Annotated in this window: 50 protein-coding genes and 2 tRNA genes (2 of these 52 cut by a window edge); 17 read left to right on the forward strand and 35 right to left on the reverse strand. The window is 62.1% G+C overall.

The annotated features are described in order from the left end of the window. From K4A76_RS19895 to mrcB, 10 genes are all read right to left on the reverse strand, one after another. A protein-coding gene (locus K4A76_RS19895) for an IS110 family transposase (protein ID WP_029887815.1) crosses the window boundary here: on the reverse strand, nucleotides 1–989 show its 5' portion. The gene continues 7 nt to the left of window position 1, outside the view; 989 of the gene's 996 nt are visible here — the first part of the coding sequence; the start codon lies at nucleotides 987–989; the stop codon falls past the left edge of the window. 393 nt (nucleotides 990–1,382) lie between these two features. After that, a complete protein-coding gene (gene msrQ / locus K4A76_RS19900; protein WP_274410988.1) occupies nucleotides 1,383–1,979 on the reverse strand; it encodes a protein-methionine-sulfoxide reductase heme-binding subunit MsrQ in 597 nt (198 codons plus the stop codon). Continuing rightward, nucleotides 1,979–2,992, reverse strand: a complete 1,014-nt coding sequence (gene msrP, locus K4A76_RS19905; protein ID WP_274410989.1) for a protein-methionine-sulfoxide reductase catalytic subunit MsrP — start codon at nucleotides 2,990–2,992, stop codon at nucleotides 1,979–1,981. Before msrP ends, msrQ begins: the two co-directional genes overlap by 1 nt. A gap of 79 nt (nucleotides 2,993–3,071) precedes the next feature. Beyond that, entirely contained in the window at nucleotides 3,072–3,923 is an 852-nt protein-coding gene (gene pssA / locus K4A76_RS19910; protein WP_009685387.1) for a CDP-diacylglycerol--serine O-phosphatidyltransferase, read from the reverse strand. 150 nt (nucleotides 3,924–4,073) lie between these two features. Next, the gene (gene ilvC, locus K4A76_RS19915) at nucleotides 4,074–5,090 is read right to left on the reverse strand and encodes a ketol-acid reductoisomerase (protein WP_274410990.1); all 1,017 of its coding nucleotides are present in this window, start codon (nucleotides 5,088–5,090) and stop codon (nucleotides 4,074–4,076) included. Between the two features lie 56 nt (nucleotides 5,091–5,146). Further along, nucleotides 5,147–5,638 (reverse strand): acetolactate synthase small subunit, encoded by a 492-nt coding sequence (ilvN, locus tag K4A76_RS19920; protein ID WP_003250040.1) that lies wholly within the window; start codon nucleotides 5,636–5,638, stop codon nucleotides 5,147–5,149. 1 nt (nucleotide 5,639) lies between these two features. After that, nucleotides 5,640–7,364 carry an acetolactate synthase 3 large subunit gene (locus tag K4A76_RS19925; RefSeq protein ID WP_274410991.1) on the reverse strand — a complete coding sequence of 575 codons (1,725 nt, stop codon included), beginning with the start codon at nucleotides 7,362–7,364 and terminating at the stop codon, nucleotides 5,640–5,642. Nucleotides 7,365–7,772: 408 nt separating this feature from the next. Then, nucleotides 7,773–8,105, reverse strand: a complete 333-nt coding sequence (locus K4A76_RS19930; RefSeq protein WP_009685384.1) for a YqcC family protein — start codon at nucleotides 8,103–8,105, stop codon at nucleotides 7,773–7,775. Beyond that, a complete protein-coding gene (locus tag K4A76_RS19935) occupies nucleotides 8,105–8,908 on the reverse strand; it encodes a tetratricopeptide repeat protein (RefSeq protein ID WP_110679077.1) in 804 nt (267 codons plus the stop codon). The genes K4A76_RS19930 and K4A76_RS19935 overlap by 1 nt, the downstream gene beginning before the upstream one ends. Nucleotides 8,909–8,923: 15 nt before the next feature. Continuing rightward, nucleotides 8,924–11,245, reverse strand: coding sequence for a penicillin-binding protein 1B (mrcB, locus tag K4A76_RS19940; protein WP_274410992.1), 2,322 nt, complete (start codon nucleotides 11,243–11,245; stop codon nucleotides 8,924–8,926). Between the two features lie 115 nt (nucleotides 11,246–11,360). Here mrcB and K4A76_RS19945 point away from each other — a divergent pair, with 115 nt between their 5' ends. Both K4A76_RS19945 and K4A76_RS19950 read left to right on the forward strand, forming a co-directional pair. Further along, entirely contained in the window at nucleotides 11,361–12,923 is a 1,563-nt protein-coding gene (locus K4A76_RS19945) for a bifunctional aminoglycoside phosphotransferase/ATP-binding protein (RefSeq protein ID WP_274410993.1), read from the forward strand. Nucleotides 12,924–13,161: 238 nt separating this feature from the next. Next, nucleotides 13,162–13,440, forward strand: a complete 279-nt coding sequence (locus K4A76_RS19950) for a TfoX/Sxy family protein (RefSeq protein ID WP_029886419.1) — start codon at nucleotides 13,162–13,164, stop codon at nucleotides 13,438–13,440. Nucleotides 13,441–13,620: 180 nt separating this feature from the next. Here K4A76_RS19950 and K4A76_RS19955 read toward each other — a convergent pair whose 3' ends face one another. From K4A76_RS19955 to K4A76_RS19970, 4 genes are read right to left on the reverse strand one after another with little or no spacing between them, the layout of a single operon-like run. Continuing rightward, complete coding sequence (locus K4A76_RS19955) at nucleotides 13,621–14,505, reverse strand: ChaN family lipoprotein (protein WP_274410994.1); 885 nt, start codon at nucleotides 14,503–14,505, stop codon at nucleotides 13,621–13,623. 51 nt (nucleotides 14,506–14,556) lie between these two features. Next, nucleotides 14,557–15,324 carry a heme ABC transporter ATP-binding protein gene (locus tag K4A76_RS19960; protein WP_009685378.1) on the reverse strand — a complete coding sequence of 256 codons (768 nt, stop codon included), beginning with the start codon at nucleotides 15,322–15,324 and terminating at the stop codon, nucleotides 14,557–14,559. Then, nucleotides 15,324–16,307, reverse strand: a complete 984-nt coding sequence (locus tag K4A76_RS19965; protein ID WP_197879318.1) for a FecCD family ABC transporter permease — start codon at nucleotides 16,305–16,307, stop codon at nucleotides 15,324–15,326. Before K4A76_RS19965 ends, K4A76_RS19960 begins: the two co-directional genes overlap by 1 nt. Before the next feature lie 50 nt (nucleotides 16,308–16,357). Next, a complete protein-coding gene (locus tag K4A76_RS19970) occupies nucleotides 16,358–17,242 on the reverse strand; it encodes a heme/hemin ABC transporter substrate-binding protein (protein WP_110679072.1) in 885 nt (294 codons plus the stop codon). Nucleotides 17,243–17,389: 147 nt separating this feature from the next. Here K4A76_RS19970 and K4A76_RS19975 point away from each other — a divergent pair, with 147 nt between their 5' ends. Then, a complete protein-coding gene (locus K4A76_RS19975) occupies nucleotides 17,390–17,707 on the forward strand; it encodes a Rieske (2Fe-2S) protein (protein WP_029886414.1) in 318 nt (105 codons plus the stop codon). Here K4A76_RS19975 and sfsA read toward each other — a convergent pair. Both sfsA and K4A76_RS19985 read right to left on the reverse strand, forming a co-directional pair. Further along, nucleotides 17,697–18,410, reverse strand: a complete 714-nt coding sequence (gene sfsA, locus K4A76_RS19980; RefSeq protein ID WP_274410995.1) for a DNA/RNA nuclease SfsA — start codon at nucleotides 18,408–18,410, stop codon at nucleotides 17,697–17,699. The two genes, K4A76_RS19975 and sfsA, sit on opposite strands and share 11 nt — an antisense overlap. Then, nucleotides 18,410–19,582 (reverse strand): pyridoxal phosphate-dependent aminotransferase, encoded by a 1,173-nt coding sequence (locus K4A76_RS19985; RefSeq protein ID WP_110679069.1) that lies wholly within the window; start codon nucleotides 19,580–19,582, stop codon nucleotides 18,410–18,412. Before K4A76_RS19985 ends, sfsA begins: the two co-directional genes overlap by 1 nt. A gap of 210 nt (nucleotides 19,583–19,792) precedes the next feature. On the opposite strand from K4A76_RS19985, the gene dksA reads away from it, so the two are divergent. The 13 genes from dksA (at nucleotide 19,793) to K4A76_RS20050 (ending at nucleotide 38,834) form a co-directional block, all read left to right on the forward strand. Then, nucleotides 19,793–20,239 (forward strand): RNA polymerase-binding protein DksA, encoded by a 447-nt coding sequence (gene dksA, locus K4A76_RS19990; protein WP_009685370.1) that lies wholly within the window; start codon nucleotides 19,793–19,795, stop codon nucleotides 20,237–20,239. A 63-nt stretch (nucleotides 20,240–20,302) separates the two neighbouring features. Continuing rightward, entirely contained in the window at nucleotides 20,303–21,190 is an 888-nt protein-coding gene (gene gluQRS / locus K4A76_RS19995) for a tRNA glutamyl-Q(34) synthetase GluQRS (protein ID WP_110679068.1), read from the forward strand. 568 nt (nucleotides 21,191–21,758) lie between these two features. Next, the gene (locus tag K4A76_RS20000) at nucleotides 21,759–21,935 is read left to right on the forward strand and encodes a hypothetical protein (protein ID WP_003250005.1); all 177 of its coding nucleotides are present in this window, start codon (nucleotides 21,759–21,761) and stop codon (nucleotides 21,933–21,935) included. After that, nucleotides 21,919–24,894 (forward strand): sensor histidine kinase, encoded by a 2,976-nt coding sequence (locus K4A76_RS20005; RefSeq protein ID WP_029886588.1) that lies wholly within the window; start codon nucleotides 21,919–21,921, stop codon nucleotides 24,892–24,894. Before K4A76_RS20000 ends, K4A76_RS20005 begins: the two co-directional genes overlap by 17 nt. A 4-nt stretch (nucleotides 24,895–24,898) precedes the next feature. Beyond that, the gene (locus tag K4A76_RS20010; RefSeq protein WP_054913922.1) at nucleotides 24,899–26,344 is read left to right on the forward strand and encodes a sigma-54-dependent transcriptional regulator; all 1,446 of its coding nucleotides are present in this window, start codon (nucleotides 24,899–24,901) and stop codon (nucleotides 26,342–26,344) included. Nucleotides 26,345–27,174: 830 nt separating this feature from the next. Then, nucleotides 27,175–28,563, forward strand: a complete 1,389-nt coding sequence (locus tag K4A76_RS20015) for a polynucleotide adenylyltransferase PcnB (RefSeq protein WP_009685365.1) — start codon at nucleotides 27,175–27,177, stop codon at nucleotides 28,561–28,563. Then, a complete protein-coding gene (gene folK / locus K4A76_RS20020) occupies nucleotides 28,560–29,039 on the forward strand; it encodes a 2-amino-4-hydroxy-6-hydroxymethyldihydropteridine diphosphokinase (RefSeq protein ID WP_054913923.1) in 480 nt (159 codons plus the stop codon). The genes K4A76_RS20015 and folK overlap by 4 nt, the downstream gene beginning before the upstream one ends. Nucleotides 29,040–29,301: 262 nt before the next feature. Then, nucleotides 29,302–30,102: a 3-methyl-2-oxobutanoate hydroxymethyltransferase gene (gene panB / locus K4A76_RS20025; RefSeq protein WP_274410996.1), complete on the forward strand. Its 801-nt coding sequence runs from the start codon at nucleotides 29,302–29,304 to the stop codon at nucleotides 30,100–30,102. Next, entirely contained in the window at nucleotides 30,099–30,962 is an 864-nt protein-coding gene (panC, locus tag K4A76_RS20030) for a pantoate--beta-alanine ligase (RefSeq protein WP_274410997.1), read from the forward strand. Before panB ends, panC begins: the two co-directional genes overlap by 4 nt. A 148-nt stretch (nucleotides 30,963–31,110) precedes the next feature. After that, nucleotides 31,111–32,775, forward strand: coding sequence for a glucose-6-phosphate isomerase (gene pgi / locus K4A76_RS20035; protein WP_161891945.1), 1,665 nt, complete (start codon nucleotides 31,111–31,113; stop codon nucleotides 32,773–32,775). Between the two features lie 197 nt (nucleotides 32,776–32,972). Next, on the forward strand, nucleotides 32,973–34,907 hold the full coding sequence (acs, locus tag K4A76_RS20040; protein WP_274410998.1) for an acetate--CoA ligase: 1,935 nt from the start codon (nucleotides 32,973–32,975) through the stop codon (nucleotides 34,905–34,907). 42 nt (nucleotides 34,908–34,949) lie between these two features. Next, nucleotides 34,950–35,819 carry an oxygenase MpaB family protein gene (locus K4A76_RS20045; RefSeq protein ID WP_274410999.1) on the forward strand — a complete coding sequence of 290 codons (870 nt, stop codon included), beginning with the start codon at nucleotides 34,950–34,952 and terminating at the stop codon, nucleotides 35,817–35,819. 78 nt (nucleotides 35,820–35,897) lie between these two features. Next, entirely contained in the window at nucleotides 35,898–38,834 is a 2,937-nt protein-coding gene (locus K4A76_RS20050; protein WP_274411000.1) for a DUF748 domain-containing protein, read from the forward strand. An 89-nt stretch (nucleotides 38,835–38,923) separates the two neighbouring features. Here K4A76_RS20050 and K4A76_RS20055 read toward each other — a convergent pair whose 3' ends face one another. The 16 genes from K4A76_RS20055 to rlmE all read right to left on the reverse strand — a co-directional run bounded on the left by K4A76_RS20055 (nucleotide 38,924) and on the right by rlmE (nucleotide 54,895). Continuing rightward, nucleotides 38,924–39,274 (reverse strand): BON domain-containing protein, encoded by a 351-nt coding sequence (locus K4A76_RS20055; protein ID WP_274411001.1) that lies wholly within the window; start codon nucleotides 39,272–39,274, stop codon nucleotides 38,924–38,926. Between the two features lie 264 nt (nucleotides 39,275–39,538). After that, nucleotides 39,539–41,644: a polyribonucleotide nucleotidyltransferase gene (gene pnp / locus K4A76_RS20060; RefSeq protein WP_009685354.1), complete on the reverse strand. Its 2,106-nt coding sequence runs from the start codon at nucleotides 41,642–41,644 to the stop codon at nucleotides 39,539–39,541. Nucleotides 41,645–41,894: 250 nt separating this feature from the next. After that, on the reverse strand, nucleotides 41,895–42,164 hold the full coding sequence (rpsO, locus tag K4A76_RS20065) for a 30S ribosomal protein S15 (protein WP_009685353.1): 270 nt from the start codon (nucleotides 42,162–42,164) through the stop codon (nucleotides 41,895–41,897). A 147-nt stretch (nucleotides 42,165–42,311) separates the two neighbouring features. Beyond that, a complete protein-coding gene (gene truB, locus K4A76_RS20070; RefSeq protein ID WP_009685352.1) occupies nucleotides 42,312–43,229 on the reverse strand; it encodes a tRNA pseudouridine(55) synthase TruB in 918 nt (305 codons plus the stop codon). A 3-nt stretch (nucleotides 43,230–43,232) separates the two neighbouring features. Next, on the reverse strand, nucleotides 43,233–43,631 hold the full coding sequence (gene rbfA, locus K4A76_RS20075; protein ID WP_009685351.1) for a 30S ribosome-binding factor RbfA: 399 nt from the start codon (nucleotides 43,629–43,631) through the stop codon (nucleotides 43,233–43,235). Nucleotides 43,632–43,747: 116 nt separating this feature from the next. Then, nucleotides 43,748–46,276 carry a translation initiation factor IF-2 gene (gene infB / locus K4A76_RS20080; protein ID WP_009685350.1) on the reverse strand — a complete coding sequence of 843 codons (2,529 nt, stop codon included), beginning with the start codon at nucleotides 46,274–46,276 and terminating at the stop codon, nucleotides 43,748–43,750. A gap of 27 nt (nucleotides 46,277–46,303) precedes the next feature. Next, nucleotides 46,304–47,785: a transcription termination factor NusA gene (nusA, locus tag K4A76_RS20085; protein ID WP_009685349.1), complete on the reverse strand. Its 1,482-nt coding sequence runs from the start codon at nucleotides 47,783–47,785 to the stop codon at nucleotides 46,304–46,306. A 59-nt stretch (nucleotides 47,786–47,844) separates the two neighbouring features. Further along, on the reverse strand, nucleotides 47,845–48,303 hold the full coding sequence (gene rimP, locus K4A76_RS20090) for a ribosome maturation factor RimP (protein ID WP_009685348.1): 459 nt from the start codon (nucleotides 48,301–48,303) through the stop codon (nucleotides 47,845–47,847). 129 nt (nucleotides 48,304–48,432) lie between these two features. Then, nucleotides 48,433–48,509, reverse strand: a tRNA-Met gene (locus K4A76_RS20095). A 100-nt stretch (nucleotides 48,510–48,609) separates the two neighbouring features. Beyond that, a tRNA-Leu gene (locus K4A76_RS20100) sits at nucleotides 48,610–48,695 on the reverse strand. A gap of 21 nt (nucleotides 48,696–48,716) precedes the next feature. Next, a complete protein-coding gene (secG, locus tag K4A76_RS20105; protein WP_009685347.1) occupies nucleotides 48,717–49,118 on the reverse strand; it encodes a preprotein translocase subunit SecG in 402 nt (133 codons plus the stop codon). Between the two features lie 4 nt (nucleotides 49,119–49,122). Beyond that, on the reverse strand, nucleotides 49,123–49,878 hold the full coding sequence (gene tpiA / locus K4A76_RS20110) for a triose-phosphate isomerase (protein ID WP_274411002.1): 756 nt from the start codon (nucleotides 49,876–49,878) through the stop codon (nucleotides 49,123–49,125). A 65-nt stretch (nucleotides 49,879–49,943) separates the two neighbouring features. Then, on the reverse strand, nucleotides 49,944–51,284 hold the full coding sequence (gene glmM, locus K4A76_RS20115; protein WP_009685345.1) for a phosphoglucosamine mutase: 1,341 nt from the start codon (nucleotides 51,282–51,284) through the stop codon (nucleotides 49,944–49,946). Nucleotides 51,285–51,300: 16 nt separating this feature from the next. After that, nucleotides 51,301–52,152: a dihydropteroate synthase gene (folP, locus tag K4A76_RS20120; RefSeq protein ID WP_029885742.1), complete on the reverse strand. Its 852-nt coding sequence runs from the start codon at nucleotides 52,150–52,152 to the stop codon at nucleotides 51,301–51,303. Between the two features lie 8 nt (nucleotides 52,153–52,160). After that, complete coding sequence (ftsH, locus tag K4A76_RS20125; protein WP_009685343.1) at nucleotides 52,161–54,065, reverse strand: ATP-dependent zinc metalloprotease FtsH; 1,905 nt, start codon at nucleotides 54,063–54,065, stop codon at nucleotides 52,161–52,163. 203 nt (nucleotides 54,066–54,268) lie between these two features. Beyond that, nucleotides 54,269–54,895 carry a 23S rRNA (uridine(2552)-2'-O)-methyltransferase RlmE gene (gene rlmE / locus K4A76_RS20130; RefSeq protein ID WP_009685342.1) on the reverse strand — a complete coding sequence of 209 codons (627 nt, stop codon included), beginning with the start codon at nucleotides 54,893–54,895 and terminating at the stop codon, nucleotides 54,269–54,271. 102 nt (nucleotides 54,896–54,997) lie between these two features. Here rlmE and yhbY point away from each other — a divergent pair, with 102 nt between their 5' ends. Beyond that, nucleotides 54,998–55,306 carry a ribosome assembly RNA-binding protein YhbY gene (gene yhbY, locus K4A76_RS20135; RefSeq protein ID WP_009685341.1) on the forward strand — a complete coding sequence of 103 codons (309 nt, stop codon included), beginning with the start codon at nucleotides 54,998–55,000 and terminating at the stop codon, nucleotides 55,304–55,306. Nucleotides 55,307–55,465: 159 nt separating this feature from the next. Here the strand turns inward: yhbY and K4A76_RS20140 are convergent, their stop codons facing one another. The 3 genes in view from K4A76_RS20140 to carB are tightly spaced (each overlapping or abutting the next) and all read right to left on the reverse strand, a layout consistent with a single transcriptional unit that may run on beyond the window. Continuing rightward, nucleotides 55,466–55,906: an MFS transporter gene (locus tag K4A76_RS20140; protein ID WP_080709202.1), complete on the reverse strand. Its 441-nt coding sequence runs from the start codon at nucleotides 55,904–55,906 to the stop codon at nucleotides 55,466–55,468. Further along, entirely contained in the window at nucleotides 55,884–56,366 is a 483-nt protein-coding gene (gene greA, locus K4A76_RS20145) for a transcription elongation factor GreA (RefSeq protein ID WP_261744742.1), read from the reverse strand. Before greA ends, K4A76_RS20140 begins: the two co-directional genes overlap by 23 nt. Beyond that, nucleotides 56,363–57,671 carry the 3' end of a carbamoyl-phosphate synthase large subunit gene (gene carB / locus K4A76_RS20150; RefSeq protein ID WP_029885745.1) on the reverse strand. The gene runs 1,913 nt beyond the window's last position, so only the last 1,309 of its 3,222 coding nucleotides appear in the window; its start codon lies beyond the right edge, outside the window; it ends in the stop codon at nucleotides 56,363–56,365. Before carB ends, greA begins: the two co-directional genes overlap by 4 nt.

The following is a 57,671-nucleotide window of genomic DNA, read 5'->3' on the forward strand; positions in this document are numbered from 1 at the left end:
TTTCTGAGGTGTTCAGAGCTGAAAAGCTTGGCCGTATCAAATGGCTCATCTCCGCTCATGCACGCCCAGATGCCTGTCAGGTACTTGCGCATGACAGCGGCGATCGCTTGCATTTTTTTCTTGCCCCTGCTGATCAGCGACTCATAAAAAGCCTTCGCATAAGGATCGCAGCGCACCGCCGTCAGCGCAGGCATGTACATGGCTGCCCGTAAATAGGCATTCCCGCTTTTGCCGAGCCGACCAGGTTTATCAATGCTTGTTCCAGACTGTGTCTGTCGAACATCAAGGCCAGCATGACGAGCGACCTGAGAGGACTTGAGCGTTTCGGGCAGCGTGGTCAGCTCAGCCAGGGCGGCCAGCGCCGAGACCTCTCCAATCCCAGGGCCTGCGAGGAGTTGCTCGTACTGTCGAGTTAGCCTTGGACACTGGGCGATTAACTCGCGCCCTGCCTTACGAAAGCGCTCGATTCGATTACTTAGTGAAGCAATCTCTTCTTCTTGATCCTCGATCAACATCGAGGCAGTCGTGGCGGTCGCCTGCAATGCATGCAGCTCGTTCTTCGCCCTGATACGGTGTCCCACCAAACGATTGATGTGCCGGCCAAGGCCTCTGAGTTCAAGCTGTACAGTGCTTGGAGGTGTCCACAAACGCGGGGTCATACGCTCCCCGTACTCGGACAGCAGCTGAGCATCTATTGCGTCAGTCTTGCTGTTCACCAGCATCAGTTTGGCGAAGTTGTGGAAGCTCTTGGGGTTGATCACGGAAACAGGTAGGTCAGCAGCGTGCAGCTCAATGGCCAAGTCCAGGTAATAGATCCCGGTCGCCTCCATCACGATCGACGTAGGCTTGAGCGCCTGCAGCTTTTTCACCGCAGCCTTGCGACCGGCAGGGGTTTGAGCGATATCCCACTGACCGGCAGTGCGCCCATCTTTACGCACCCCAACGACCGAAGTCCGTGAGCCGATATCGAGGCCAACCCAGACACTCATTCTTCCCTCTCCCAAGCGAATTAGGTAACAATGGCCTCCGGTTCCCCGACCTCGAACTTCATGCCGCTGCAACCTTGTAATGCGAAGTCCGACTTGTCGGCTTCTCGATACTCTTCGTGGTGGGCAATGAGGCGGGGGGCCTCTCTACGTACAAGGTCAGGGGCAAACCCTGCCTTCAGGAGCGATCGGCCTCCCCGGAAGTGCTTCTTCAGCCTGACGAGAATAACTTCTCCCGCCAGGCCAGTCACAACATACAAGGAGCGGCTTTAGCCGCGAAGCGCCGCGCGGGCGGCGCTCGATCTCACAGGCACTGAATGTATTGTGGCGGACACCTCCCAACCCCACCAGTATCTATAAACAGGCCCATTGCCCAACCTGAACCCAACTACCCCCCTACCGCCTGACCAACCCAGCCAACCTCCGCGAAACCGCCGGAATCCTCAACCCCATCAACACAACCCCAACAAACGCATAAACCGCCCACTCCCGCAGATCCGAACGCACGATCCACAAGAAATGCAGCAACCCCAACCCCAACACCGCATACACCAACCTGTGCAGCTTCTTCCACCGCGCCCCAAGCCGCCGCTGGCTATACCGGTTCGAGGTAACCGCCAACGCCAACAACCCAAGAAACCCCAGCGCCCCGACAATAATGTAAGGCCGCTTGCGCAGCTCCACCGCCAACTGCCCCCAATCCAGCCCGAGAATAAAGAACAGGTAACAGAGAATGTGCAGCACGATATACGCAAACACCCATAACCCCAGCTGCCGCCGCACCACGATCCAACCCGACCACCCCGTCAGCTTCTGCAGCGGCGTCATGCTCAAGGTCACCAGCAGGAAGATCAGCGCGCCAAGCCCCAACCGGTCCATCATGATCTTGCCCGGGTCAGGCCCCAGCAACCCCGTTGCCGCTTCGTACAACCACCAGGCAGGAAACAGGCAGCCCACAATAAAGATCGCCAGACGAAACCAGGGATAGCGCATCAGTAGTTCTTCCGCAGGTCGAGCCCGGCATAGAGCGAGGCCACTTCGTCGGCATAGCCATTGAACATTTGCGTCTCCCGCACATTGGGACTGAAAAGCCCGCTAGGCAGCCGCCGCTCCCGCGCCTGGCTCCAGCGCGGGTGATCGACAGTGGGGTTCACATTGGCGTAGAACCCATATTCATCGGGTGCCAGGCCCTGCCAGGTAGTTCCGGGCTGCTCGGCCACCAGGCTGATGCGCACGATCGACTTGATGCTCTTGAAACCATACTTCCACGGCACCACCAGCCGCAGCGGTGCACCATTCTGGTTGGACAACTCGCGGCCATACATGCCTACCGCAAGAACCGCCAAGGGGTGCATCGCTTCGTCCAGCCGCAGCCCTTCTCTATAAGGCCAGTCGATCAGCGCAAAACCCGAGCGTTGGCCAGGCATATGCTCCGGGTCTTTCAGCGTTTCAAAACGCACGTAACGGGCCTTCGACGTCGGCTCGACCTGCTTCAGCACCTGAGCCAATGGGAACCCCAGCCACGGGATGACCATCGACCAGGCCTCTACACAACGCAGCCGGTAGATGCGCTCCTCAAGCTGGTAGGGTTTGACGAAGTCTTCCAGGGCATAGCGCCCAGGCTTGCCGACTTCACCATCCACCACAACCGACCAAGGCTCGGTTTTCAGGCTGTCGCCATTGGCCGCCGGGTCGCCCTTGTCGGGGCCGAACTCATAGAAGTTGTTGTAGTGGGTAGCGTCCTTGAACGGCGTGATCGCCTCCCCTTTGGCCGTGACTGCCTGCCACTGCGTGGCGCCGAGCTTTTCAGTGAACCAGCCAGGCGCCCTACCCGGCTCGACATCGGCATAACGGCTGGCCTCGGCCGCACGACCAACACTGGGCAATGCGCCCAGGGCCAGGCCGGCCAACGAGCCACCCAACAAGGTACGACGGGACAGGTAAATGCCTTCGGGGGTGATCTCCGATGCCTTGCACTCGGACGACCTGGGAAGCTTGATGAGCATGAGCGGCTCCATAGCACTGGGTAACGGACGTACCAGTAAGACTATGGAGCCGGCGGGTTATTCCAGCGTTAAGCGTTTTTTACGCTTTACGGCGGCGCGACTTGAGCAGGAACTGGATAGGCCCCGAAGCCGCGTAGGCGAGGAAGATCAGCAGCAGGATACGCGGCGGGTCGCTGAACACCACGGCAAACACCAGCACCACGGCAAGAATGGCCACAAATGGCACACGGCCCTTGAGGTCCAGCTCCTTGAAGCTGTTGTACTTGATGTTACTGACCATCAGCATGCCTGCAGCCGCCACCAACAGCGCCACCAGGAACGACAGCTTGGAGCCCTGAATACCGTAGTCGCTGAACGCCCACACGGTGCCGGCCACAACACCCGCGGCAGCCGGGCTGGCCAGGCCGATGAAGTAGCGCTTGTCGGCGGTGCCGACCTGGGTGTTGAAGCGTGCCAGGCGCAGCGCAGCGCCGGCAACATAGATGAAGGCGACCATCCAGCCAACCTTGCCCATGTCACCCAACGCCCAGCCGAAGGCCAGCAACGCCGGGGCCACACCGAAGGCGACCATGTCCGACAGCGAGTCGTACTCGGCGCCGAACGCGCTCTGGGTGTTGGTCATGCGCGCGACACGGCCGTCGAGGCCGTCAAGCACCATGGCCACGAAGATGGCAATGGCGGCAAACGCGAAATACTTGCTCGCTTCACGCGGGTCACCAGCGCTCAGGGCGCTCTGTGCGCTCATCGAGCTGATAATGGAATAAAAGCCGGCAAACAGGTTGGCGGTAGTAAACAGGTTGGGCAGCAGGTAGATGCCGCGGTGGCGCACTTTGCGACCTTCGGCGTCATGGCCTTCTTCAACGTGCTCATCGACCGGTAGCAGGCTTTCGGCGTCGGAGGGCTTGTTCGGCTCTTCGGGACGTTCGCTCATGGAGGGTACCTTGCAACAGGGTGGAAAATGTTCGACACGGGCCCGCGAAACAGGTTCTGACGGCAGGCCACTGGTCTGCTTTATACCAGATGCTGACTGCCAGAACGAAAAAACGCGGCCGAAGCCGCGTTTTTCATGTTGCGATGCTACTTAGTTCTTGGCTTTGTCGACGATCTTGTTCGCCGAAATCCAAGGCATCATCGAGCGCAGTTGCTCACCGATGATCTCGATGCCGTGCGAAGCGTTGTTACGACGCTTGGCGGTCATCGATGGGTAGTTGGTGGCGCCTTCGGAGATGAACATCTTCGCGTACTCGCCGTCCTGGATGCGCTTCAGTGCGTTGCGCATGGCCTTGCGAGATTCTTCGTTGATGACTTCCGGGCCGGTGACGTACTCACCGTACTCTGCGTTGTTGGAGATCGAGTAGTTCATGTTGGCGATACCGCCTTCGTACATGAGGTCAACGATCAACTTCAGCTCGTGCAGGCATTCGAAGTAGGCCATTTCCGGCGCGTAGCCAGCTTCAACCAGGGTTTCGAAACCGGCTTTGACCAGCTCTACGGTACCGCCGCACAGAACAGCCTGCTCACCGAACAGGTCGGTTTCGGTCTCGTCCTTGAAGGTGGTTTCGATGATGCCGGTACGGCCACCACCCACGCCAGCGGCGTAGGACAGGGCGACGTTCTTGGCGTTGCCCGAAGCGTCCTGGTAGATCGCGATCAGGTCAGGGATACCACCGCCCTTGACGAACTCGGAGCGCACGGTGTGGCCCGGCGCTTTCGGCGCGATCATGATCACGTCCAGGTCGGCGCGCGGCACAACCTGGTTGTAGTGGATCGAGAAGCCGTGGGAGAAGGCCAGGGTAGCGCTCTTCTTGATGTTCGGCTCGATTTCGTTCTTGTACAGCGTGCCCTGGAACTCGTCCGGGGTCAGGATCATCACCAGGTCAGCCGCAGCGACAGCGGTAGCAACATCGGCAACTTTCAGGCCGTGGGCTTCAGCCTTGGCAACGGTAGCCGAACCTTTACGCAGACCGACGGTAACGTCTACACCGGAGTCCTTCAGGTTGCACGCCTGAGCGTGGCCCTGGGAGCCGTAACCGATGATGGCGACTTTCTTGCCCTGGATGATGGAAAGGTCGCAGTCTTTATCGTAGAAAACTTTCATGAAAATACCCCTGGTTATATCTCGGCCCCCTGCGGAGCCATCGCTAATTTTTAAATTCAGATGCTGAGCACTTTGTCGCCACGGGCAATGCCGGTAACGCCGCTGCGCACGGTTTCGAGAATCGATGCGGTGCCGATGGCCTGGATGAAGCTGTCCAGTTTGTCGCTGGTACCGCTCAGTTGTACGGTGTACACGCTGGCAGTCACATCTACGATCTGGCCACGGAAGATATCCGTGGTGCGCTTGATCTCGGCGCGCTGGGCACCGGTGGCCTTGACCTTGACCAGCATCAGCTCGCGCTCGATGTGGGCGCTTTCCGACAGGTCGACGAGCTTGACCACTTCGACCAGCTTGTTCAGGTTCTTGGTGATCTGTTCGATCACTTCGTCATGGCCAACGGTGGTCAGCGTCAGACGCGACAGGGTCGGGTCTTCGGTCGGCGCCACGGTCAGGCTTTCAATGTTGTAGTTGCGCTGGGAGAACAGGCCGACCACACGGGACAAAGCACCGGGTTCGTTTTCCAGCAGCAGGGAAATGATATGCCGCATATCAGGTACGCTCCGTCTTGCTCAGCCACATGTCACGCATCGAGCCATCCTTGATCTGCATCGGATAGACGTGCTCACTGCGGTCAACCGCGATGTCGATGAATACCAGGCGGTCCTTCATCGCAAACGCTTCTTCCAGCATCGGCTTGAGGTCCTTCAGGCTGGTGATGCGGATACCCACATGGCCATAGGCCTCGGCCAGCTTGATGAAGTCAGGCAGCGACTCGACATACGAGTGCGAGTGACGACCGTTGTAGGCCATGTCCTGCCATTGGCGGACCATGCCCAACACCCCGTTGTTCAGGTTGACGATCTTCACCGGCAGGCCGTACTGCATGCAGGTGGACAGCTCCTGGATGTTCATCTGGATGCTGCCTTCGCCGGTCACGCAGGCCACGTCCTGGTCCGGGAAGTTGAGCTTGATGCCCATCGCCGCCGGGAAGCCGAAGCCCATGGTGCCCAGGCCACCGGAGTTGATCCAGCGGTTCGGCTTGTTGAAACGGTAGTACTGCGCCGCGAACATCTGGTGCTGACCTACGTCGGAGGTGACGAAGGCATCGCCTTTGGTCACTTCGCACAGGGTCTCGATGACTTTTTGCGGCTTGATGACATTGCCGTCGCCCTTGTCGTAAGGGAACAGCTCACCATTGCCACGCCACTCGTCGATCTGCTTCCACCAGGCATCCAGCGCGGCCTTGTCGGGCTGCTCGCCGATTTCCCTGAGGATGCCGAGCATTTCGCTGAGCACGCTGTCGACCGGGCCAACGATAGGCACATCGGCCTTGATCATCTTCGAGATCGACGCCGGGTCGATATCGACATGGATGATCTTGGCATTCGGGCAGAACTTGGCCGGGCCGTTGACCACGCGGTCGTCGAAACGCGCACCGACGGCGAAGATCACGTCGGCATTGTGCATGGCCATGTTGGCGGTGTAGCTGCCGTGCATGCCGAGCATGCCGAGGAACTGGCGATCAGTACCCGGGAAGCCGCCCAACCCCATGAGGGTGTTGGTGACAGGCAGGTTCAGCGACTTGGCGATTTCGGTCAGCGCTTCGGAGCCACCGCCCAGGATCACACCGCCACCGGCGTAGACGATTGGGCGCTTGGCAGCCAGCAACATCTCGGCCGCCTTGCGGATCTGGCCGGAGTGGCCACGGACCGCTGGGCTGTACGAGCGCAGCTTGACCTTTTTCGGGTAGACGTATTCGAACTTTTCAGCCGGGTTGGTCATGTCTTTTGGAATGTCGACCACGACTGGACCTGGGCGACCGGATTGCGCCAGGTAGAACGCCTTTTTCAGAATTTCAGGGATCTCGGTCGGGTGCTTGATCATGAAGCTGTGCTTCACGATCGGCCGCGAGATACCGATCATGTCGGTTTCCTGGAAGGCATCGGTACCTACCATGGTGCTAGGCACCTGGCCGGACAGGATGACCATCGGAATCGAGTCCATGTAGGCGGTGGCAATACCGGTGATGGCATTGGTCGCGCCCGGGCCGGAGGTTACCAGCACCACACCGGCCTTGCCGGTGGCGCGGGCGTAGCCGTCCGCCATATGGGTTGCCGCCTGTTCGTGACGAACCAGGATGTGTTCCACTTCCGGTTCTTTGAACAGCGCGTCGTAAACATGCAGGAGAGCACCACCAGGGTACCCGTAGATGTGCTTAACGCCTTCGTCACGCAAGAAGCGGACGACCATCTCAGCGCCAGATAAAAGCTCCACGTTGTTCACCTCTAAAACGCCAGAATACCGCCCCTTCAGGACGGGTCTTAATAGGTTTACTGCCAAGCAGAGCATGAGCGAACGTCAGCACTGACTGAGCAAGTATTGGGAGCGCCCCAGAGTGTTGCGGGGTTTTCCCACCCAGCGCGAGGTAACGCGTTGCGGGGTGTAACAGGTCGGCGCGGGTGTGCGCCTCATGATCTGCTTAGCGGGTCTGCTTCTGGCAGTCCCTCTAAAGCGGAAGTTGGATTCTTGTGATTCGGCGCGCACAAGTCAAGAAAAATTATTGCCAATTTTTCCCCGAGATGAATTCTTGCAACCACTAAAAATCGCTTCAGCAGCAGAATTAATAAGATTTCCATAAAAAAGGGCCACAATCTGCGGCCCTTGACGAAAAAACTGAAGAAATCAGGCAGAAGGAGCGATCAATTGGTCAAAAGCTGCCAATAGTCGGCGCAGCTCACGACTTTGCTCCGGCCGGTCAGCAAACACCGTTTCGGCCATGACCAGGATGCTGGAGGCATTTGGCAGCGGCTGGCCGAGCTCGATGATGATCTTCATGCGTTGCAGGAAGATCCATTGCAGCCATTGCTCAAAACGCAAGGTATCGACGGCGAAGGGCACCGTACTGGCCAGCGCCTCGTCGCTCGGTGGCTCGTCCTCCCACCAGCCTTGCACCTGCAGCTCGCGCTCGATCAGCAGCAGGTGGTCGGCGATGTCCAGAATACGTTGCTCGATCATTAGGAACTGACCCGCGCTTTTTGCCGGGCCAAGGCGGCGCCAGCGCTATCGCCCTGCTTTTCACGGGCTTGTGCGATGGTGTTCCACAGTTCGGCCTGCAGGCTGGGGCGGCCATTGGCGTAGGTCAGGGCGCGACGCGCCAGCTGCTCGGCCTGCGGGGCATCGCCTTGCGACAAACGCACCTGGGCCAGGCGGTAGAGCACCTGCGGTTCGCGCGGGGCAATGCGCTGGGCACGCTCCAGGCTGGAAGCAGCGCCGTTGAAATCGCCACTGCCCTGCTGGGTGGTGGCGGTGGTCAGCAGTGCCAGTACAGGGCCGTCCAGTTGCTCGTCAGCCGCCAGGCCACCTGCAGCCGTGTTGCTGCGTGGAATACCGGTGGGGGCACTGGTGCTTTGTGGGGCGCTGTTCATCGCCGCGATATCGAACGGTTCGTCGGCGATCGGGTTGGGGTTGGTGGTCATGGGCGCCGACGTGGCCGGCCCGGTAGTGATCGGCCCCGGCGTGATCGGCGCGGTGCTGATCGGCGCCGCGCCATTGGCCGCCGGGAAGGTCTGGATGCCCGAAGCGCCTGCGCCCTGCGGAATCATCACGGTGACGCCGGAATCCTCAGGCATTGTTTGCGCTTGCGCGGTGCCAGCGTTGTAACCACCCGCCGAGCGGTTGGCAGACACGCGCTCGCTGTTCGACACGCGAGTACTCGAATCGACCACCGGAATATTGCCGCGCGGGACGCTGGAGCACCCCTGGAGCACAGCCAGCGCCGTCACGGCAGGAAACAGCCACTTGTTCACGTCACACCTCATCAATGCAGCCTGCGCTTAATTCATCCAGCCCTTGACCCAGTCCATGACCGATTCAGCTGGATTCTGCTCACCGCCACAGGTTGCGCCGGCGGGCGGTTCACTGCCGCGAATATACGGCATCTGTACCGCTCCCGGACAGCTGCCGTCAGACCCTTGGCCGCTGTAGGGGTCGATCCAGGCCTGTATCACGTTGTCCGGTTGCGGCATGTCCAGCGGCAGCGGGTCGGCCTTCTTCATGAAGCTGGTCCATACCTGCAGGGCACCGGTGGCGCCGGTGAACGGAGTTTTCCCGTTATCGTCGCGGCCCATCCACACCACCGCCAGCAAATCCTGGCTGAAACCAGAGAACCAGCTGTCGCGCGAGTCGTTGCTGGTACCGGTCTTGCCCGCCAGGGTCAACGAGCGCGGCAAGGTGTTGTACACCGAGCGCCCGGTACCTTCGCGCATCACTCGCTGCATGGCGTTCTGCACCAGGTAGATGGCGCCCGGGTCGAAGGTTTGCTGGATCTGGAACGGGTAGCGCTTGAGCGGTTCGCCCTCGGCGGTGAGCACGCTGCGAATACCGCGCATCGGCGTGTTGAAGCCACCATTGGCAATGGTCTGGTACATGGTCGCGACCTGCATCGGCGACATGCCGCCAGCCCCCAGCAGCATGGCCGGGAAGGCTGGCCAGTCGACATTCACCCCCAGCCGGCCGATGGTCTTGATCACGTTTGGCACCCCCACTTCCAGGCCGATCTTGGCAGTCGACAGGTTGTAGGAATTGGCCAGCCCCTGGTACAGGTAGATCGTGCCGTGCGGGCGGCGGTCATAGTTTTGGGGGCGCCAGACCTGGCCGTCGCCACCCTTGACCGAGAACGGCTCATCCTGCACCCAGCTGGTCAGGGTGTACTTGCTCGGCTGCTCCAGCGCGGTCAGGTAGACAGCCGGCTTGACCAGCGAGCCGATCGGCCGCGAGGCATCGATGGCGCGGTTGAAGCCCGCGAAACCTGCCTGGCGGCTGCCGATCAGGGCCTGTACCTCACCGGTTTCCGGGTTGGTCACGACCATCGCCGATTCGACCTCGTCCGCCCCTTTGCGCCCGGCCAGGCGCTTGAATGTCTCGCTCATTGAGGCTTCGGCCTTCATCTGCAGGATCGGGTCGAAGCTGGTAAAGATACGCAAGCCTTCCTCGGTCAAGTCTTCATCGCGGTAGTCCTGGCGCAACTGCCGCTTGACCAGGTCGAGGAACGCCGGGAACGAGCTGTCAGCCAGGCTGCCACGTTTAGTCACGCCCAGCGGCATTTTCTTCGCTGCATCGACCTCCTCCTGGCTGGCCACGCCTTGCTCGGCCACCAGGTCGAGCACCAGGTTGCGGCGGGCCAGGGCACGTTCAGGGTAGCGCCGCGGGTTGTAGTAGGACGGGCCCTTGACCATGCCCACCAACAAGGCGATCTGGTGCAGCTTCAACTCCGACAGCGGCTGGCTGAAGAAGAACTGGCTGGCCAGGCCGAAGCCGTGCACGGCACGCTGGCCGTCCTGCCCGACAAAGACCTCGTTGAGGTAGGCCTCGAGGATTTCGCGCTTGTCGTAATGCAGTTCAAGCAGCACCGCCATCATCGCTTCGGTCACTTTGCGGCTGAGGCTGCGCTCGCTGCTGAGGTAGAAGTTCTTCACCAACTGCTGGGTCAAGGTACTGCCACCCTGGCGCATCGAGCCGGATGAAGTATTCACCCACATGGCCCGGGCGATGGACTTGGGCGACACGCCATGGTGGCTGTAGAAGTCGCGGTCTTCCGTGGCAACCAGGGTCTCGAGCAGGTACTTGGGCACCTGGTCGATCTTGATCAGAATGCGGTCTTCAAGGTTTTTCGGGTAGATACCGCCGATCATCAGCGGCTCCAGGCGCACCACGTCAAGCGCCTTGCCATTGGCCCCGGAAAGGCCGGCCACGTAATCGCCGGAGAAGCGCACGCGCACGAACTGCGCGGGCTCCATGCCCTCGTAGAACTGGAAGCCACGGGTGTTGAGGTCGACGGTGTTGCCGTTGACGGCGGCCGCCCCCGGGCCGTTGGCCGCGCTTTCACGCCGGTAGCCAAGCGCGTCGAGCTCGGTGAGGAAGTCGTTCTTGCTCAGTTTCTGGCCGGTGAACAGCTCCAACGGTCGTGCATACACCTTGGCCGGGATGGTCCAGCGCTTGCCAGAGAACTTCTCCTGGACAACGGCATCGAGGTAAACCGCGAAGCCGGCGACGATCACCAGGCCTACCAGGCTGAGCTTCAAAGCCCAGCCCAGCCAGGCGCGGGAGCGGCCGGTCGGGCGTTTTTGAGGGGTACGGGGAGTTCGGGTTCGGGTCATGACGGCGGATTATACGCACTTTGGAAAGACTGGGCAGGCGGCCCGGCGGTAGGCAGGGACGGCACCATTGACCATAATGATGCATTCGAATTCCCTGCCCCCGGAAGGATTTGCCGTGAGCCAAGCTCTTATCACTGCGTTGCAGAACCCCGCCCTGTACCCCCACCCCGTGGACGGGTTCCAGCTCATCGAGACGCATATCTCCTGGGTGCTGCTGACGGGCGAGTACGCCTACAAGATCAAGAAGCCGATGAACTTCGGCTTTCTCGACTTCACTGGCCTGGACCAGCGCCAGCATTTCTGTAACGAAGAATTGCGCCTGAACCAGCGCCTGACCGACGGCCTGTACCTGGACGTTTTGCCGATCACCGGTAGCGCCGATGCGCCGCAGCTCGCCGGCGAAGGCCAGGCCATCGAATATGCACTGAAGATGCGCCAGTTCCCCCAAGGCCAGATGCTCAGCACCTTGCAGGCCAATGGCGAACTGAACGCCACGCACATCGACCAGATGGCCCGGCAGATTGCCGAATTCCACCTGCAGGCCCCGCGGGTACCGGTCGAGCACCCACTGGGCACGCCGGAGGCCGTCATGGCGCCGGTGGAGCAGAACTTCGAGCAGATTCGCCCGTTCCTCAGCGACAAGGCCGACCTGCAACAGCTAGACGCCCTGCAAGCCTGGGCACGCAGCAGTTTCGAGCGGCTGCATGGCCTGCTGGAAAAACGCAAGGCCAATGGCTTCATTCGCGAATGCCACGGTGACATTCACCTGGGCAACGCCACGCTGATCGATGGCCAGGTGGTGATCTTCGACTGCATCGAATTCAACGAACCGTTCCGCCTGACCGACGTCTACGCCGACACCGGCTTCCTGGCGATGGACCTGGAAGACCGCGGCCTTAAGTGCCTGGCCCGGCGCTTCATCAGCCAGTACCTGGAACTGACCGGCGACTACGAAGGCCTGGAGCTGCTCAACTTCTACAAGGCCTACCGCGCACTGGTACGGGCCAAGGTTGCCCTGTTCAGCATGCCGGCCAATGCCGATGGCGTGCAGCGTGCCACCACCCTGCGCACCTACCGCAACTACGCCAACCTGGCAGAAAGCTACAGCGCCATCCCTTCGCGCCTGCTGGCCATCACCCACGGCGTATCGGCAGTGGGCAAAAGCCACGTGGCCATGCGTATGGTAGAGGCCCTGGGCGCGGTGCGCGTGCGTTCGGACGTAGAGCGCAAGCGCTTGTTCGGCGAACAGCAGCAGGTTGAGGCCGCCCAACTCAGCACCGGCATCTATGTCGAGGAGGCCAACACTGCAACTTACCGGCGCCTGCACGAAGTCGCCGCGACCGTACTGCAGGCAGGGTTCCCGGTGGTGCTGGATGCCACCTACCTCAAACGCGAACATCGCCAGGCTGCGGCCGAGGTCGCCAGCCAGACTGGCGTGCCGTTCCTGATTCTGGACTGCCACGCGCCGGATGCGGTGATCGCCAGCTGGCTGGAGCAGCGCCAGGCCGAGAACAGCGACCCGTCGGATGCCACCCTGGAGGTGGTCAAGTCGCAACAGGCCAGCCGAGAGGCGCTGGATACGCAGGAGCTGGTGCAGAGCACCCACGTTGACACCCAGACGGCTGGCAGCATGGACCAGGTAATCGAGCAAATTCGCCAGCGTCTGCCTGGCTTGTAAGCTAGCCGGCTTCCTGGGCCGGCGCTTCGCGGGCTTGCCCGCTCCCACAGGTGAACGACAGCCCTTGAAGGCTGCGCCGAACCTGTGGGAGCGGGCGAGCCCGCGAAGAGGCCGGCACAGGGCATCTCATCGCCCCAATGGCAAAAAGCCGCGTATTCCCCAACCCCCGCTACACTCCTCTCTGACCTGCTCGCGATTTATCTCCCCATGACCCGTTCAGCCATCGCAAGGAGGCTCGATGAACGATGAATTGCAGCATCTGAAAAACCTTGGCAAGACCTCTGCGCAGTGGCTGCATGCGGCCGGCATTCACAGTGCATCGGATCTGCGCCGCCTGGGTGCGGTGGGTGCATACCAGGCAGTGAAGACGCGAGGGTTTCGCGCATCGAAGGTGCTGTTGTATGCCATAGAAGGCGCCCTGCTGGATATGCACTGGAACGATTTGCCACTCGAACGCAAGGAAGCCCTCAACCAACAACTGGATGCGAAAACCCCCGCGCAAAAAAATCCAAAATAAGCGCGAAAAGGGGATTGACGGCTAAATGAGAATTGTTATGATTATCACAACTGGTCGCGAGACTGGTTGGATAAGCTAAGAGCCCCTGGTTCGGACTCTCAGATTATCTCCTCATCAGGCTAATCACGGTTATTGACCCGGCAATTTGCCGGGTCTTTTTTTGCCCAAGGTTCTCATGTCTTATCGTTTCAGCTGCGCGCAATAATCCTGCTCTGGCGTCGCCGCCGTGTACCACACGTAATCGGCCTCACCTGCTTGAACCTTCTCGCCCACCTCGGCCAGCATCAGCACCTTGCTCGCACCCTGCGCACCCAAGTCACTCAGGTGCAACGGCACGCCCAGGTCCTTGCGCACGTGATAGGCCCCGGCAAACAGCAGTGCCGGTTGCGGCGCCGCCAGCAAGCGCTCGGCCATGCGCCGGTCACGCTGCTGCTGCACGGCCAGCATCGCCGGTAGCTGGCTTTCCGGCAGCATCCCGCAATGCCCGGTGCGTACCTGCTGCAGCAAGCTCGCCCTGACGGTCGCGGCATTGGATTTCTCGCCCGCCAATGACGCCGGCTGCCGGTAGGCCTGGCGCATTTCACTTGGGGAAAGGTTCGCGGCCAACAGCGGGATCTGCTGTTGCAGGGCTGCACGCACGATCGGCCCGTACAACTGCCAGTCCCAGCCCTCCTGCCACGCCAGTGCCTTGGGCAAGTCTGTCGGCAAGGGTTGCCCTTTGAGCCTGTCCACCCGCGGCTGCTGTTCAGGTTGCAGCATCTCCAGCAATAGGCTGCCCTGGGCACGCTGGCTCTGCAGGGCGTGCAGCAACCACACTTGCAGTGCGTGGTGGTCGGGGTTGTCATGTTTTTCGCCGACCAGTACTCGCGGTGCGGTAGCCAAACGCTGCACCAGTTGGTCCGGGCTGATTACCTGCCCGCTGCCGAGATCGACCACCTGCCCAAGCTGGGCATGCGTGCGCCCTTCGGTGCTCTGCCAGGCAGGCAACGGTGGCAGGCTGGCCTGGCAGCCGCCCAATACCAGTAACATGCACAGCGAAAAACCGGACAACAGCGGGTGTCGCATTGGCAGAAGCTCCATGGGTAGCGGCCGCTCACGACCACGATCAAGCCGGCTTTAACGGGTGATGATCAGCGGGTGGCCACGCTCAGGATGTGCCTGCACCAGCACGTCGATCCCGTACACGGCTTTCAACGCTGCCGGCGTCAGCACCTGTTCAGGCGAGGCAAAGGCATGGCAACGCCCCTGCTCCAGCAACAGGATCCGGTCACAGTAGCGCGCCGCCAGGTTCAGGTCATGCAAGATCACCAGCACCGCGGCGCCGCGGTCGGCAAAGCGGCGCACAGCCTCCAGGGTAGTGTGCTGGTGCAGCGGGTCGAGCATCGAGGTGGGCTCATCGAGCAACAAGGTAGTGCCCTGCTCCCCCGGCCACAACTGTGCCAGCACACGGGCAAGGTGCACGCGTTGCCGCTCGCCGCCGGACAACGCCAGGTAACTGCGCCCTACCAGGTGCCAGGCATCCGCCGCCTGCAACGCCGCTTCGACAATTTCGGCGTCGCGCCGCTGCCCGGTGCCGTGCGGCATGCGGCCCATGGCCACCACTTCCTCGACGCTGAACGAAAACCCCAGGCTCGACACCTGAGGCAATACGGCCAGGCGCCGGGCCCGCTCTTGTCCAGGCCAGTCACCGAGGCCGCGCCCCTGCAACGTCACCCGCCCACGGTCTGGCACCAGCTCGCCACACATCACGCCCAACAGGCTGCTCTTACCCGCGCCGTTGGGGCCGAGCACGCCCACCACCTGGCCGGGGGGCAATTGCAGATCAATGTCATGCAGCACCTCGTTGCTGCCCCGCCGCAAGTGCAGGCCCTCGGCATGCAACATCAGCTGCGCCCTCGCACCAGCAGGAACAGAAAGAACGGCGCCCCGACAAAGGCCGTGACAATGCCGATCGGCAACTCGGCAGGTGCCAGCAGCAGCCGTGCCGCCAGGTCGGCAAACAGCATGAGCACACCGCCAGCCAGCAGCGAGGCTGGCAACAACACCCGGTGATCCGGCCCGGCCAGCAAGCGCACCAGGTGCGGCACCACCAGGCCGATGAAGCCGATCAGGCCGGCAGCCGCAACAGCCGCACCCACCCCAAGCGCCGTGCAGAACACCAGTTCGCGCTTGAGCCGCTCCACATCAACGCCCAGGTGGCGGGCCTCGGATTCCCCCAAAAGCAAGGCATTCAAGGCTTTGGCCCGCCGTGGCAGCCACAGTGCAACACCCGCCGCCACCAGCAATAACGGCCATAGCCGGTCATAGCTGGCACCGTTGAGGCTGCCCAGGTTCCAGAAGGTCAACGTACGCAACGTGGCGTCATCGGCCAGGTACGAGAACAGCCCCACCACCGCGCCGCCCAGTGCCGTCATCGCGACCCCGGCCAGCAGCATGGTGGCCACGTTGGTCTGCCCATCGCGGCGGCCCAGGCGGTAGACCAGCGCCGTCACGCCAAGGCCCCCGACAAAGGCACAGAACGACAGCAAATAGGGTGCAAAAGCCTCTGGCAGGCCGCCGAACCAGGCCCCGCCGACAATAGCGAGCGCCGCGCCCACGGCCGCCCCGGCGGCCACCCCGACCAAACCCGGATCGGCCAGCGGATTACGGAACAACCCCTGCATGGCGACCCCGGACAACGCCAGCACCGCGCCCACTGCCAGCCCAAGCAAGGTGCGCGGCAGACGGATCTGGCCGAGGATCATTTCGGCCTGCTGCAAGCCGTCGGCGGTAATGGGCACCCCCATCAACCGCAGGCCCGCGCGCAGGGTATCGAACAGCGGCAGGCTGACCGGCCCCAGCGCCAGCGACAGCCACACCGCCAGCAGGCACAGCAGGCTCAGGCAAATGAACAATGTACGTGGCCGGACCCGCTGGTTCATTGTGCGAAGCTGGCCTTGGCTGCCGGGTAGAAGGTAGCAGCCAGTGATTGCAAGGTCGCCGGCAGGCGCGGCCCAAGCCCACCGACCAGCAGCGTGGGGTCAAGCGATACCAGGCGTTGCCCACGCACGGCACGCGAAGCCGCCAGCGCCGGGTTTTCTTTCAACAAAGCCTGCAGCGCCTGCTCATCGGCCAGCGCCCGGTCGGAAAACACGATCACATCCGGGTCCAGGGCAGCCAATGCTTCGTTCGAGAACTGCTTGTAGCCCTGATGCTCTGCCAGGTTGCGCCCACCGGCCTGGCCCAGCAGCCAGTCACCGGCGGTGCCACGCCCGGCGATCAGCGGCTTGGCCCCAGCGTGCCCGACCAGCAGCAACACCCCGGGTGCCTTGTGCTGCGCCTGGGCCTGCTGGACCTTGGCCTGCAAGGTTTGCAGTTGCTGATGGTAACCCGCGGCCAGCGCAGTGGCCTGCGGTTCTGCACCCAGCAGTTGCCCCAACTGCTTGAGGTTGCTGTCTACCGCCGCCAGCTCGGCCTTGCTGGAAAACAGCTCGACACGCACACCGGCCTTGCGGATTTGCGCCAGTACCGGCGGCGGGCCCATTTCTTCGGTACCCACCAGCACATCCGGGCGCAGGCTGAGCACGCCCTCGGCCGACAGCTGGCGCTGGTACCCCACGCTGGGCAGCGACTTCAACGAAGCTGGGTGCTGACTGGTCGTGTCCACCCCCACCAGCCGCGCTTCACCACCCAACGCGCATATCCACTCGCTCAGCGCGCCGCCGGCGCTGACCCAGCGTTGCGGCAGGTCTGCCGCCAGGGCCTGGCTAGAGAGCACAAGGCTTGCACACAAGGCGAGCAAAGCGACGGGACGACGCATCATCGGGTTCCTTCTGAAGGCGAGCTGCACGCCTTGTGGCGAGCGGCGGAACTGCGCACCATGGGAAGCCGGACGCAGCGAATGCGGGCAATTTGATAATTATTCGCATTGACGCGTCAAGCCATCATCTGTTTCACGAGTCGTACTGCCATGCATTTTCTTTGTACCTCACCCAGCCTGGCCGAGGGCCAGACACGCGCCTTCAGCGTAGACGGCCTGCAACTGTTCGGCGTGCGCCGCCAGGGCCAGGTCTACCTGTACCGCAACCGCTGCCCACACAAGGGCATCCCGTTGAACTGGGCACAGGAGCGGTTTCTCGATGACAGCGCGAGCCTGATCCAGTGCGGCCATCACGGCGCCCTGTTCCTGATCGAGAGCGGCGAATGCGTGGCCGGCCCCTGTGACGGTGAGCAGTTGCAGGCCCTGGGCTGCCATGAAGACACCCAGGGCGTCTGGCTCAAGGGTTGAGCAGCACCGGCAAGCGGCGGTCGATGACGATACCCTGCGGGTCCAGGCGCGTGCCGTATGCCAGCACTTCCACCCCGCCCGCCACCGCAGCACGCAACGCCTGGGCGTAAGCGGCATCGATCTCCTCGGCAGGGCGCACCGCGTCGATGCCGGTCAGGTTGACGCAATACAGTTGCACCGCCCGTATGCCTTGGCTGGCCAGCTTCGCCAGCTCGCGCAGGTGCTTGGCCCCGCGCTGGGTCACCGCATCGGGAAACGCCGCAACCGGGCTATCGGGGTAGCCCAGGGTCACGCTCTTGACCTCGACGTAGGCCGGGGCACCGTCGAACTCCAGGCGGAAGTCGATGCGGCTGCCCTCCTCGCCATACGCCACCTCACGCCTGAGTGCCGTGAACCCGGCCAGCTCGGCGATCGTACCGGCGCGCAGCGCCTCTTCAACCAGGGCATTGGCCCGCCCGGTATTCACGCACGCCAACCGGCCCTGTGGGGTTTCGCTGATTTCCCAGGTGCCCGGCAGTTTGCGCTTGGGGTCGTTGGAGCGGCTGAACCACACCTGCCCGCCTTCACGCATGCAATTGAGCATGGAGCCAGTATTCGGGCAGTGGATGGTCAACTGCTCGCCGCTGGCCAATTCGATATCGGCCAGGAACCGTTTGTAGCGGCGCAGCAGGCGGCCGTGTTCGAGTGCAGGTGAAAAAAGCATCAGCCTTGCCAGCTCCGCAAGCCACGGGCAATGCGATGCACCGCCTCCTCCAGACGCGGCAGGCTTTGCGTGTAGGCAAAGCGCACATGGTGCCCGGCCAGGTGGCGACCGAAGTCCAGGCCCGGGGTGAAGGCCACGTGTTCGGTCTCCAGGAAATGCCGACAGAAGGCAAACGCATCACCGCCATAAGCGCTGATATCGGCATATAGATAGAACGCCCCCTGCGGCTCAACGGCAATGCGGAAACCCAGCTCGCGCAGCGCCGGCAGCAGGTAGTCGCGGCGGCGGGCAAATTCGGCGCGACGCTGTTCGAAGATGGCCAAGGTTTCGGGCTGGAAGCACGCCAGCGCAGCATGCTGTGCCATGCTCGGCGCACTGATGTACAGGTTCTGCGCCAGTTTCTCCAGGTCGGCCACGGCCTGCGGTGGCGCCACCAGCCAGCCAAGGCGCCAGCCGGTCATACCGAAATACTTGGAAAAACTATTCAGGACGAACGCCGAGTCATCCACTTCCAGCACGCTGGGCGCATCCATGCCGTACGTCAGCCCATGGTAAATCTCGTCGACTACCAAGTGGCCGTGCCGTTCACGGGTGGCCTTGGCCAGGCTGGCCAGTTCGGTACGGCCCAGCACCGTGCCGGTGGGGTTGGCCGGCGAGGCGACCAAGGCGCCAACGGTATCCTGGTCCCAGTAGCGCTGCACCAGGTCGGCGGTCAACTGGTAGTTCACCTCCGGGCCGACCGGTACCAGTTGCGCCCCGCCTTCTACCAGGCGCAGGAAGTGGCGGTTGCACGGGTAGCCCGGGTCAGCCAGCAGCCAGTGCTTGCCGGGGTCGACCAGCAGGCTGCTGGCCAGTAACAGGGCGCCTGAGCCGCCTGGGGTAATGAGAATGCGCTGCGGGTCGATGCTCAGGCCATAGCGCTGTGCATAGAACCCGGCTATCGCTTCGCGCAGCGCCGGCAGGCCGCGTGCGGCGGTATAGCGGGTGTGGCCGGCGGCCAGCGCGGCCTGGCCCGCAGCCACAATCGGTGCTGCGGTGGTGAAGTCCGGCTCGCCGATTTCCAGGTGGATCACGTCGTGGCCGGCCGCCTGCAGCTCGTTGGCCCGCGCCAGCAGTGCCATGACATGGAAAGGTTCGATGGCGCGGCTGCGCGCGCTGTAGGGGTGGGCCATGACCTTCTCTCAATAGCGGCTAAACTGAAGATTCTAACTGCGTAAGCAATCGAACGTACCGCTCAGGCCGGTGTCTGTTAGCAGGATCGGGCGGGCTAGCGCACCCCCGATCTATCTGGTAAGTTCGGCGGCTCGCAGTCGCAGGGCCGGCGGTCGCCGGAGATGGAGCATCCTGCGCATTGGATCAGATGAGTGAGAGGCGGTCTATTCATGTCCACCGTAGAAAAGCAAAAAACCGGTCAGACCATGTACGGTGTCGAGCCTTACGTAGAGTCCAAGGGTGAAGAATACATGGGTGAGCCCATGAAAAAGCACTTCACCAAGCTTCTCGGCGCCTGGAAGCAAGAGCTGATGACCAGTGTGGACCGCACTGTGGATCACATGAAGGACGAGGCAGCCAACTTCCCCGACCCGGCCGACCGTGCCAGCCAGGAAGAAGAATTCGCCCTTGAGCTGCGCAACCGCGACCGCGAGCGCAAGCTGATCAAGAAAATCGACAAGACCCTCGACAAGATCAAGGCCGACGAATACGGCTGGTGCGAGTCGTGCGGCATCGAGATCGGCCTGCGCCGCCTGGAAGCCCGCCCTACCGCCGACCTGTGCTTCGACTGCAAGGAAATCGCCGAGAAAAAGGAAAAAACGGTCGGCAAAGGCTGATCTTTCTTCCAACCGAACGGGGCGCATCATGCGCCCCGTTGCATTTATATACCCAGCCAGACCATGACCAACTCCAGCTACATCGGGCGCTTTGCCCCCACCCCCAGCGGTTTCCTGCACTTTGGCTCACTGGTGGCTGCCCTCGCCTCCTGGCTGGATGCCCGCGCCGTCGACGGCCGCTGGCTGCTGCGCGTGGAAGACACCGACCCGCCCCGGGAAATGCCCGGCGCCCGTGACGCCATCTTGCAAACCCTCGAACGCTACGGCCTGCACTGGGACGGCGAAGTGGTGTTTCAAAGCCAGCGCCACGACGCCTATGCCGCCGTGGTCGACCGCCTGTTCAACATGGGCCTGGCCTATGCCTGCACCTGCTCGCGCAAGCAACTGGAGGCCTATGGCGGCATCTACCCAGGCCTGTGCCGTAACGCCGGGCATGCGCGCGAGGGCGCGGCGATCCGCTTGCGGGTGCCAGAGCTGATCTACCGTTTCAGCGACCGCGTACAGGGTGCTTACCAGCAGCACCTGGGCCGCGACGTGGGCGATTTCGTGATACAGCGCCGCGATGGCCTGTATGCCTACCAGCTGGCCGTGGTACTGGACGATGCCTGGCAAGGTGTAACCCACATCGTGCGCGGTGCCGACCTGCTCGACAACACCCCGCGCCAGCTGTACCTGCAAGAGCTGCTGGGCTTTTCGCAGCCGCGCTATCTGCACATACCGCTGATCGTGCAGCCGGACGGCCACAAGCTTGGCAAGTCATACCGTTCGCCGCCGTTGCAGGCCGAGCAGGCGACGCCGCTGTTGTTGCGGGCGTTACGGGCGCTGGGGCAGGCGACTGACCCGCAGTTGCTGCTGGCAACGCCGGCTGAAGTATTGGCCGTGGCCCGCCAGCAGTGGCGGCCCGAAGCGATTGCGCAGCGCACGACGGTGCCAGAGGCTGAACTGCGCTGAGGCCTTGCCGGCCCTATCGCAGGCAAGCCAGCTCCCACAGGGATCGCATCAGGGCTGGCAAGTGTTTGTCAGAAGGTATGCAGCGCCTGTGAGATCGAGCGCCGCCCGCGCGGCGCTTCGCGGGTAAACCCGCTCCTACATTTGTTTCGGGCCAGTACTGCCTGTGCCGGACGCGCGCGACCGCCTTGTTTTTACGACGCGATATCGTGGCGGGCGCCAAGGCGTTCGCGCGCAAATCCCACAGGCATAATTGGCCCGAAACAAATGTAGGAGCGGGTTTACCCGCGAAGCGCCGCGCGGGCGGCGCTCGGTCTCACAGGCGCTGAAGATACTGCGGCTACCCTTGCCAGAAACCATAGAATCTCCCACAGGTACAGCGCAGCACTCAGGCCCCGTGGTAATCCTATGGCTTGCCAGCGATAGGGCCCGAACAGGCCATCTTCCCCTCAAATCAAAAGCCCAACAAATTCAAACCCTTGGCTAACCTCAGCGATTCCCGCTAGCATCCGCCCAATCATTTGCGCCAATAATAAGTTCAAACCCGCAGCGCCCAACCATCGAGGCCAGCATGTACATCTATCGTTTGGTCCTGCTTCTGGTCGTGGGGATCTACCTGTTCTCACCGGCCATCATGGACTGGTGGATCGAACCGACCGGAGCGTGGTACCGCCCGTACCTGCTCTGGCTGATCCTGATCGTCGTCACCTTCATCCTGCAGAGCCAACGAGATGCCGATGAGCTTTAGCCTGACCCAGATGATCCTGATCAGCGCCGGGTACCTCATGGTGCTGTTCGGCGTAGCCTGGGTCAGCGAGCGTGGGCTGATCCCGCGCGCCATCATTCGCCACCCGCTCACCTACACCCTGTCCCTGGGCGTATACGCCAGTGCCTGGGCGTTCTACGGCTCGGTGGGCCTGGCCTATCAGTACGGCTACGGCTTCCTTGCCTGTTACCTGGGGGTGTCCGGTGCATTCCTGCTGGCGCCAGTGCTGCTGTACCCGATCCTGAAGATCACCCGCACTTACCAGCTGTCGTCGCTGGCCGACCTGCTGGCGTTCCGCTTCCGCAGCACCTGGGCGGGCGCGTTGACCACCCTCATCATGCTGATTGGCGTACTGCCGTTGCTGGCGTTGCAGATACAGGCGGTGGCCGACTCGATCAGCATCCTTACCGGTGAGCCGGTCAAGGCCCGGGTGGCCTTCGCGTTCTGTGCGCTGATCATCCTGTTCACCATCTTCTTCGGCTCACGGCATATCGCCACGCGCGAAAAGCATGAAGGGCTGGTGTTCGCCATCGCCTTCGAGTCGGTGATCAAGCTGCTGGCACTGGGCGGCATCGGCCTGTACGCCCTGTATGGCGTGTTTGGCGGCCCGCACGAGCTGGAAGTGTGGCTGCTGCAGAACCAGACCGCCCTGGCTGCCCTGCACACCCCGTTGCAGGAAGGCCCGTGGCGCACCCTGCTGCTGGTGTTCTTCGCCTCGGCCATCGTCATGCCGCACATGTACCACATGGCCTTCACCGAAAACCTCAACCCACGCTCGCTGGTCAGCGCCAGTTGGGGCCTGCCGCTGTTCCTGCTGCTGATGAGCCTGGCCGTGCCGCTGGTACTCTGGGCCGGGCTGCGCCTGGGCGCCAGTACCAACCCCGAGTACTTCACCCTGGGCCTGGGCATTGCCGCCAACAACCAGGCACTGGCCCTGCTGGCCTATATAGGCGGCCTATCGGCGGCCAGCGGCCTGATCATCGTCACCACCCTGGCGCTGTCGGGCATGGCCCTCAACCACCTGGTGCTGCCGCTATACCAGCCCCCGGCCGAGGGCAACATCTACCGCTGGCTGAAATGGACCCGCCGCGCACTGATCGTCGCCATCATCACCGCCGGCTTCATGTTCTACCTGACCCAGAACAACCACCAGAGCCTGGCCAACCTGGGCATCGTGGCGTTCGTGGCCACGCTGCAGTTCCTGCCCGGCGTGCTGTCCGTGCTGTACTGGCCGACCGCCAACCGCCGCGGCTTCATCGCCGGGCTGCTGGCCGGCACGCTGGTGTGGATGGTGACCATGCTGCTGCCGCTGCTGGGCAACCTGCAGGGCTTCTACATCCCGCTGCTGGACATGATCTACGTGCTGGACGATACCAGCTGGCACATGGCGGCCATCGCCTCGCTGGCGGCCAACGTGCTGCTGTTCACCCTGATTTCGCTGTTCACCAACGCCAGCACCGAAGAAGTCAGCGCCGCAGAAGCCTGCGCGGTGGACAACGTGCGCCGCCCACAGCGCCGCGAACTGCACGCAGCCTCGCCCCAGGAATTCGCGACCCAACTGGCCAAGCCGCTGGGCGCCAAAGCCGCGCAAAAGGAAGTGGAGCAGGCCCTGCGTGACCTTTACCTGCCGTTCGACGAACGCCGGCCATACGCCTTGCGCCGCCTGCGTGACCGTATCGAGGCCAACCTCTCGGGCCTGATGGGCCCGAGCGTGGCCCAGGACATGGTCGAGACCTTCCTGCCGTACAAGTCCGGTAACGAGAACTACGTCACCGAGGACATCCACTTCATTGAAAGCCGCCTGGAAGACTACCACTCGCGCCTGACCGGCCTGGCCGCCGAGCTCGATGCCCTGCGCCGCTACCACCGCCAGACCTTGCAGGAGCTGCCCATGGGCGTCTGCTCGCTGGCCAAGGACCAGGAAATCCTCATGTGGAACAAGGCCATGGAAGAGCTCACCGGGATTGCCGCCAAGCACGTGGTCGGCTCACGCCTGGTGACCATCGCCGAGCCCTGGCGCGGGCTGCTGCAGGGCTTCATCAACGTGCCCGACGAGCACCTGCACAAACAACGCCTGGCACTGGATGGCCAGCCACGTTGGCTGAACCTGCACAAGGCGGCCATCGATGAACCACTGGCCCCCGGTAACAGCGGCCTGGTACTGCTGGTCGAGGACCTGACCGAAACCCAGGCCCTGGAAGACAAGCTGGTGCATTCCGAGCGCCTGGCCAGCATCGGCCGGCTGGCCGCCGGCGTGGCCCACGAAATCGGCAACCCGATCACCGGCATCGCCTGCCTGGCGCAGAACCTGCGCGAGGAGCGTGAAGGCGACGGCGAAATCACCGAGCTGTCCAGCCAGATCCTCGACCAGACCAAACGCGTGTCACGCATCGTCCAGTCGTTGATGAGTTTTGCCCATGCCGGTGGCAGCCACCAGAACAGCGAGGAACCGGTGTGCCTGGCCGAAGTGGCGCAGGACGCCATTGGTCTGCTGGCGCTGAACCGGCGTAATTTCGAAGTACAGTTCTTCAACCTCTGCGACCCCGACCATTGGGTAGAAGGCGACCCGCAGCGCCTGGCCCAGGTGCTGATCAACCTGCTTTCCAACGCCCGCGACGCCTCGCCGCCCGGCAGCGCAGTGCGCGTGCGCAGCGAGGTGAGCGAGCACACCGTCGACCTGATCGTCGAGGACGAGGGCAGCGGCATCCCGAAGAACATCCAGGACCGTCTGTTCGAGCCGTTCTTCACCACCAAGGACCCCGGCGAGGGAACCGGACTGGGCCTCGCTCTGGTCTATTCCATCGTGGAAGAGCATTATGGGCAAATCACCATCGACAGCCCGGCCGACATCGAACGGCAACGTGGCACCCGGATCCGCGTGACCCTGCCCCGGCATGTCGTAGCGACGTCCCCTGAAATTCGAGACCGTCGAGAGAATTGAATCAATGCCGCACATTCTGATCGTCGAAGACGAAACCATCATCCGCTCGGCCTTGCGTCGTCTGCTCGAGCGGAACCAGTACCAGGTCAGCGAAGCCGGCTCGGTGCAGGAAGCCCAGGAACGCTTCAGCATTGCCACTTTCGACCTGATCGTCAGTGACCTGCGCCTGCCAGGTGCACCCGGCACCGAGCTGATCAAGCTCGGCCAAGGCACCCCGGTGCTGATCATGACCAGCTACGCCAGCCTGCGCTCAGCCGTGGACTCGATGAAGATGGGCGCGGTGGACTACATCGCCAAGCCCTTCGACCACGACGAAATGCTGCAAGCGGTGGCCCGCATCCTGCGCGACCGGCAGAACGCCCCGGCTGCGGCACCGGCTGCCGAGCCCCGCGCCAGCACCGGCAAGGCAGCCCCTGCCGACAAAGCGGCCCCGGCAGCGGCCAATGGCGACATTGGTATCATCGGCTCGTGCCCGCCCATGCAGGACATGTACAGCAAGATCCGCAAGGTGGCCCCAACCGATTCCAATGTGCTGATCCAGGGCGAATCGGGTACCGGTAAAGAGCTGGTGGCGCGCGCCCTGCACAACCTGTCGCGGCGGGCCAAGGCGCCGATGATTTCGGTGAACTGCGCGGCCATCCCCGAAACCCTGATCGAGTCCGAACTGTTCGGCCACGAGAAAGGCGCGTTCACCGGCGCCAGTGCCGGCCGTGCGGGCCTGGTGGAGGCCGCCGACGGTGGTACTTTGTTCCTTGATGAAATCGGCGAACTGCCCCTGGAAGCCCAAGCCCGCCTGCTGCGCGTGCTGCAGGAAGGGGAAATTCGCCGGGTCGGTTCGGTGCAGTCGCAAAAGGTCGATGTGCGCCTGATCGCCGCGACCCACCGCGACCTGAAGAACCTGGCCAAGGCCGGCCAGTTCCGCGAAGACTTGTACTACCGCCTGCACGTGATCGCCCTGAAGCTGCCCGCGCTGCGCGAGCGCGGCAGCGACGTCAATGAAATCGCCAGTGCCTTCCTGGCCCGCCAGAGTGCGCGCATCGGCCGGGATGACCTGCACTTCTCTGCCGAAGCCGAACAGGCCATTCGTCACTACAGCTGGCCGGGCAACGTACGTGAGCTGGAAAACGCCGTGGAGCGCGCGGTCATTCTCAGCGAGAGCGCAGAAATTTCTGCCGACCTGCTGGGTATCGACATCGAGCTGAGCGACCTGGAAGAAGACGATATTCTCGACAACGCCCTGGCGGTGGCCAGCGCGGCCAATGCCAGCCACGAGCCGACCGAGGACTTGTCCCTGGAAGACTACTTCCAGCACTTCGTGCTCGAGCACCAGGACCACATGACCGAGACCGAACTGGCCCGCAAGCTCGGCGTCAGCCGCAAATGCCTGTGGGAACGCCGCCAACGCCTGGGCATTCCGCGGCGCAAGAGCAACGCCACCAGCGATAACTGACCTGCCTGGGTGGGAGGTTCCTCCTGCCCCTTCTCTACCAGCCTCACCGGCCTGTTCGCGGGCTCGCCCGCTCCCATAAGCACGGCGCAACCTTGCAGCCCGCGGTGATCCTGTGGGAGCGGGCAAGCCCGCAAAACGGCCAGCCACCACACCCCAGGTAACACATCTGCCGCCGCAAAAATCTGTTACCCACCCTCTGCGCCGTAACAGTCACCGAGGCGTACGGTAACGAAAATTCCACATTGCGGGCCTGCCACAAACCTGCAGAATCCACCAACCCATTGATTTTACCGGTTTTTCAAAAGTTGGCACGGCACCTGCTATATCTCTGGTACAAGAACAATAACAAGCACTGCAACTCATAATAAGAACAAGACGAAACGGCTCACGCACAATAAAAACAAGACGGCGGAGGCGCAGCTAACTGATTCTTTTGGAGAGGATGCGTGTTTGGGGCTTGCCCCACGACCAGGCAGAGAACAACAAAAACTGCACTAAAAAGCAGCGCCTGAACTGGTTGGATCGACAGATCAACGTGACATCAGCGGCCAAAGCAATCCGTTTGCTCTTTACCCCCGGTTTGGGGGTCGTCCACAAGCTTCAGGCTTTGTGGGCAGGGCACTCAACAAAAACAAAAAGCCCGGCAAAAAAATAATAAGAGCACGCAACGACACTTCTTGGGGAGCTTAGGCTCCCCTTGTCGTTTCTGCGATTCCCGCAGGCTTCCTGCTACCCGCCTACACCATTCCCTGAGTAAATGCTAGAATCCCCGCCCATCATGCGGCCATTCTCCTATTCTTGGCCGAACATTCCTTCAAACAGTGCATCCCATGCTGAAGAAGCTGTTCCAGTCGTTCCGCCCGCCCGTACCGGGCCAGCACCACAGGCGCACCACGCCTGAGGTGATCAACAAGAGCCAGCACTCGTTGCAGCGCCACCAGTTCAGCCGCCACGCGGTGAACATTGTCGAGCGCTTGCAGGCTGCCGGTTACCAGGCCTACCTGGTCGGTGGCTGCGTCCGCGACCTGATGCTGGGCATTACGCCGAAAGACTTCGACGTTGCCACCAGCGCTACCCCTGAACAGGTCCGTGCCGAGTTCCGTAATGCGCGCATCATTGGCCGCCGCTTCAAGCTGGTCCATGTGCATTTCGGCCGTGAAATCATCGAAGTCGCTACCTTCCGTGCCCCGCATACGGAAGATGACCAGAATGACAGCCACCGTTCGTCGCATAACGCCAGTGGTCGCATCCTGCGTGACAACGTATACGGCACCCTGGAAGAAGACGCGCAGCGCCGCGACTTCACCATCAACGCCCTGTACTACGACCCGGTCAGCGAGCGCATTCTCGATTATGCCAACGGCGTGCACGATGTTCGCAACCGCCTGCTGCGGCTGATCGGCGACCCGACGCACCGCTACCAGGAAGACCCCGTGCGCATGCTGCGCGCAGTGCGCTTCGCGGCCAAGCTGGACTTCGGTATCGAGAAGCACACCTTCAAGCCGATCCGCGAACTGGCCCCACTGCTGCGCGAAATCCCGCCAGCGCGCCTGTTCGAAGAGAGCCTGAAGCTGTTCCTGTCGGGCCAAGGTGCCATCGCCTTTGAAATGCTCGTCGACCTGGAGCTGTTCGAGCCGCTGTTCCCGGCCAGTGCGCACGCGCTGGAAGAGCGCCCGACCTATACCCACACGCTCATCAGCCAGGCACTGAACAACACCGACCTACGGGTGAAGCAGGGCAAACCGGTAACGCCGGCGTTCCTGTTCGCCGCGCTGCTGTGGCCTGCCCTGCCAGCCCGCGTGCTGCATTTGCAGAGCCAGGGCGTACCCCCGATTCCGGCCATGAATGGCGCAGCCCACGACCTGATCGCCGAGCAATGCGCCCGCATCGCCATCCCCAAGCGCTTCACCCTGCCAATCCGGGAAATCTGGGACATGCAGGAGCGCCTGCCACGCCGCAGCGGCAAGCGCGCCGACATGCTGCTGGACAACCCGCGCTTCCGTGCCGGTTACGATTTCCTGCTGCTGCGTGAAAGCGCGGGCGAAGAAACCGACGACCTGGGGCAATGGTGGACCGATTACCAGGACGCCAACGACAGCGAGCGCCGCGAGATGATCCGCGACCTGGGCAACCGTGACGAAGGCAGCACTGCCGGCCCGCGTAAACGCAAGCGCAGCGGCAGCAAACGCAAGCGCGCTGGCGACGAGGCATTCGAGTGACGACGCGCGCCTACGTCGGCCTGGGCAGCAACCTGGCTGCACCGGCCGAGCAGTTGCGCAGCGCGTTGCAGGCGCTGGACCAGGTCGCGGCCACGCGCCTGGTAGCAGCCTCTGCCTTTTACACCAGCGATTCGCTGTTGCCCGGGCAGCCACGCTATACCAACGCCGTCGCGGCGCTGGACACCCAGCTGGCACCGCTGGCCTTGCTCGATGCCCTGCAAGCCATCGAGAACGACCAGGGCCGGGTGCGCGCGGAGCGCTGGGGCCCACGCACGCTGGACCTGGACATCCTGCTGTTCGGCGACCAGGTGCTCGATGAGCCCCGCTTGACGGTGCCGCATTACCACATGCATGCCCGCCCCTTCGTACTGTACCCGCTGGCCGAGCTGGTACCGGGCGACTTCCGCCTGGCCGATGGCCGCGCCCTTGCGCAGCTGCTTGAGGCTTGCCCATTCATCGGCCTGGAGCGCTTGTAAACCGGGTGCTCCAGCCCGTTGCACCGGCCGGGTAACGCCAGTAACACCCTGATCGTAACAATGCGGTAACAGGGTGATTGACTTCCCCCACCTCGCTCACGACTATAGGCGTCCCGTGTGGCAACTGACTGCCGCATACCCGTATTTAGGCCCGGACGGACCTGTGCCCGAACATCACGCGCGATGATGTGCCGCTCCGGAAGATGACTACACGCGTTGAATGCAGTCGTTTTTTACAGCGCCTGAACGAGGAATTTCCTACATGCCTGAAGTAACCCTGACCACCCTGCATGGCCTCAAGGCCAAGGGTGAAAAAATCACCATGCTGACCTGCTACGACGCGACCTTCGCCAAAGTCGCCAGCCAGGCCGGTGTTGAAGTGTTGCTGGTGGGCGACTCGCTGGGGATGGTCCTGCAGGGCCACGACAGTACCTTGCCGGTCACCACGGCCGACATGGCCTACCATACCGCCAGCGTCAAACGTGGCAATGACGGCGCGCTGATCCTGGCAGACCTGCCATTCATGGCCCATGCCACCCCGGAACAGGCCTTTGCCAACAGCGCCACGCTGATGCAGGCAGGCGCCCACATGATCAAGATCGAAGGTGCCGCCTGGCTGGCAGAAACCATTCGCCTGCTGGCTGAGCGTGGCGTACCGGTGTGTGCGCACCTGGGCCTGACCCCGCAGACCGTCAACGTACTGGGCGGCTATAAGGTGCAGGGCCGCCAGGAAGCCCAGGCCCGGCAGATGCGCGCTGATGCCATTGCCCTGGAACAGGCCGGTGCAGCCATGCTGCTGCTGGAGTGCGTCCCCAGCGAACTGGCCGCGGAAATCACCAACGCGGTCGGTATTCCGGTGATCGGCATCGGCGCCGGCAGTGCCACCGATGGCCAGGTGCTGGTGCTGCACGACATGCTTGGCCTGTCGCTGAGCGGCCGGGTGCCCAAGTTCGTGAAGAACTTCATGCAGGGCCAATCGGATATCCACAGCGCCCTCGTCGCTTACGTCGAGGCCGTCAAGCAAGTCAGTTTCCCAGGCAGCGAACACGGGTTCAGTGCATGAATACAGTCAAGACCGTCCGCGAACTGCGCGCAGCAGTAGCCCGTGCCCGCGGTGAGGGCAAGCGCATCGGTTTCGTGCCGACCATGGGCAACCTGCACAGCGGCCACGCGGCCCTGGTCACCAAGGCCGCGCAGCGTGCCGATTTCGTGGTCGCCAGCATCTTCGTCAACCCGCTGCAGTTCGGTGCCAACGAAGACCTGGACAGCTACCCGCGTACCTTGGCCGCCGACCAGGAGCGCCTGCTGCAAGCCGGCTGCAACCTTTTGTTCGCACCCAGCGTGGCAGAGATGTACCCCGACGGCATGAGCGTGCAAACCCGGGTCAGTGTTCCCCAGCTTTCCGAAGGCTTGTGCGGCGCCAGCCGGCCAGGGCATTTCGAAGGTGTGGCCACCGTGGTCACCAAGCTGTTCAACATGGTCCAGCCAGACCTTGCGGTGTTCGGTGAAAAGGACTTCCAGCAACTGGCAGTGATCCGCGCCATGGTCCGCGACCTGAACATGCCGATCCAGATCATTGGCGAGCCTACCGTGCGGGCCAACGATGGCCTGGCGCTGTCTTCGCGTAATGGTTACCTCACGCCCGAGCAGCGGGCCACCGCGCCTGCGCTGTACCGTACGCTGCAGCATATGGCTTCGGCCATTGTCCGCGGGCAGCGGGACTTTGCCGCGCTGGTTGCCCAAGGGCAGGCGCAGCTGATTGCCGCGGGTTTGCGTCCAGATTACCTGGAAGTGCGCCATGCCGTGAGCCTGCGCCCGGCGGTGATCGATGATCGCGACCTTGTGGTGATTGCGGCGGCTTACCTGGGTAACACCCGGTTGATCGACAATCTGTACCTGCACGTGGAAGAGAAAACCGCATAAAGGCCTTGGGGGCTGCTTTGCAGCCCCCTCAAAATCCCCGTCCCACAGCCATTCCCAGCGCGTGACCTTTGCCTATAATGATGCAGCCTGAACCCGGCAATGACTGCCGTGTCAAAGGCCTCACCACGCATTAAGGGAACCCCGCGCAATGGCGTATTACCGTACACCCCACGATGTGACGGCGCTGCCCGCCTGGCAGGCGCTTCAGCAACACCGCGACGCCATGCAGAGCTTCAGCATGCGCGACGCCTTCGCCGCCGATGCCCAACGCTTCGACCAGTTTTCCCTTAGCGCTTGCGGCCTGTTCCTCGACTACTCGAAAAACCTGATCACCGAGCAAACCCGCGATCTGTTGGTCAACCTGGCCAACGAAGTGGGCCTGCAGGACGCTATCAAGTCGATGTTCAGTGGCGAAATCATCAACGCCTCCGAAGGCCGCCCGGTGCTGCACACCGCATTGCGCCGGCCGGTTGGCGACAAACTCAGCGTCAACGGTGTGAACGTCATGCCGGAAGTGCACAAGGTACTCAACCAGATCACCGAACTGGTTGGCCGCATCCATGACGGCCTGTGGCGTGGCTACAGCGAAAAGCCGATCACCGACGTGGTCAACATCGGTATCGGCGGCTCGTTCCTCGGCCCGGAGCTGGTTTCCGAAGCCCTGCTGCCCTACGCGCAGCGCGGTGTACGCTGCCACTACCTGGCCAACATCGACGGCAGCGAGTTCCACGAACTGTCGGCCAAGCTGCGCGCCGAAACGACCCTGTTCATTGTTTCGTCGAAGTCGTTCAACACCCTCGAAACCCTGAAAAATGCCATGGCCGCGCGTACCTGGTACCTGGCCCAGGGTGGTTCGGAGGCCGAGCTGTACCGCCACTTCATTGCGGTTTCCAGCAACAAGGCTGCCGCGGTGGCCTTCGGTATCCGCGAAGAGAACATCTTCCCGATGTGGGACTGGGTGGGGGGGCGCTACTCGCTGTGGTCGGCCATCGGCCTGCCGATCGCCCTGGCCATCGGCATGGCCAACTTCAAGGAGCTGTTGTCCGGCGCCTACACCATGGACCAGCATTTCCAGACCGCGCCGTTCGACAAGAACATGCCGGTGCTGCTGGCCCTGCTGGGCGTGTGGTACGGCAACTTCTGGGGCGCCAGCAGCCATGCGATCCTGCCGTACGACCATTACCTGCGCAACATCACCAAGCACCTGCAGCAACTGGACATGGAGTCCAACGGCAAGAGCGTGCTGCAGGACGGCACCCCGGTCAAAACCGAAACCGGCCCGGTAATCTGGGGTGGCGTCGGCTGTAACGGCCAGCACGCCTACCATCAGTTGCTGCACCAAGGCACCCAGCTGATTCCGGCCGACTTCATCGTGCCGGTCGTGAGCTTCAACCCGGTCGCCGACCATCACCAGTGGCTGTACGCCAACTGCCTGTCGCAAAGCCAGGCCCTTATGCTGGGTAAAACCCGCGAAGAAGCCGAAGCCGAACTGCGTGGCAAGGGGCTGAACGAAGCAGACATCGAAAAGCTGGCCCCGCACAAGGTGATCCCGGGCAACCGCCCGAGCAACACCCTGGTGGTAGAGCGCATCAGCCCACGCCGTTTGGGGGCGCTGGTGGCCATGTATGAACACAAGGTGTTCGTGCAAAGCGTGGTCTGGGGCATCAACGCCTTCGACCAGTGGGGCGTCGAGCTGGGCAAGGAACTGGGCAAGGGCGTGTACCAGCGCCTGGTCGGCAGCCTGGACGACAGCGCCGAAGATGGTTCGACCCAAGGCCTGATCAACTACTTCCGCGGCCGTCATCGCGGGTGATCTCAAGCCTGTGCCGGCCGCTTCGCGGGCACGCCCGCTCCCACAGCGATAGCGCCGCCCGCGAGTGGGGCGTAGTACCTGTGGGAGCGGGCATGCCCGCGAAGCGGCCGGCACAATTTGAACACCTCTCCCAGCTACACTGTCCTATCGAATAGCCGTTGCAGTCCCTCGCCCCTTACAAGAGCAGGACCACCGCCATGTTCGATATCCGCAACTATCCCCAGGCCCTGGCCGTCAGTCAGTCCGCCGCCCTCACACCTGACGACTACCAGCGCCTTTACCGCCAGTCGGTGGAAGACCCCGACGCCTTCTGGGCCGAGCAAGCCAAGCGCCTGGACTGGATCAAGCCGTGGTCAAGCGTGCAGCAGTGCGACCTGCGCTCCGGCGAGGCCCGCTGGTTCGACGGCGCACAGCTCAACGTCAGTTACAACTGCATCGACCGCCACCTGGCCCAGCGCGCTGAGCAGACGGCCTTGCTGTGGGAAGGCGACGACCCGAAAGATGCCAAAGCCATCAGCTACCGCGAACTGCACCGCGAAGTCTGCCGCCTGGCCAACGCCCTGAAGGCGCGCGGGGTGAAGAAAGGCGACCGCGTGTGCATCTACATGCCGATGATCCCCGAAGCAGCGTTCGCCATGCTGGCCTGCACCCGCATCGGCGCTATCCATTCGGTGGTGTTCGGTGGCTTCTCGCCGGACGCCCTGCGTGATCGTCTTCTCGATGCCGACTGCCGTACGGTGATTACCGCCGATGAAGGCGTGCGCGGCGGCAAGCGTATCCCGTTGAAGCAGAACGTCGACAAAGCCCTGGCCAGTTGCCCGGCCGTCAGCAGCGTCTTCGTGGTACGCCGTACCGCAGGCGCGGTGGACTGGGCCGAGGGCCGCGACCTCTGGTACCACGAGGCAACCGAACACGCCGGCGACGATTGCGCCCCCGAGCCCATGGCAGCCGAAGACCCGCTGTTCATCCTCTACACCTCTGGCAGCACCGGCAAACCCAAGGGCGTGCTGCACACCACCGCCGGCTACCTGTTGCAGGCAACCCTGACCTTCAAGGTGGTGTTCGATTACCGCGACGGCGAAGTGTTCTGGTGCACCGCGGATGTGGGCTGGGTCACCGGGCACAGCTACATCGTCTACGGCCCATTGGCCAACGGCGCCATCTCGCTGATGTTCGAAGGGGTACCGAACTACCCGGACACCTCGCGCTTCTGGCAGGTGGTGGACAAGCACCAGGTCAATATTTTCTACACCGCGCCGACCGCGCTGCGGGCACTGATGCGCGAGGGCTCGGGGCCACTGCAGGGCACCTCGCGCAAAAGCCTGCGCCTGCTGGGCAGTGTCGGCGAGCCGATCAACCCGGAAGCCTGGGAGTGGTACTTCGAAGCGGTCGGGCAAAAGCGCTGCCCCATCGTCGACACCTGGTGGCAGACCGAAACCGGCGGCATCATGTTGACCCCCCTGCCCGGCTCGACCACGTTCAAGCCGGGCTGTGCCACCCAGCCCATGTTCGGCGTACAGCCCGCCCTGCTGGATGAAAAGGGCGAGGTGATCGACGGGCCGGGTGCCGGCCTGCTGGTGATCAAGGCCAGCTGGCCCGGGCAGATCCGCAGTGTCTATGGCGACCACCAGCGCATGGTCGACACGTATTTCAAACCCATGCCCGGTCATTACTTCACCGGCGATGGCGCCCGCCGTGATGCCGACGGCGACTACTGGATCACCGGGCGTATTGACGATGTGATCAATGTGTCAGGGCACCGTATCGGCACGGCCGAAGTGGAAAGCGCACTGGTGTTGCATGATCGCGTCGCCGAAGCCGCCGTGGTCGGCTACCCGCATGACCTCAAGGGCCAGGGCGTGTACGCCTTCGTCACGGCCATGAATGGCATTACGCCGGACGAAGCGCTCAAGGCCGAGCTAGTCGCCCTGGTCAGCAAGGAAATCGGCAGTTTCGCCAAGCCGGAGCTGATCCAGTGGGCCCCGGCACTGCCCAAGACCCGCTCCGGCAAGATCATGCGGCGTATACTGCGCAAGATCGCCTGCAACGAACTGGACAACCTGGGCGATACTTCGACGCTGGCCGACCCCGCCGTGGTGCAGGACCTGATCGACAAACGCCTCAACCAGTAACCGGCGGCCGCTGCTGATGACCGCCCTGTATCGCAGGTCGCCATGGAAGCCCTACGCCGCCGTATCGAAACCCAGGTCATGAGCCTTACCGGGCTGGCCCTCGGCCAGCTCGACCTAGAGTCCCCCAAGGGTGACCCAGGGCTGTTCGGCCCGCACAGTGTCAGTTGGCAGGTGCATGGCGATTTTCCGAGCATGCTGGTCGGCGGCATCAGCGCACTCATGCTGCAGGTGTTGCATCCGCTGGCCCTGGCCGGCGTGTGGGACCACTCCAACTTCCGCGAGGACTTGCTCGGCCGCCTGCGGCGCACCAGCCAGTTCATCTCCGGTACAACCTTCGGCGCGACCGGTGATGCCGAGTGGCTGATCGAGAAAGTGCGCACCATCCACCTGCAAGTGACCGGCACCGCGCCGGATGGCCGCCACTACGCGGCCAGCGACCCAGCCTTGCTGACCTGGGTGCATGTGGCAGAGGTCAGCAGCTTTCTGGCCGCCCACTTGCGCTACCGTAACCCGCACCTGCCGCGCAGCGAGCAAGATGCCTACTACAACGAAATCGCCTTGATCGCCGAGCGCCTTGGCGCCCGTGACGTACCACGCTCGTGCCAGCAGGTGGACGCCTACCTGCAAGCCATGCGCCCGCAACTGCACTGTGATGCGCGCAGCCGGGAGGTCATGCGGATTCTGCTCGACGCCCCTGCCCCCAGCCGCCTGGCTCAACCGGTGGCCAAACTGATGCTGCACGCCGGCATCGACCTGCTGCCTGGCTGGGGCCAGAGCCTGCTTGGCCTGCAGCACCGGCCCTGGCAGCAGCGCCTGATCCGCCTGGGCCTCAAGGCCACGGCAGCGCTGCTGCGCTGGGCAATGCGCGACGGTTCCGCGCACCGCGCCAGGCGGCGCATGGGCATCGAGTGAGGGCAACAGGTCGCGCCTGCGGAACTGATTTAACGTGCCATACTCCAAGCACTCCTGCTCAGACCGACGAAGCGACACATGTACAAAGGATTGACTCGCGCCGCTGGCGCCATCGTGGCCCTGGTAGCCCTCTACAGCCTGCTTGGGTTCCTGATTCTTCCCGGCGTGGCGCTGCGTATCGCCAATCAGCAATTGGCCAAGTACGCTACCGTGCCCGCGCACCTTGAACGCATCGAACTCAACCCCTTCAGCCTCGAGCTGACCCTGTGGGGCCTGCAGCTTGGCGAGCCTGGCAAGGAGCAGGTCGGTTTCGACCGGTTGTACGCCAACCTGTCGCTGGACAGCCTGTGGAGCAAGGCCCTGCACCTGGAAGCGGTCGAGCTCGACAAGCCCCGCAACCAAGTCCTTTTCGCCAAAGACGGCACACTCAACCTGACGACGTTGTTCAAGCTGCCGCCGAGCGAAGCCAAGCCCGACGAGCCACCCAGCGACCCCTTCCCGTTGCGTATCGGCAGCATCAAGCTCAAGCAAGGCTTGCTGCACTTCCAGGACATGCGCCCGAGCGAGCCCATCGAGTTCCTCTACGACAACATGAACCTGGAGCTGAAGAACCTCAGCACCTTGCCTGACGACAACGCCGACATGACCCTGGTGGCCAACGGCCCCAACGGCGGGCGCATCGACTGGAACGGCACCCTCAGCCTGTCGCCGATCGCCTCGCAAGGCACGCTGAAAGTCACCGACGCCAAGATGAAGCTGTTCTGGCCCTACGTGCGCGATGCCGTGCCCCTGGTGCTGCAGGACGGCCTGGTCAGCCTTCAGACCCAGTACAAGCTCAACCTCGCCAAGCAGACCGAGCTGCTGCTGGACAACGCCACGCTGCGGGTGGCCCCGTTCGCCATCAACGCGCCAGACGGCCGCCCGTTGGCGCGCCTGGCCAACCTGGAGGTGAGCGAGACGACCGTCGACCTGGTCAAGCAACAGGTGAGTGTGGGCAAGCTGCGCAGCGACAAGCTGGAAACCTGGGCTGCACTGGAAAAGGACGGCCAGCTCGACTGGCAGAAGCTGTTCGCCAGCCAACCGGCCAAAGCCACGCCGAAAGAAAAGGCCGAACCGGCTGCCGCCGGCCCTGCGCCTGAGCCGCAATCGGCCAACGAACCGGCCAAGCCTTGGCAGGTATTGCTCAAGGACGTGCAACTGCGCAACTACCTGGTGCACCTGGCAGATCGCAGCCAGAAAGAACCGGTAGCGCTCGATGTCGGCCCGCTGAATGTCGACCTGCAAGGCTTCGACAGCCTCAACCAGTCCCCCTTCACCCTCAAGCTCGATACCGGCGTAGGCAAGCAAGGCAAGCTGCAGGCCGCCGGCCAGGTGAACCTGGCGCCCATCCAGGCCAAGCTCGACGTCAGCACCCGCGACATCGACCTGCGCGTGGCCCAGGCCTACGTCAGCCCGTTCATCCTGCTGGAACTGCGCAGCGGCATGCTCGACAGTGACCTCAAGGTCGACCTGAAGAACACCGCGCCACTGGCCTTCACGGTCTCCGGCAAGGCCCAGGTCAGCCAACTGCATACTTTGGACACCATCAAGAGCCGGGACTTCGTGAAATGGCAACAGGTCAACGTAGACGGCTTGTCGTATGTGCACGGTGATGCCCTGTCGATCGACAAGGTGACCCTGCAGGAGCCCTACGCGCGCTTCATCATCAACGAAGACCGCACGACCAACGTCAATGACCTGTTGATCCCGCAACCGGCCGGCGCCAAGCCAAGCAGCCAGGCCACAACGGCCCCCGCCAGCAGCAGCAAGCCGCTGGGCATTCATATTGGCCAGGTCGACATCAAGAACGGCTCGGCCAACTTTGCCGACCTGTCCCTTACCCCCAACTTCGCCACCGCCGTGCAGCAACTCAACGGGCAGATCGGCACCATCGACAACCGCAAGCCGGTGCCTGCCAAGGTTGACGTGAAAGGCAAGGTCGACCGCTACGCCCCGGTTACCATCAAGGGCGCCCTCAACCCGTTCAACCCGCTGGCCAGCCTGGACATCGCCACCAGCTTCAAGCGCGTCGAGCTGACCACCTTGACGCCCTACTCCGGCAAATTCGCCGGTTACCGCATCCGCAAAGGCCGGCTCAACCTCGACTTGCACTACCTGATCACCAATGGCCAGCTCAAAGCCGAGAACAAGGTGGTGGTGGAGCAACTGCAGTTAGGTGAGAAAGTCGACAGCCCGGATGCGGTCGACCTGCCGATCCGCCTGGCGGTGGCGTTGTTGAAGGACACTCAAGGCAAGATCTCGATCGAGCTGCCGGTGTCGGGCGACCTCAACAACCCGCAGTTCAGCGTTATGCCGATCGTCTGGCAAACCCTGCGCAACCTGGTGCTGCGGGCAGCCCAGGCGCCCTTCAAGTTCATCGGTGGGCTGATCACTGGCGGCGGTTCGCAAGACCTGGGTAACGTCGCCTTCGCCCCCGGTTCCAGTACCCTCAGTGGCGATGCCCAGGCGGCGCTGGACAAGCTGGCTTCCGCGCTTAAAGAACGCCCGGAATTGCGCCTGGAAATCGAGGGCACCAGCGCCCAGGCCAGCGATGGCCCACTGATTGCCCAGCAACGCCTGGAACGTGAGTATCAGGCCACCTGGTACAAGATATTGCAGCGCCGCGGCGACAAGGTGCCTGCCAATGCCTCTATGCTGGTGGTCGACGACAGCGACAAACCCGCGATGCTCGAAGGCATCTACCGTACACGCCTGAAGCAACAACCGCCGGCCGAATGGGAGCAACTAAGCCGTGACGAACGCACAGCCAAGTTGCGCGATGCGGTGATCAAGTCGTGGGCGGAGAGTACTGCATTGTTGCGCACGCTGGGTCAGGAGCGGGCCAGCAGCATCAAGGATTACCTGGTCGACAAAGGCAAGCTGGAAGATGACCGGGTGTACTTCATCGACACCAGCCTGGGGCAGCCCGAGAAAGACGGCCGGGTAGTCACCCCGATGCATCTGGATGCCGAGTAGGCGCACCGTCACAAATGAAAAGCCCCGGCCTATGCCGGGGCTTTTCATTTGTGACGGTGGCCAAATCCGTTTGGCCGACGGGACATTCCTTATTCGGCTTTCAGGCCGTCAGCCGAAACGGCCTGTACGCCTTTGATCTTCTTGGCGATGTTGACTGCCATTTCTTTCTGGGCATCAGTCACTTTCATGTCAGACGACAGCGAAACCACGCCTTTGTTGGTTTCTACCTTGATGTCGCTGCCCGGTACGCCTTTCTCGGTCATCAGGTCAGCCTTGACCTTGGTGGTGATCCAGGTATCGGAGGTAGCTTCCTTGGCTTTGGTCACCTCACCGGCCGCCAGCATCATCGGGGCCTGGGTGGTCTGTTGGGCAAAAGCCGCGTTAGCCATGGTCAGGGTCAGAGCGGTAGCAGTAGCGGCAGCAATGGCGAACTTCTTCATGTGGGTCACTCCTGTTTTTCGAAAGGTCTGCGCCGTGTGTCCTGGCGTCAGGTATGAAGGTAGTTGCATGCGCTGTGCCAGGTTTTGATTTTCTATTAAAACCTTATAAATCAGTACTTTAGCGATTAAGCGAAACGGCAGTAATCATGCATTTTGCAATCTGCACCTGCAACCTGCATGCAAGATGCAAGTCCGCAAAAGGTTCCCGCCCCGGTCAAAAAAAAAGAGCCCCGAAGGGCTCTTCCATTGCTGCGTAGCGGTCGCTTAAACGCCCGAGGCCTTGGCCGCGGCTACGTCCTTGATCGACAGCTTGATACGGCCGCGGTTGTCCACGTCCAGCACCAGTACTTCAACTTCCTGGCCTTCCTTGAGGATGTCGGTGACTTTCTCGACGCGCGCATCGCTCAGCATGGAGATGTGCACCAGGCCGTCTTTGCCAGGCAGGATATTGACGAAGGCGCCGAAGTCGACGATACGCTCGACCTTGCCGACGTAGATCTTGCCGATCTCGGCCTCGGCGGTGATGCCCAGGATGCGCTGCTTGGCAGCATCTGCCGCTTCCTTGGTTTCGCCGAAGATCTTGATCGAGCCGTCGTCTTCGATGTCGATCGAAGCCTTGGTCTCTTCGCAGATGGCGCGAATGGTGGCACCGCCTTTACCGATCACGTCACGGATCTTGTCGGTGTCGATCTTCATCGAGATCATGGTAGGCGCGTTGGCCGACAGCTCGGTACGCGACTGGCCAATGACCTGGTTCATCTGGCCGAGGATGTTCAAGCGCGCTTCCAGGGCTTGGCCTAGGGCGATTTCCATGATCTCTTCGGTGATGCCGTTGATCTTGATGTCCATCTGCAGCGCGGTGACGCCTTTGGCGGTACCGGCTACCTTGAAGTCCATGTCGCCCAGGTGGTCTTCGTCACCGAGGATGTCGGTCAGGACCGCGAACTTGTCGCCTTCCTTCACCAGGCCCATGGCGATACCGGCCACTGGCGCCTTCATCGGCACACCGGCGTCCATCAGCGCCAGCGAAGCACCGCAGACCGAAGCCATGGAGCTGGAACCGTTGGATTCGGTGATTTCCGAGACCACGCGGATGGTGTACGGGAACACGTCGGCGGCAGGCAGCATGGCCTGGACCGAACGACGGGCCAGACGGCCGTGGCCGATTTCACGACGGCCAGCGCCGCCCATGCGGCCACACTCACCTACCGAGAACGGTGGGAAGTTGTAGTGCAGCATGAAGGGGTCTTTCTTCTCGCCTTCGAGGGTGTCCAGCAGCTGGGCGTCACGGGCAGTACCCAAGGTCGCAACCACCAGGGCCTGGGTTTCACCGCGGGTGAACAGCGCCGAACCGTGGGTTTTCGGCAGCACGCCCACTTCGATGTTCAGCGGGCGAACGGTCTTGGTGTCGCGGCCGTCGATACGTGGCTTGCCGTTGACGATGTTTTCGCGAACGGTGCGGTATTCGATTTCGCCGAAGATGTCTTTTACTTCAGCAGCCGAAGGCTGGCCTTCTTCACCGGAGAACTTGGCCACCGCCTGGTCACGCAGCTCGCCCAGGCGCGCGTAGCGGTCAGCCTTGACGGTGATGGTGTAGCCTTGCGAAACCGCTTCGCCGAACTCGGCACGGATGGCGTTGAACAGCTCAGTGTTGGCCACCGCAGGTTTCCAGTCCCAGGTTGGCTTGCCCGCTTCGGCAGCCAGCTCTTTCACGGCCTGGATCACGGCCTGGAACTCGTCATGGGCGAACAGTACCGCGCCCAGCATCTGGTCTTCGGTCAGCTCCTGGGCTTCGGATTCAACCATCAGAACGGCGTCGGAAGTACCGGCAACGACCATGTCCAGGCTGGAGGCAGCCAGTTGCTCGTAAGTCGGGTTCAGCAGGTAGCCGGTGCTTTCGTGGAAGGCCACGCGCGCGGCGCCGATCGGGCCTTCGAACGGAATACCGGAAATGGCCAGGGCAGCCGAGGTACCGATCATCGCAGCGATGTCCGGGTCAGTCTTCTTGCTGGTGGAAACCACGGTGCAGACGACCTGCACTTCGTTCATGAAGCCTTCCGGGAACAGCGGGCGGATCGGACGGTCGATCAGGCGCGAGGTCAGCGTCTCTTTCTCGGAAGGACGGCCTTCACGCTTGAAGAAGCCACCTGGGATCTTGCCGGCGGCGTAGGTCTTTTCCTGGTAGTGAACCGACAGCGGGAAGAAGCCCTTGCCTGGATCAGCCTGTTTGGCGCCTACCACAGTCACCAGCACGGTGACGTCGTTATCGACGGTGACCAGCACGGCGCCGGTTGCCTGACGGGCAATACGGCCCGTTTCGAGAGTGACGGTCGATTGACCGAACTGGAAAGTCTTGATTACCGGGTTCACGGTTTCCTACCTTTTTCAGTGGCTCTTGGGGGAACTGGTTTCTTGCGAATTCTTGGGCAGAACGGGGAATCGGCCCCATTGACCGTCCAGATACAACACGAGGCTGGGAGCCTGGCCGCTGCGCGGTAAACCGCTCAGCTGAACCAGGCTGCCAACCTCGGAGATACGCGTGGCGTGCCCGACGACCCTGCTGCGAAACAGCAAAGCCGAAGCCTGCGACACGCCATGCACACCACTGACCAGGCCGCTATTAGCGACGCAGGCCCAGGCGACCGATCAGGGCGCTGTAACGAGTGGTGTCTTTGCCCTTCAGGTAGTCCAGCAGCTTACGACGCTGGTTAACCATACGGATCAGACCACGACGGGAGTGGTGGTCTTTATCGTTGGCCTTGAAGTGGCCTTGCAGCTTGTTGATGTTGTGGGTCAGCAGAGCAACCTGCACTTCCGGGCTACCGGTATCGCCGGCGGCTTGCTGATATTCGGCAACGATCTTAGCTTTTTCTTCAACGCTGAGGGCCATTTGGCTTCTCCTGATAACGGATCCCGCATGCGGGGTCCAATAGGCCAGGGACAAATCCCTGTATTAATAAAAAAGGTGTGACCGTGCCTACTGACAGCCACCCTTGCTGCCGTGGGGTTCGGCAATTGCCTGGCCCCGCGGTTTCGGTCATTCCGACCGAATAAGCCGACGTGGCGCGATGCGCCCGTCTTCGCTCACTTCACCGATACCGATGAAGCGCGCATTATGATCCTGTACCCGGACCATGCCAAATTGTGGCGCGTCCGGCGCGCGTACCGCCTGCCCATGCAGCCAGTAGAACGCACTGTGTTCGGACAGGCTGACCATTGGCCAGTCCTGCAGGCCGCTGTCCGAGGGCATCAGGAAGCGGTCCAGCGCTTCGTTGCCGCCTTCGGCGTGAGCCTGTTCGAGCGCTTCGAGAGTCACCGTCTGTGCCAGCGCGAAGGGCCCGGCCTGGGTCCTGCGCAGCTCGGCAACATAGGCGCCGCAGCCAAGGGCCTCGCCAATATCCTCCACCAGGGTGCGGATATAGGTGCCTTTGCTGCAACCTACGCTCAACCGGGCACGGGTGCCTTCGCACTCGAGCAACTCCAAGCGGCCAATAGTAACAGAACGCGCCTCGCGCTCCACTACCTCTCCTGCACGTGCCAGCTTGTACAGCGGCTGGCCATCACGCTTGAGTGCCGAGTACATCGGCGGTATCTGGCTGATGGGGCCGCGAAAACGCGGCAGCACCGCCTCGATATCGGCGCGACCAACGGTCACCTCACGGGTCTGCAGAACCTCACCTTCGGCGTCGCCGGTGTTGGTAGTCTGCCCCAGCTGCATGACCGTTTCGTAGCCCTTGTCGGAGTCGAGCAGGTACTGCGAAAACTTGGTCGCCTCGCCAAAGCACAACGGCAGCACGCCGGTTGCCAGCGGGTCGAGGCTACCGGTGTGGCCGGCCTTTTCCGCATTCAGCAGCCAGCGTACTTTCTGCAGGGCGGCATTGGAGGTGAAGCCCAGCGGCTTGTCCAGCAGGATGATGCCGCTGACGTTGCGGCGGATACGTTTGACCTGGGCCACCGCTTACTCCTTGGTGTCCGGCTCGTCGGCTTCCTTGTGCATGCGGTCTTCGGCCACTGCACGCTCGATCAGCGCCGACAGGTGCACACCGCGGCTGACACTTTCATCGAAGTGGAAGTGCAGTTGCGGCACGCTGCGCAGTTGCATCGAACGCCCCAGGTGCAGGCGCAGGAAGCTGGCAGCGCTGTTGAGTGCCTTGAGCGACTGCTGCACGGCGTCCGGGGTTTCTTCGCCCATGACGGTGATGAACACCTTGGCATGGCCCAGGTCGCGGCTCACGTCCACGGCGGTGATGGTCACCAGGCCGACACGCGGGTCCTTGACTTCGCGACGGATCAGCTCGGCCAGCTCGCGCTGCATCTGATCGCCAATACGTTGGGTACGGCTATATTCTTTGGCCATTCTTGCTACCTGTAACTTAAAGCGGCAAACGCCCGGGCAGACCTGAGCCTGACCGGGCGCTACCTGAAGAGGTACCGCAAGCCGCCCTGCAAGGGGCGCTTGCGGCTCGCTCGCCCTTAAAGGGTACGAGCCACCTGGACTTTCTCGAAGACTTCGATCTTGTCGCCGACCTTGACGTCGTTGTAGCTCTTGACGCCAATACCGCACTCCATGCCCGAACGCACTTCGGAGGCGTCGTCCTTGAAGCGACGCAGCGATTCCAGCTCGCCTTCGAAGATCACAACGTCGTCGCGCAGTACGCGGATCGGACGGTTGCGGTACACGGTACCCTCGATGACCATACAGCCAGCGATGGCGCCGAACTTCGGCGAACGGAACACGTCACGCACTTCGGCAACACCCAGGATGTTCTCGCGAACATCGCTGCCGAGCATGCCGGTCAGGGCCTTCTTGACGTCTTCGATGATGTCGTAGATCACGTTGTAGTAACGCATATCCAGACCTTCCTGCTCGACGATCTTGCGCGCACCGGCATCGGCACGCACGTTGAAGCCGAACAGTACAGCGTTCGAAGCCAGCGCCAGGTTGGCATCGCTCTCGGTGATACCACCGACGCCACCACCAATCACGCGCACTTGCACTTCGTCGTTGCCCAGGCCGCCAAGCGAACCCTGCAGCGCCTCGAGAGAACCACGCACATCGGTCTTGAGCACGATGTTGAGGGTTTTCTTCTCTTCCTGACCCATGGTCTCGAAGATGTTTTCCAGCTTGCCGGCGTGAGCGCGGGCCAGCTTGACCTCGCGGTACTTGCCTTGACGGAACATGGCAACTTCGCGGGCTTTCTTCTCGTCGGCAACCACGGACAGCTCGTCACCGGCTTCCGGGGTACCGTCCAGGCCAAGGATCTCGACCGGGATCGACGGGCCGGCTTCTTTCACAGGCTTGCCGTTCTCGTCGAGCATGGCACGCACGCGGCCATAGTTGGAACCGCAAAGCACCATGTCGCCCTGACGCAGCGTACCGTCCTGAACCAGGATGGTCGCGACCGGGCCGCGGCCCTTGTCCAGGCGCGATTCGACGACCACGCCACGACCAGGTGCAGTCGGGGTAGCAGTCAGCTCGAGGATCTCGGCCTGCAGCAGCACGGCTTCGAGCAGCTCGTCGACACCGGTACCCATCTTCGCCGATACCTTGACGAATGGCGTGTCACCACCCCAGTCCTCGGAGGTAACGCCTTCGACGGCCAGTTCGTTACGGATACGATCGAGGTCAGCACCCGGCTTGTCGATCTTGTTCACTGCAACCACCAGCGGAACGCCAGCTGCCTTGGCATGCTGAACCGCTTCGCGGGTTTGCGGCATTACGCCGTCGTCCGCCGCCACCACCAGGATGACGATGTCGGTCGCCTTGGCACCACGGGCACGCATCTGGGTGAACGCAGCGTGGCCCGGGGTATCGAGGAAGGTGACCATGCCGCGGTCGGTTTCCACGTGGTAGGCACCGATGTGCTGGGTAATGCCACCGGCTTCGCCAGCAGCAACCTTGGCACGACGGATGTAGTCGAGCAGCGAGGTCTTGCCATGGTCAACGTGACCCATGACGGTAACCACCGGCGCGCGGGACTCGGCCTGGCCTTCGAACTTCAGCGATTCGGCCAGGGAATCTTCCAGCGCGGTGTCGCTGATCAGCGTGACCTTGTGGCCCAGCTCTTCAGCGATCAGCTGGGCAGTTTCCTGGTCGAGCACCTGGTTGATGGTGACCGGAGTACCCATCTTGAACATGAACTTGACCACTTCAGCGGCCTTGACCGACATCTGCTGGGCCAGTTCGGAGACGGTGATGGTCTCGCCGATGGTCACGTCACGGATGACTGGACCGGTCGGGTTCTGGAAGCCGTGCTGGTTACGCTTCTTCAGCTTGCTCTTGCCACCACGACCACGACGGGCGCCGTCGCTCTCTTCATCGGTGGTACGCGGAGCGGCACGTGGCGTTGGAGCCTTTTCCTTCTCCTTGACCTTGACCTTGATCGACACACGAGGGGCTTCGCCACGACGACGGTCGTCATCACGGGTACGGCTCTCGTTGCGACGGGTCTCGTCCTTCTTGCGCTCGGCAGCACGGGCTGCAGCGTCTTCGGAGGCTGGCGCGTCGGCGACGACCGGGGCCGGGGCAGCGGCAGGAGCCGGCTCTGGCTTGGCGGCAGGCGCCGGGGCTGCTGTTGCGGTATCGGCAGCCTGACGGCGAGCCTGTTCCTCGTTGCGCTGGCGAACTTCGGCCTCGACCTTGTCGCGCGCGGCGTTTTCGGCCGCACGGCGCTCTTCCAGCTCACGCTTCTGCTCAGCCTGGATTTCTTCCGGGCTGCGCTGCACGAAAACTTTCTTCTTGCGTACTTCTACGCTGATGCTCTTGCTACCGGCGACACGCAGGGTGCTGGTGGTTTTGCGCTGCAAGGTAATCTTGCGCGGCTCTTCCGCCTTGCTCTTGTGGCTGCTTTTCAAATGAGTCAGCAGGGTCTGCTTCTCATTGTCGGTCACTACCTGACCGGCGTCGGTGTGCGGCAGACCTGCCTCACGCATCTGCTGCAGCAGGCGCTCTACCGGTGCCTCGACCTCTTGGGCCAGTTCTTTCACCGTGACTTGCGTCATGCACTTCTCTCCTCAGGCCGCGCCTAATTACTCGAACCAGTGGGCTCGGGCGGCCATGATCAACTTGCCGGCACGCTCTTCGTCGATGCCGTCGATGTCGAGCAGATCGTCGATCGACTGCTCGGCCAGGTCTTCGCGGTTAACCACGCCGCGCACCGCCAGTTCAGCCGCCAGGTCCTTGTCCATGCCCTCAAGGGAGAGCAGGTCTTCGGCCGGGTGGGCGTCTGCCAGTTTTTCTTCGGTAGCGATGGCCTTGGTCAACAAACGGTCCTTGGCTCGAGCGCGGAGCTCATTGACGATATCTTCGTCAAAGCCATCGATGTTGAGCATTTCTTCCAACGGTACGTAGGCAATTTCTTCGAGGCTGGTGAAGCCTTCGTCGACCAGCACTTGGGCCAGCTCCTCGTCGACTTCCAGTTCATCGATGAAATTGCGCAGGATGTCACCGGTTTCGGCCTGTTGCTTGGCCTGGATGTCCTTCTCGGTCATCACGTTCAAGGTCCAGCCGGTCAACTGACTGGCAAGACGAACGTTCTGACCGCCACGGCCAATGGCCTGGGCCAGGTTGTCCTCGGCGACGGCGATGTCCATGGCATGGGCATCTTCATCAACGATGATCGCCGCGACTTCAGCCGGCGACATGGCGTTGATGACGAACTGCGCCGGGTTATCGTCCCACAGGACGATATCCACACGCTCACCACCCAGCTCCCCGGATACAGCCTGGACGCGCGAACCACGCATGCCGATACAGGCACCTTGCGGGTCGATACGCTTGTCCTTGGAGCGGACGGCGATCTTGGCTCGCGAACCCGGGTCACGGGAAGCAGCCATGACTTCGATCAGGCCCTCGGCAATTTCCGGCACTTCAATGCGGAAAAGCTCGATCAGCATCTGCGGCGCGGTGCGCGACAGGATCAGCTGAGGGCCACGGTTTTCAGTGCGAATTTCCTTCAGCAGCGCACGCAGGCGCACGCCAACACGGAAGGTTTCGCGGGGAATGATGTCTTCGCGGGCCAACAGGGCCTCGGCGTTGTTGCCCAGGTCAACGATGACGTTGTCGCGGGTAACCTTTTTAACGGTACCGGAGATGATTTCGCCAACGCGTTCGCGGTAGGCATCGACCACCTGGGCACGCTCGGCCTCGCGGACCTTCTGCACGATGACCTGCTTGGCGGTCTGGGCGGCGATGCGACCAAATTCGATGGACTCGATCTTCTCTTCGATCACGTCACCTACCTTGGCTTCAGGGTGGGTGTCCTTGATCTTGTCCAGCCAGGTCTCGATCGCCGGATCGTCCAGATCGGCTTCATCGACCACGGTCCAGCGACGGAAGGTCTCGTAGCTACCGGTGTGGCGGTTGATTTCCACACGCAGATCGACTTCGTCTTCAAAACGTTTTTTGGTTGCAGTGGCCAGGGCCACCTCCAGCGCTTCGAAAATGACGCCGGGCGGTACACCTTTTTCGTTGGATACCGATTCAACAACCAGCAGTACTTCTTTGCTCATCGTACGCCTCGCCTTGCGCAAGCCATTGGGCCCGGATAGTCCGCCGGGCCCGGCACGTCTCAGTCAAAACTGGGAATAATATTGGCCTTGTCGATCGAATCGATCGGCAGAAGGAATTCCTGGTTGTCCACCTGGACCACCACGTCCTGCTCCTCCACACCGCGGAGAAGGCCCTGGAAGTTACGACGACCCTCGAAGGGTGAGCGCAGCTTGATCTTCACTTGTTCGCCGGCATGCGAGGCAAACTGTTCCAGAGTGAACAGTGGGCGATCCATGCCTGGGGAAGACACCTCGAGGGTGTATTCACTGCTGATTGGATCTTCCACATCGAGGATTGCGCTGGCCTGACGGCTGACTGCTTCGCAATCGTCCACCAGAATACCGCCTTCCTTGTCGATGTAGATGCGCAATACCGAATGCTTACCCTGGGAAACGAACTCGATCCCCCAGCATTGATAGCCCAGACCCTCGACAACCGGGGCCAACAAGGCCTGCAACTGTTCTAGCTTGCTCGACACCTGAACCCCCTCGTGCATGCTGTGCAAATAAAAAATGGGCAAAGCGCCCATCCCTGAAAGCGCCGTTGGACAACGACGCCGAAACTGTTCGGTTAGCAAAAAGCCCCTGAAAAGGGGCTCCGCTGAAGCTGGTTGCGGGGGCTGGATTTGAACCAACGACCTTCGGGTTATGAGCCCGACGAGCTACCAAGCTGCTCCACCCCGCGACAAAGCTGGGGCGAAAGTATAAGACCGAACCCTGCTGAGGGTCAAATCCAAACCTTCACCTGCAAGAAAGCCCGCTAAAGCGGGCTCTCAAGCTTCAATTGGTACCGAGAAGGGGACTCGAACCCCTACACCCTATGGGCACAACCACCTCAAGGTTGCGTGTCTACCAATTCCACCACCTCGGCAATACTACTACTTGAAACCCGTTACTTCTGCTCTTCTGCCGGAGGAGGTACATCACCCGTATTAGGAGTGGCTTCGCTCTTCTGCTGCTGTTGGAGCACCGGTACATCATCATTGACTGCCGGTTTTTGCGGCTCTTTCACTTCTAGCACTGCTGGATCTGGAAGACCTGCTTGGCTAAGCTGGTGAGCTTGTTGCTTCGCGAAGTATCCTAACCCAAGTGCTGTCAAAAAGAAAGTGGCAGCGAGTATAGCAGTTAATTTACTTAGGAACGTTGCAGAGCCTTGGCTCCCGAACACGGTATTAGAAGCACCCGCGCCGAAAGATGCACCTGCTTCAGCACCTTTACCCTGTTGCAACAGTACCAGCACTACTAGCGAAAGCGCTGCCAACAGATGAAAAACAACGATGACTGTTTCCAGCATTTGTTCAGTTTCCTGCGGCGCGACAAATTGCACCGAATTCGTCTGCGTTCAGGGACGCTCCACCAATGAGCCCCCCATCGATATCCGGCATGCCGAACAGTTCGGCCGCATTGGCCGCCTTCACGCTGCCGCCGTAGAGCAACTGCACCTTCGCAGCCACTTCAGCATCTTCTGCCGCCAGCTGGCCGCGGATGGCGGCGTGCACATCCTGGGCCTGCTGTGGCGTGGCCGTAAGGCCAGTGCCGATGGCCCATACAGGCTCATAGGCAATTACTGCATCGGCAAAAGCCTTAACACCGAATGCTTCGATGATACTGCTTAGTTGACGCCCAACAACTTCGAGCGTTTTGCCTGCCTCGCGCTCTTCCAGGGTTTCCCCTATGCAAAGCACTGGCTTCAAACCTTTGGCCTGGGCCGCTGCAAACTTGCGATTCAGCACTTCGTCGGTTTCACCAATGATCTGGCGACGCTCGGAATGGCCAATCAACACCAACTTGCAACCTGCTTCAACCAGCTGCTCGGGAGCAACTTCCCCGGTCAGCGCACCCTGTTCGGGTTGTACAGCAGAATTCTGTGCACCGACAGTAATTTCTTTACCCGCCAGGCCATCGATCACTTGATTGATGAACAAGGTCGGTGGAAATACTGCGACTTCCACTCCGCTCGGCAAGGCGAGATTGCTCAAGCCTTCGGTCAGCTCAGCGACGCTAGCGCGGGTACCGTGCATCTTCCAGTTACCAGCTACCATAGGGCGACGCATGCTTTACCTCGTCGGTCAAAGTGGGCGCAGATCTTACCCAACCAGATCTGCGCTGGCAAGCGCCTTCAGACACAAACTTCGCCAACCAGTTTGGCCAGGGCTTCGGCATGGCCACGCACCTGCGCTTCGTCCTCGCCTTCGACCATTACCCGCACCAGCGGCTCGGTACCGGACTTGCGCAACAACACACGCCCGCGCCCCGCCAGCGCCTCGGTGACCTTGGCGCTGGCTTCCTGCACGGCCGGGTGCTGCAGCGGGTCGACCTTGCTGCCGCCAAAGCGCACATTGATCAGCACCTGCGGGCATTTGCGCAGGGCCTGGCGGGCCTGGGCCAGGCCCTCGCCGCGGCGCTTGAGCGCCATCAGCACCTGCAACGCGGCAATGATCGCGTCACCGGTAGTGGTGTAGTTGCAGCACACCACGTGGCCCGAGTTTTCGCCGCCGACCAGCCACTCACGCTCCAGCAGCTCGGCCATCACATAACGGTCACCGACCTTGGCCCGCACGAAGGGGATATCCAGGTCCTTGAGCGCCAGCTCCAGGCCCAGGTTGCTCATCAGCGTACCCACTACCCCGCCCTGGAGCTTGCCACGCTCCTGCAGGTCGCGGGCAATGATGAACAGCAGCTCGTCGCCATCGACGATCGCCCCGGTGTGGTCGACCATCAGTACGCGGTCACCGTCACCGTCGAAGGCAATGCCGAGATCGGCATGCCCGACCAGCACCGCAGCCTGCAGCGATTCGATATGGGTCGAGCCGCAGTTTTCATTGATGTTCAACCCGTCGGGCTGGGCATGCAGCACAGTGACATCGGCACCCAGCTCGCGGAACACGCTTGGAGCAACCTTGTAAGTGGCACCATGGGCGCAATCGACCACCAGCTTGAGGCCTGCGAAACTGGTGCTGCTCGGTACGCTGCTCTTGCAGAACTCGATGTAGCGGCCAGCAGCATCGTTGATACGCGATACCTTGCCCAGCTTGCTCGACTCGACCACGGTCATCGGCTGATCGAGCAGTTCCTCGATCATCAGTTCGACGTCGTCCGGCAGTTTGGTGCCCTGGCCCGAGAAGAACTTGATGCCGTTGTCGTCATGCGGGTTGTGCGAGGCACTGATGACGATACCGGCTTCGGCGTGGAAGGTACGTGTAAGGTAGGCGATGGCCGGTGTCGGCATCGGCCCCAGCAGCATCACGTCGGCGCCTGCCGCCGACAGGCCGGCTTCGAGGGCAGACTCGAACATGTAGCCGGAGATGCGCGTGTCCTTGCCCACCAGCACCCGGCAGTGGCCGAGCTTGCGGAAGGCCATGCCGGCCGCCCAACCCAGCTTCAGCATGAAGTCCGGGGTGATCGGGTATTCGCCGACGCGGCCACGAATGCCGTCGGTACCAAAGTATTTTCTGCTCATAGGGACTCCAATGTTCTTATTCGGCGCCTTGTACCGCAGCGATCATGCGCACCACATCGACCGTTTCGGCCACGTCGTGGACACGCAGGATGCTCGCGCCCTTGGTCATGGCCAGGGCCGCCAGTGCCAGGCTGCCGTACAGGCGCTCGTCGACCGGACGTTCCAGCGTCAGGCCGATCATGCTCTTTCGCGAGACACCCACCAGCAGTGGGCGCCCAAGACGATGGAGCGTTTCCATGTGCTTGAACAGGCTCAGGTTGTGCGCCAGCGTTTTGGCGAAACCGAAGCCCGGGTCAAGGATGATGCGTTGTTCATCAATACCGGCCGATGCGCAGGCCGCCATGCGCTGCTGCAGATACCGGGCAACATCGGCAGTCACGTTCTCGTAGTGTGGGTCGTCCTGCATGTTGCCCGGCTCGCCACGCATGTGCATCAGGCACACCGGCAGGCCGGTGGCGGCAGCGGCATCCAGGGCGCCGTCGCGCTCCAGGCCACGCACGTCGTTGATCAACCCGGCGCCAAGGCGCGCAGACTCACGCATGACGGCCGGGGTCGAGGTATCGACGGAGATGACCACGTCCAGGCGACTGTTGATGGCCTCGACCATGGGCGCCACACGCTCGAGCTCCTCGGTGACCGAAACGGCGCGCGCCCCAGGCCGGGTGGACTCACCACCGATGTCGATCAGCGTGGCACCGGCGGCAACCATGGCTTCGGCATGGCGCAAGGCCTCGTCGCGCTGGTTGAAACGCCCGCCATCGGAGAAGGAATCGGGGGTGATATTGAGAATACCCATGACATGGGTACGTGACAAATCAAGAACCCGGTTGCCGCAAGGCAACCGGGTCGGGTACTGCACTGAGCTCATAGATGCCCTTAGTGTTGAGCTGCCGGGCCGCCAATCGGCGATTCCGGACGATCGTTCTGGGCAGCAGGCGTACCCGAATCCGTATCATCGTCCCAGTCACGCGGCTCGCGCGGCGTACGCCCAGCCATGATGTCGTCGATCTGATCGGCATCAATGGTCTCATACTTCATCAGCGCTTCGGTCATTGCTTCGAGCTTGTCGCGGTTCTCGACCAGCAACTGCTTGGCCGTGGCGTAACACTGGTCGATGATGCTGCGCACCTCGGAGTCGATCAGCTTGGCGGTTTCGCCGGAAACGCTGGCGTGCTGGCTGGCAGCGCTGCGGCCCAGGAACACCTCGCCGTCTTCTTCGGCATACATCAACGGACCGAGTTTTTCGGACAGGCCCCACTTGGTCACCATGTTTCGTGCGATCTGGCTGGCACGCATGATGTCGTTGGAAGCGCCGGTGGTAACCCCGTCGAAGCCCAGGGTCATCTCTTCGGCAATACGACCGCCGTACAGCGAGCAGATCTGGCTGATCAAGGCACGCTTGGACAGACTGTAACGGTCCTCTTCCGGCAGGAACATGGTCACACCCAGGGCACGACCACGCGGGATGATCGAAACCTTGTAGACCGGGTCGTGCTCAGGCACCAGGCGGCCGACGATGGCGTGGCCCGCCTCGTGGTAGGCAGTGTTACGTTTTTCTTTCTCGGACATGACCATGGTCTTGCGCTCGGCGCCCATCATGATCTTGTCCTTGGCCAGCTCGAACTCCTTCATCTCCACCAGGCGCTTGTTGGAGCGGGCGGCAAACAGGGAAGCTTCGTTGACCAGGTTGGCAAGGTCGGCACCGGAGAAGCCCGGCGTACCCCGCGCGATAACGGCCGGGTTGACGTTCTCGCTGACCGGCACCTTGCGCATGTGCACCTTGAGGATCTGCTCGCGGCCGCGGATGTCCGGCAGGCCGACCACCACCTGGCGGTCGAAACGGCCGGGGCGCAGCAGCGCCGGGTCGAGTACGTCCGGGCGGTTGGTGGCGGCGATGACGATGATGCCATCGTTCATCTCGAAGCCGTCCATTTCCACCAACAACTGGTTCAGGGTTTGCTCACGCTCGTCGTGACCACCGCCCATGCCGGCACCACGGTGGCGACCCACGGCGTCGATCTCGTCGATGAAGATGATGCACGGTGCATGCTTCTTGGCCTGTTCGAACATGTCGCGCACACGGCTGGCACCGACACCGACGAACATTTCAACGAAGTCCGAACCGGAAATGGTGAAGAACGGGACTTTTGCCTCACCGGCAATGGCCTTGGCCAGCAGGGTTTTACCGGTACCGGGTGGGCCTACCATCAGCACGCCCCGCGGAATACGGCCGCCCAAGCGCTGGAACTTGCCCGGGTCACGCAAGAACTCGACCAGCTCGCCAACTTCTTCCTTGGCCTCGTCGCAACCGGCGACGTCGGCCAGGGTCGTCTTGACCTGGTCTTCGGACAGCAGGCGCGCCTTGCTCTTGCCAAAGCTCATGGGCCCGCCTTTACCGCCGGCACCGCCCTGCATCTGGCGCATGAAGAACATGAACACGGCGATGATCACCAGGATCGGGAAGCTTGCTACCAACAGCTGCGTCCAGATGCTCTGCTGCTCAGGCTGCTTGCCTTCGACCACTACGTGGTTGTCGACGAGGTCGCCGATCAGGCCGTTATCGGTGATGGCCGGGCGCACGGTCTTGAAACTGTCGCCATCGGAGCGCTTGCCGGTAATGATGTAGCCGTCGACGGTCACACGCTCGACCTTGCCATCCTTGACCTGCTGGATGAAGTCGGAGTAGTTGAGGGTCTGCGGCTCGTTAGGGCTGGAGAAGTTGTTCATCACTGTCACCAGGACAGCTGCGATGATCAACCACAGGATCAGATTCTTTGCCATGTCGTTCAATTCGCTACCCTCTGAGGCCGGCGCACGACGCAGCCGTGCCTCGCATGATATTCATCGCCCTAACTTACTACATTACCTACGCAGCCGCAGGCACCGTCTGTAACCCTTTGTGAAAGCTAGACTACACGAAGTTCGGACGATCCTGACGCCGCGGCCGATTGGAAATAACTATCGGCCGCCGCGCTTCACGCCTTTCAAGCGCCTTTGAAACCTTTGCCCAACAGGTACTGTTCACGCGAGCGGTCCCGCGATGAAGAAGGCTTGCGCATCTGCACCTTGTCGAACTTGGTGCGCACGTCCTTCAGGTACATGTCGAAACCTTCGCCCTGGAAAATCTTGATCAGGAAATCCCCGCCGGGCTTGAGCACGCGGGTTGCCAGGTCCAGGGCCAGCTCGCAGAGGAACATGGCACGTGGCATGTCCACTTCGGGCGTACCACTCATATTGGGGGCCATGTCGGAAATCACAAGGTCCACGTGCGAATCACCGACTGCGTCGAGGATTTGCTGGAGCACGGCGTCTTCGGTGAAATCGCCCTGGATGAAGGTAACGTCGGGGATCGAGTCCATTTCCAGGATATCCGAAGCGATCAGCCGGCCCTGGCCGCCAATCAGACGACTGGTCACCTGCGACCACCCGCCTGGGGCCGCACCCAGGTCGATTACGCTCATGCCGGGGCGGATCAGGCGGTCCTTTTCCTGGATCTCCAGCAGTTTGTAGCTCGCACGCGAGCGGTAGCCGTCCTTCTGTGCCTGTTTCACAAAAGGATCGTTGAAATGCTCTCGCAGCCAGTTTGCGCTGCTTTTGGAACGTTGTACCACGGGGCACCTCGATGATATGCGTCGTGATTGACTGGGCGGAGCCGGTGGCCCTCGGGTAAAATGCCGGTCAATTTTACAGAATCAGACGGAAAGGGTCAGATTATGCCGCTCAATAACGAGCAGAAGAAGCAATACAAGTCCATTGGTCATGACCTGAAGCCGGTCCTGATCGTTGCTGGCAATGGTTTGAATGAAGGCGTGGTCGCCGAGCTGGAACGCGCACTGGTCGATCATGAACTGATCAAGGTCGAGATTCGCTCGGAAGACCGCGAAGAACGCGCCGAGACCATCGCCGAGCTGTGCAAGGCCGGCCGCGCCGAACTGGTGCAGACCATCGGCAAGAAAGCCCTGATCTACCGCAAGAACCCACAACCGAACAAGCAGCTGTCCAACATTCACCGTTACAAGTAACGGAAAGGATAGCGCGACTCCTGTGTAGGAGCGGCCTTGTGTCGCGATGGGCTGCGAAGCGGCCCCCTGCAATATCTGTGGTTAAGCTGATATCTGGGGGCTGCTTCGCAGCCCATCGCGACACAAGGCCGCTCCTACAAGGGACTGCGGCAGTCTGGGCTAGCGCCGGGCTTTGACCGGCACCGGCTGGGCCACCAGCACGATGCCGGAGAAGCCCAGCACCAGGAAGCAGAACATCTGCCAGCGCTCGCCAACGGAAATGCCGTAACGCAGGGTGTAGTACCCCACACACGCACCGAAGCCGAGCAACAGCATCTGGCCGCGAAACTGCCGCCACCAGGCCGCCAGGCCTTCCACCCTTGCCAGCACAGCCAGCTGGGTCAACAAGCCAAGCAACGCCACGCCGATCAACCAGCGGTCGATCTGCCCGGCGATATCCTGCACCAGCAGCGGCGCCAGGCCGCTGACCTTGAGCGCAGGTACCAGCCCCACATGGAACACCCACAGGCCACCGACCCAGAATACCTGGGCCAGTTGCCAGAGGATCCCCTCGAGGGATGGCGCCCGCAGGCGCCGGTCAGATGTGTTTGACTTCGACAATCTCGTACTCGACCGTACCGCTTGGCGTCTTCACCACCACGGTGTCACCTTCTTCCTTGCCAATGATGGCACGGGCGATCGGTGCGCTGCTCGACAGCTTGCCTTGTTTCACGTCAGCTTCATCTTCACCGACGATCTGGTAGGTCACCTCGTCATCGGTTTCGGTGTTGGCCAGCACCACGGTGGTGCCAAAAATCACCTTGCCGGTGTGAGCGATGGTGGTGACGTCGATCACCACCGAGTTCTGCAGGCGGCCTTCGATATCGCGGATACGCGCCTCGACCATGCCCTGCTCTTCACGCGCGGCATGGTATTCGGCGTTTTCCTTGAGGTCGCCCAGCTCACGCGCTTCACCAATGGCTTGGCTCAGGCGCGGGCGCTCGGTCTTGCTCAGGAAGGTCAGCTCCTCTTCCAGGGCGCGAGCGCCCTGGACGGTCATCGGGTATTTGGTAATGCTCATGCTTTGAGTCCTGCATGCAGATCCTGCAGGCGACGAACAGTCTTCTCGGGACCGAATTTCAACGCCTCGCAGATGGCTTCACCAGCCGCAATGGTAGTGGTGCAGTAAATCTTGTGCTGCAGCGCATTGCGACGAATCGAGTAGGAGTCGGCGATCGACTGGCGGCCTTCGGTGGTGTTGATGATCAGCGACACTTCGTCGTTCTTGATCATGTCGACCACGTGCGGGCGGCCTTCGGTCACCTTGTTCACGCGGCGCACTTTCAGGCCAGCCGCCTCGATAACCTTGGCGGTGCCGGCAGTAGCAACCACTTCGAAGCCCAGGGCGATCAGGTCACGGGCAACGCCAGCCACTTGTGGCTTGTCGTCGTCACGCACGCTGATGAACGCGGTGCCGCCAGTAGGCAGCACTTCGCTGGCACCCATCTGGGCCTTGGCGAAGGCTTCACCGAAGCTGTCACCAACACCCATGACCTCACCGGTCGATTTCATCTCAGGGCCGAGGATCGGGTCAACCCCTGGGAACTTGGCGAACGGGAAGACGGCTTCCTTGACGCTGTAGAAGTTCGGGATGATTTCCTGGGTGAAGCCCAGCTCTTTGAGGGTTTTGCCAGCCATGACGCGGGCCGCGATCATGGCCAGGGAAGTGCCGATGCACTTGGACACGAACGGCACGGTACGCGATGCACGCGGGTTGACTTCGATCACGTAGATCTTGTCGCCCTGCAGGGCCAGCTGCACGTTCATCAGGCCGACCACGCCCAGCTCCAGGGCCATTTTCTTGACCTGTTCGCGCACTTCGTCCTGCACGCCCTTGCTCAGCGAGTAAGGTGGCAGCGAGCATGCCGAGTCACCGGAGTGAACGCCGGCCTGTTCGATGTGCTGCATGATCGCGCCGATGACCACGTCGGTACCGTCGCACACCGCATCCACGTCCATTTCGATGGCGCAGTTGAGGAAGTGGTCGAGCAGTACCGGGCTGTCGTTGGAAACCTGAACAGCCTCACGCAGGTAGCGCTTGAGCTCGTCCAGTTCGTAGACGATCTCCATGGCACGGCCACCCAGTACATAGGATGGGCGCACGACCAGCGGGTAGCCGATGCTGCCGGCGGCACGAATGGCCTCTTCTTCGCTGCGCACGGTCGCGTTTGGCGGCTGCAGCAGGTTCAGGCGCTGGACCATCTGCTGGAAGCGCTCGCGGTCTTCGGCGCGGTCGATGGCGTCCGGGCTGGTACCGATGATCGGCACACCGGCCTCTTCCAGGGCGCGCGCCAGTTTCAGCGGGGTCTGGCCGCCGTAGTGCACG

The organism is Pseudomonas sp. NEEL19, assembly GCF_028751975.1.
Lineage (GTDB): Bacteria > Pseudomonadota > Gammaproteobacteria > Pseudomonadales > Pseudomonadaceae > Aquipseudomonas > Aquipseudomonas juntendi.

Bases quoted from the DNA above. Each gene is read 5' to 3' on its own strand.
- panB (WP_274410996.1), top strand. From the start codon at position 29,302: ATGCCTGAAGTAACCCTGACCACCCTGCATGGCCTCAAGGCCAAGGGT.
- K4A76_RS19960 (WP_009685378.1), bottom strand. From the start codon at position 15,324: ATGTTGCATGCCGAGGGCCTGCACTTGCGGCGGGGCAGCAACGAGGTG.
- infB (WP_009685350.1), bottom strand. From the start codon at position 46,276: ATGACGCAAGTCACGGTGAAAGAACTGGCCCAAGAGGTCGAGGCACCG.
- K4A76_RS19955 (WP_274410994.1), bottom strand. From the start codon at position 14,505: ATGCGACACCCGCTGTTGTCCGGTTTTTCGCTGTGCATGTTACTGGTA.
- dksA (WP_009685370.1), top strand. From the start codon at position 19,793: ATGTCCACCGTAGAAAAGCAAAAAACCGGTCAGACCATGTACGGTGTC.
- ftsH (WP_009685343.1), bottom strand. From the start codon at position 54,065: ATGGCAAAGAATCTGATCCTGTGGTTGATCATCGCAGCTGTCCTGGTG.
- panC (WP_274410997.1), top strand. From the start codon at position 30,099: ATGAATACAGTCAAGACCGTCCGCGAACTGCGCGCAGCAGTAGCCCGT.
- rpsO (WP_009685353.1), bottom strand. From the start codon at position 42,164: ATGGCCCTCAGCGTTGAAGAAAAAGCTAAGATCGTTGCCGAATATCAG.
- K4A76_RS20055 (WP_274411001.1), bottom strand. From the start codon at position 39,274: ATGAAGAAGTTCGCCATTGCTGCCGCTACTGCTACCGCTCTGACCCTG.
- mrcB (WP_274410992.1), bottom strand. From the start codon at position 11,245: ATGACCCGAACCCGAACTCCCCGTACCCCTCAAAAACGCCCGACCGGC.
- K4A76_RS20015 (WP_009685365.1), top strand. From the start codon at position 27,175: ATGCTGAAGAAGCTGTTCCAGTCGTTCCGCCCGCCCGTACCGGGCCAG.
- ilvN (WP_003250040.1), bottom strand. From the start codon at position 5,638: ATGCGGCATATCATTTCCCTGCTGCTGGAAAACGAACCCGGTGCTTTG.
- K4A76_RS19970 (WP_110679072.1), bottom strand. From the start codon at position 17,242: ATGATGCGTCGTCCCGTCGCTTTGCTCGCCTTGTGTGCAAGCCTTGTG.
- msrP (WP_274410989.1), bottom strand. From the start codon at position 2,992: ATGCTCATCAAGCTTCCCAGGTCGTCCGAGTGCAAGGCATCGGAGATC.
- K4A76_RS20050 (WP_274411000.1), top strand. From the start codon at position 35,898: ATGTACAAAGGATTGACTCGCGCCGCTGGCGCCATCGTGGCCCTGGTA.
- glmM (WP_009685345.1), bottom strand. From the start codon at position 51,284: ATGAGCAGAAAATACTTTGGTACCGACGGCATTCGTGGCCGCGTCGGC.
- ilvC (WP_274410990.1), bottom strand. From the start codon at position 5,090: ATGAAAGTTTTCTACGATAAAGACTGCGACCTTTCCATCATCCAGGGC.
- rbfA (WP_009685351.1), bottom strand. From the start codon at position 43,631: ATGGCCAAAGAATATAGCCGTACCCAACGTATTGGCGATCAGATGCAG.
- K4A76_RS19930 (WP_009685384.1), bottom strand. From the start codon at position 8,105: ATGATCGAGCAACGTATTCTGGACATCGCCGACCACCTGCTGCTGATC.
- K4A76_RS19935 (WP_110679077.1), bottom strand. From the start codon at position 8,908: ATGAGGTGTGACGTGAACAAGTGGCTGTTTCCTGCCGTGACGGCGCTG.
- secG (WP_009685347.1), bottom strand. From the start codon at position 49,118: ATGCTGGAAACAGTCATCGTTGTTTTTCATCTGTTGGCAGCGCTTTCG.
- nusA (WP_009685349.1), bottom strand. From the start codon at position 47,785: ATGAGCAAAGAAGTACTGCTGGTTGTTGAATCGGTATCCAACGAAAAA.
- K4A76_RS19975 (WP_029886414.1), top strand. From the start codon at position 17,390: ATGCATTTTCTTTGTACCTCACCCAGCCTGGCCGAGGGCCAGACACGC.
- acs (WP_274410998.1), top strand. From the start codon at position 32,973: ATGTTCGATATCCGCAACTATCCCCAGGCCCTGGCCGTCAGTCAGTCC.
- tpiA (WP_274411002.1), bottom strand. From the start codon at position 49,878: ATGCGTCGCCCTATGGTAGCTGGTAACTGGAAGATGCACGGTACCCGC.
- K4A76_RS20000 (WP_003250005.1), top strand. From the start codon at position 21,759: ATGTACATCTATCGTTTGGTCCTGCTTCTGGTCGTGGGGATCTACCTG.
- folP (WP_029885742.1), bottom strand. From the start codon at position 52,152: ATGAGCTCAGTGCAGTACCCGACCCGGTTGCCTTGCGGCAACCGGGTT.
- yhbY (WP_009685341.1), top strand. From the start codon at position 54,998: ATGCCGCTCAATAACGAGCAGAAGAAGCAATACAAGTCCATTGGTCAT.
- K4A76_RS20045 (WP_274410999.1), top strand. From the start codon at position 34,950: ATGGAAGCCCTACGCCGCCGTATCGAAACCCAGGTCATGAGCCTTACC.
- sfsA (WP_274410995.1), bottom strand. From the start codon at position 18,410: ATGCTTTTTTCACCTGCACTCGAACACGGCCGCCTGCTGCGCCGCTAC.
- greA (WP_261744742.1), bottom strand. From the start codon at position 56,366: ATGAGCATTACCAAATACCCGATGACCGTCCAGGGCGCTCGCGCCCTG.
- gluQRS (WP_110679068.1), top strand. From the start codon at position 20,303: ATGACCAACTCCAGCTACATCGGGCGCTTTGCCCCCACCCCCAGCGGT.
- msrQ (WP_274410988.1), bottom strand. From the start codon at position 1,979: ATGCGCTATCCCTGGTTTCGTCTGGCGATCTTTATTGTGGGCTGCCTG.
- K4A76_RS19985 (WP_110679069.1), bottom strand. From the start codon at position 19,582: ATGGCCCACCCCTACAGCGCGCGCAGCCGCGCCATCGAACCTTTCCAT.
- pssA (WP_009685387.1), bottom strand. From the start codon at position 3,923: ATGAGCGAACGTCCCGAAGAGCCGAACAAGCCCTCCGACGCCGAAAGC.
- K4A76_RS19950 (WP_029886419.1), top strand. From the start codon at position 13,162: ATGAACGATGAATTGCAGCATCTGAAAAACCTTGGCAAGACCTCTGCG.
- K4A76_RS20005 (WP_029886588.1), top strand. From the start codon at position 21,919: ATGCCGATGAGCTTTAGCCTGACCCAGATGATCCTGATCAGCGCCGGG.
- pgi (WP_161891945.1), top strand. From the start codon at position 31,111: ATGGCGTATTACCGTACACCCCACGATGTGACGGCGCTGCCCGCCTGG.
- K4A76_RS20010 (WP_054913922.1), top strand. From the start codon at position 24,899: ATGCCGCACATTCTGATCGTCGAAGACGAAACCATCATCCGCTCGGCC.